Here is a 57,671-nt window from a genome sequence, read left to right as displayed (position 1 = left end):
CACTGCTGCCGATAGCGATCAGGATAGGGGGATTTCCCAGGCATATGGGCACCCACCCCTGCGGGCTCGTCATATCACCGGAACCGATCACAGACGTGATGCCGCTCCAGCGCGGCGACAAGGGATACGAGATAACACAGTGGTCGATGTACGAGGTCGAGGACGCGGGGCTGGTGAAGATAGACATACTCGGTCAGAAGGGACTTGCCGTGATACAGGAAGCAGCCGCAATGGCTTCGAGTAAAGGTGAGAAGGTCCTGCATCCGGAGAGGATTGATTATTTCAACGATCCGGCGACGAAGGCGCTTCTTCGCGAAGGAAAGACTGAAGGGTGTTTCTATATCGAGTCACCGATAATGATGCAGCTGATGCGCCAGGCGAAGTGCGAAGATTTCGAGGTGCTCACAGCGCTTTCGTCGATCATAAGGCCCGGCGTGTCGAGCCACGGGGGGAAGCAGTCGTACCTGCGAAGGTCGCTCGGCCTCGAAGAGGTCGAAAAACATCATCCCGCCGTTGAGGCGGTACTCTGCGATACATTCGGTTGCCTGATCTACCAGGAGCAGGTGATCAGGCTCGCAGTCGCCGTGGCGGGGATGAGCTACGCCGAGGCGGATGGGCTGCGGCGATGCATGTCATTCAAGAACACTGATGGAGAGACTTTCGAAGGGTACCGGGAGGCGTTCATGAGTGGGGCTGCCCGGAAGGGTATCCCGGACAGCGTCGCCACTGATGTCTTCGACCGGATAGCGGCCTTCGCCGGCTACGCCTTCTGCAAGGCTCATTCGGCCTCCTTCGCCGTCGAGTCGTTCGAGAGTGCGTGGTGGAAGGCACATTACCCTGCCGAGTTCATGGCAGCCGTCCTTTCCAACGGCGGGGGATATTACTCCTTCGAGGAATACCTGGAAGAGGCAAAACGGATCGGGCTGACCGTGCTTCCCCCATGCGTGAACGAGAGCGGGATCAGGCATTCGGGCAGCGGGCGCAAGCTGCGCGTGGGGTTCTGTCAGGTGAAGGGGCTGACGACTGCCGCGGCCGACGCGATCATCGAGCATCGACCGTTCGCTTCCCTCGATGATTTTCTGTCCAGGATGGAGATCTCGAGCCGTGAGGTCGAGTCGCTGATACGGTGCGGGGCCATGACCTGTTTCGGGCGTACACGCCCCGAACTGATGTGGGAACTTCAGATACTCAGCGCAGCGATCAGCGCTGGGCGGGAGCCAGCACTCACCAGCCGCGCGCCGGCCCCCGGGAATCTCATGGCGGCGATCCCCCCCCTGGAGGACTATGGCCTGCAGGAGTCGCTTTCGGCGGAGAGAGAGATCCTCGACATGTGTATCAGCGCCCATCCACTGGATATGTATACCGAGCCTCTCCGTGCCCTCGCCACCCGCCGCGATCTGGTGACATCGCTGCAGATACCCTCGATGACCGGACGCGAGATCGACACGGTCGGCTGGAAGGTGACCGGTAAGGCCACCCGCACCTCGGGCAAAGGCGAAGAGATGTTATTTATCACGTTCTCCGACCGGGAAGGAAGGTTCGAAGGTATCTTCTTTCCCGAGACTTACAGGAAGACAGCAAAAGAACTGGTGAAGGGCAGGGGGCCGTTCCATATCAGGGGGAAGGTGGAAAGCGAACTCGGAGTGGCGAGTGTCATAGTATCCGACGCGGCATTGATCCGCTGAATCGGGCCGTGAAACGCCCGGATCGTCCGGTTTTCTGCTTTGTCAATAATCGACGAGGACAGATTTATCTTGATTTGGCAGGGTCATTCCTGATAAATATCTACTTTGGTTGTGCCATTGTCTTAATTTGTGGGGATCGGACCTGTCAGCGCCGCGGGCGAGCGTGAATACAGACGGAGTCCGTTTCTCCGTTTAGTTAACCACTTATATAAAAGGTTTGAGTCCATTATGAACAGGATTCTTGAGAAAGAATTTATTTCGGACCAGGTATTTCGAATGCGGGTCGAAGCTCCGGCAATTGCCGCAAAACGAAAAGCGGGACAGTTTATAATCCTTCGCACATCGGAGGACGGAGAGCGTATCCCCCTCACTATAGCGGATGCTTCGGCTGAAGAGGGCTGGCTGGAGCTGGTCGTCCAGGTCGTCGGCAAGACTACGAAGGAAATGTCGATGCTCGAAGAGGGAGGCTCGATCCTCGATCTCGCCGGGCCGCTGGGACGTCCCACACATATCGAAAAGGTCGGTACTGTCGTTATCGTCGGTGGAGGTGTCGGGATAGCCCCGGCCCATCCGATAGCGCAGGCGATGAAGGAAGCCGGGAACAGTGTCATCTCGATCCTTGGGGGTCGGTCAAAGGGTCTTGTCATAATGGAAGAACAGATGAAAGCGGCAAGCGACAGGGTGATGATCACGACCGATGACGGCTCGTATGGACAGAAGGGCCTTGTCACAGACGCGATGCAGAAACTTATAGACGAAGGACTGAAGATCGATCTGGTAGTGACTGTGGGCCCTCCGATCATGATGAAGTTCGTCTGTCTGCTCACTAAAAAATATGAGATCCCCACTCTCGTCAGTCTCAACACGATAATGGTCGACGGCACAGGGATGTGCGGTGCGTGCAGGGTCACTGTCGATAACAAGACGAAGTTCGTCTGTGTCGACGGTCCGGAATTCGATGGCCACTGTGTCGACTTCGACGAGATGATGAAGAGGCAGAGGATGTACCAGGTGCAGGAAAAAGAATCGATGGATCGTTTCCAGTCATAATAAAGGAGGTACCGGCCGTCGCCGGCTGTTTCTACTATGGAAGAGAAGAAACTGACACCCAAGGAAAGATTGCAGATCCCGACCCAGGAAATGGGCGAGCAGGATCCGAAGGAAAGGATTCACAACTTAAAAGAGGTGCCTTTCGGATACACTCCCGAGCAGGCGAAGCTCGAAGCGACCAGGTGCCTGCAATGCAAGAAGGCGCCCTGCGTTGATGGTTGTCCCGTTGAGATCGATATTCCGACTTTTCTCAACCAGATCTGCGAAGGTGATTTCAAAGGCGCGGCCAGGACCATCAAGATCACGAACATCCTTCCTGCCATCTGCGGCAGAGTGTGTCCGCAGGAGGAGCAGTGTCAGCTGGGCTGCATCGTAGGCAAGTCGCTCAAGACGGTGGACAAGGCCGTGCAGATCGGAAAACTCGAGCGGTTTATCGCCGACTGGGAGATGGAGCAGGGGGCTGCCGATACTCCGGAGATCAAGTCCGCTACCAGCAAGAGGGTTGCGATAGTCGGTTCGGGCCCGGCAGGCCTGACAGTGGCTGCCGACGTTCGAAGGGAAGGTCACGAGGTGACCGTCTTCGAAGCGCTTCACAAGCCTGGGGGAGTACTCATCTATGGTATTCCCGAGTTCAGGCTTCCCAAGGCGATAGTGATGACCGAAGTGGAGAATCTCGAGAAGATGGGTGTCGAGATGAAATACAATATGGTCATCGGGAACATCCATTCGCTGGACGAACTGTTCGAGCAGGGTTACGACGCCATATTCGTAGCGACCGGCGCGGGGCTGCCGATGTTCATGAGGATAGAGGGTGAGAATCTCAACGGCGTATACTCGGCGAACGAATATCTGACACGCGCGAACCTCATGAAAGCCTATTCATTTCCAGAGACAGATACCCCGATCGCGAAATCGAAGAATGTCGCTGTGTTCGGAGGTGGGAATGTCGCCATGGATTCGGCGAGGACCGCCCTGAGGCTGGGAGCGGATAATGTCTATCTCGTATACAGACGTTCACGTACCGAGATGCCGGCCAGAGTAGAGGAAGTCCATCATGCGGACGAAGAGGGCGTACAGTTCCTTCTACTGCAGAACCCTGTCAGGCTGATAGGTGACGACGATGGATGGGTGAAGCAGATGGAATGTATAAAGATGGAGCTCGGCGAACCTGACGATTCAGGCAGGCGCCGCCCTGTACCGATAAAAGACAGTGAATTCCGGGTGGATATCGACACATGTATAGTCGCTATCGGGAACTCTTCGAATCCGCTTATCCCCGATTCGACTCCCGATCTGGAGACGAACAGGTGGGGCAATATTATAGCGGACGCCCAGACGATGAAGACCAGCAAAAAAGGTGTGTTCGCCGGAGGCGACATCGTCCTCGGGGCTGCGACAGTCATCCTGGCCATGGGGCAGGGAAGGATAGCAGCTGTGGCGATCAACGAATATCTGAAGAACGGTGAGTGGTAAGAGCTATAGTTCTTCACTTACCGAAAGGATCGATTCTATCCCCGAGAGTTCTTTCATGGCCTTACCGTGATTTTTCAGTGAGCTGTTGTATTCGATTGTGATCGTCCATTTTTCCCCCTTCAGATCCGCTTCGTGAAGCACGGTCCGGATGCCGGCCTTTGAAAAGATCTCTACTATCCTGCCGACCAGGCCCTGACCTGGTTCCATCATGATCTGGATAATATGAGTCTTGTTGAACCTGTTTATGAACGCTTCGAGATACCTCATCAATACGAGTGTTACAGTGATGAGTAGTGCCCCTATCAGGCCCAGAGCGATGAATCCGGCTCCGATCGTCAGCCCGAGAGCGGAAAGTACCCAGATAGTGGCTGCTGTTGTCAGTCCTGAAACGGTGAAACTGGATCTTATGATAGTCCCGGCACAGAGAAACCCGACACCGGTCACGACCTGGGCGGCGATCCGCGCGGGATCACCGACCGCGCCGGACATTTTTGCTACTTCGATCGAAATGATCATTATCAGGCACGAACCTACACACATGAGGATGTTGGTCCTTATCCCCGCGGGTTTGCCGTGAAATTCGCGTTCAAGGCCGATGATCCCTCCGACAGCCATTGCCAGGAGGAGCCTCGGAAGATAGATAGACAGTGTCTCACTCATTTGATTCTCCTTGTTACAGTCATCGGATAATATTTTGTCTGAGGCACTTTGTTCAAGATAAAACATTTTGTTGCACGACCGGCCGGCCGGCCTTTTTTCTGGCAAAGGGAATTGCCGGACGTTATAGTCTATTCGCTTTTCGGCCCTTTTTCAGGTTGGTTATGGAGAGGCATATGGACTGGCAGGAGATATTCAATAATACAGGGTCCGCCGACACTGAAGCAAGACTCAGGCTCGTTGTCAGGGGGAGAGTGCAGGGTGTGGGTTTCCGCCCTGCTGTCTATCGATTTGCCAACGAGGCAGGGGTCTCCGGGTCCGTCCTGAATACAGGGTCTGGTGTAGTCATAGAGATCGAAGGGGATGGGCGGTCCATCGAGGAATTCGGCAGGCTTCTTATCGAGGAGGCTCCGCCCCTGGCCAGAATAGATTCAATAGAGCCGGAGAGGATAGCAGTAACGGGCTGTTCCGGTTTCGTGATAGCTGAAAGCAAGGGGGGGACTTCCCGCGACGCTCTTTTTCCTGTCGATACGGCGGTCTGTGAAGACTGCCTCCGCGAGCTTGCCGATCCATCGGACCCCAGATTCCGATACCCTTTTATAAACTGTACGAACTGCGGCCCCCGCTTCACGATAATCAACGGGTTGCCATATGACAGGGATCTTACGACGATGAGACCATTCACGATGGACCACCTCTGCGGGAGCCAGTACGCCGATCCGTGTGACAGGAGATTCCATGCCGAGCCGATATCCTGTCCCGGCTGTGGGCCGACCCTGTCGCTCATCGATTCAGACGAAAAGGTGATACAGGGAGACCCGATCGATGGGGGGAGGAAGGTCCTCGCCGGCGGAGGCATCCTGGCTGTCAAGGGCCTCGGAGGATATCATCTGGCATGTCTGGCCAGAGATGAAAAGGCCGTTCAGCTTCTCAGGGACCGAAAGAATCGTCCCGTGAAGCCGTTCGCCATCATGTTCTCTTCGATGGAGACGGTCATGCGGTACTGCCACGCGGATGAAGAGGAAGTACGGCTTCTGACTTCTCCCGAGGCGCCGATAGTATTGCTTAAAAGCAGACAGGGCGGACTGCCGGCGGCGATAGCTCCGGGAAACGCCTACACGGGAGCGTTTCTTCCTTACACTCCGATCCACCATCTATTGATAGAAGGATTCGACCTTCTCGTCATGACATCAGCGAATTTTACGGATGAGCCTCTGATATCCAGGGAGGATGAGCTTTCCGGGATCCTTGGGCGCATCGCTGACGCTGCCCTGATAAATGACCGCGAGATAGCTCACAAGTGTGATGACTCGATCTTCTTTGTTCCTGGACGGACCGTGATCCCCCTGAGGCGGGCGAGAGGGTTCGTTCCTGAACCGGTCATATTGCCGCAGCATCATGACAGATGCGTGCTGGCCACGGGGGGGCAGGAGAAGGGGACTTTTACACTTACCAGGGGGGACCGGGCCTTTGTCTCTTCCCACCTTGGCGACCTCGGCGATTTCAGGGGGCAGGAGAATTTTAAAAGGGAGCTCGAATCGTTCTGCTCGATACTGGATGTCAGTCCCGAGGTGGTTGTCAGCGATCTTCACCCCGACTATTTTACGACACGTTTTGCCGACGCGTACGATTGTTCTGAGAGAATCCGGGTCCAGCACCATCACGCTCATGCGGTCAGTGTCATGGTCGAGTACGGGATCGAGGGGCCAGCGATAGGTGTCTCATTCGACGGGACCGGTTATGGAAGTGACGGAAATCTATGGGGAGGAGAATTTCTCCTCGCCTACCATCACGATTTCAGGAGGCTTGCCCACCTGAAGTATGTACCGCTTCCCGGAGGCGCTGCCGCTGTGCGGGAACCGTGGAGAATGGCTCTAGTCTACCTCAGGGAGTTTTTGGGAGAGAAAGCCGCTGATATCGAACTTCCAGGGTTTTCATTCGAAGGCCTTCCCGCGCGGCAGATACTCGGGATGGTATCACAAATGATCAATACACATATGACGTCGAGCGCCGGCAGGCTGTTCGATGCCGCAGCCGCGATACTCGGATTGGGCACGAAGGTGAGCTACGAAGCACAGGCGGCGATCGCGCTGGAGAGCCTCGCTCGGGAAGTCACTGATCCCGAAAGGAGATATTCCTTCGATATATCGGAGGGGGAACCGGTCCTGATCGATGGCGCGCCGATTATAAAAGGGATTGTCGACGACCTGATGGACGGCATCGCAGGAAAAGATATTGCGGCAGCCTTTCATCTCTGTGTTGCCGATATGATAGTAGAAATGGCGACCAGGCTGGCCGTTGAGAACGGATGCCGTGAAGTCGTCCTGTCAGGCGGAGTCTTCCAGAACCGCCTTCTATGTGAGAATATTATGAGGTCCTCGGCCTCTTCACAGGTAAAATTTTACTTTCACCGTGTAGTTCCTCCCAATGACGGTGGGATATCACTCGGGCAGGCCCAGGTGGGGATAGCGAAGATGATAAAGGGAATCACGGGGTCAGGAACATAACCCCGATCAGGAATGAAGGAGATCAGCGATGAATAGAAGGGAAGAAGACAGGATCCTCCTTGCGCATGGTGGCGGAGGGATCATGATGAAGGAGCTCGTCGAGAGAATAGTAAAAAAACTCGGAGGTGAAGCCGGCAGGCCACTTCAGGATAGCGCGGTCATCGAACCTGGAAAGGGAAAGATTGCTTTTACGACGGATTCATTCGTTGTTCAGCCGATCTTTTTCCCCGGCGGAGATATAGGGCATCTGGCGGTTTGCGGGACAGTGAACGACCTGGCCGTATCTGGCGCCGTACCGACAGCCATCTCTCTTTCGTTCATCATTGAGGAAGGTTTTCTGTTCGAGGATCTGGACAGGATACTCGACTCTATTGCCAGGACCAGCGTGGAGGCGGGAGTGCAGGTCGTGACGGGCGACACAAAGGTCGTCGATAGAGGGAAGGCGGACGGACTGTTCATCAATACTTCGGGAATAGGTCTTGTTCAGGAAGATCTATCGCTGTCTTCCTCTTCCGCCATGCCGGGAGACCTGGTCCTGATCAATGGGACGATAGGCGATCACGGCCTGGCCATATTGAGTCTCAGGGAAGGCCTGGATTTCGGCAGCGAGCTGGTGAGCGACACGGCCCCGCTGTCGAAGATCATAACCCCGATGCTGCGCGTGACCGATGGAATCAGAGCTATGAGGGATGCCACGAGGGGCGGTCTGGCAGCGGTACTCAACGAGATCGCCGTGGATTCGGGTGTCTGTATCCGGGTGGACGAGGATTCGATCCCGATCAGGGAAGAAGTGAGGAAGGGTTGCGACCTGATGGGGTATGAACCGATGCATATAGCTAACGAGGGGAAATTCGTCATGGTCATAGCAAAGGAGCATGGTGAAGGGGCCCTCGAATTCATGAGATCTCACGAGCTCGGACTCGATGCTTCTGTGATAGGTGAGGTTATAGATGCTCCGGCCGGTAATGTCATACTCAAGACATCTTTCGGCGGCGAACGTGTTGTGGATCTGCCCTATGGAGACATTCTGCCAAGGATATGCTGAGGCCTGTCTTCTACCGGGCTGGTGGAGATCTTCATGCAGGGACATGACAGGATCAGGTGATTGAAGAGCTGTGTCCTGTTGTCCACATCGAATTTTCTGTATATCTTCCACAGATGATTTTTGACGGTCTTCTCGCTGATCTCAAGTTCTTTCGATATCTCCCGATTGCTCATTCCCCTGAGCATGGTGTAGAGGATCTCGTTCTCTCTCCTCGAAAGAGCTTTGTCGGACGGCGGCCCCTCCGATTTTCTGACGAACTCCCTTGCCTGCATCTGTTCGCTGCGCTTGATCAACTCACGTTTCTCGTTCATCAGAAAAGAGACTATGCCTTCGATCCGTTCCACTTCCGCGGTGCCGTCAATGAAATATGAACAGCCGGCATTCAGCGTTTGAAGCAGTGCCCTTCGGTCCGCGTTGATCTCGACGACTATGGATGAGGGCCGGTGTTCGAGCTGATTGGCAAAGTTCAGAAGGTCCAGAACGTTGTCCAGGTCCCTGTGTCCGGCAAGGATTATGATGTGAAACTGTTCGTCCTCCATCAATGTCCTCGCCTCGGTCGTCGACATAGCCGTGGCGATTATATTCACGGGAGAGGCGAGTCTCGACTGGATGAGCTCTATCATCGCCTGGTTATGGCTATATATCATTATTTTTTCACGACGCATATTCAGCTCCCTGCAATTACCGTTGATTCGGCTGAATCGGTCCTTCTCTTTAGGAAAAGATTAAAATAGTGGGCTTTTGCGATCTATTTCCCGGTAACACTTGCCCGGATGGGAGTTATTATTGTATTCTCAACGACATGATTGACTATCACATGCATGGTGAATTCTGCGGTCATTCGACCGGGGCACTCGAAGAGTACGTGCTCAGGGCCATCGAACTGGGCCTGGCTGAGATCGGTTTCAGTGACCACCTCCCGAAAGTGGTCGATCCTGACCCGTATCACGCCATGCTCATCGACAGGCTTCCGGAATATGTCGCAAAAGTGAACAGGCTCCAGCAAAAGTACAGTGACAGGATCACCATACTTCTGGGGATAGAGGCCGACTATTTTGTTGGATATGAAGACGATACAGCCAGTCTTATCTCCAGCCAGCCATTCGATTATGTGATCGGCGCATTGCATTTCCTCGGTGACTGGCATTTTTCGAGCAAGTCCCACAGGAGCAGGTACAGTGTGGAGGATCCCGAGGATGTGTTCCCCGAATATTTCAGCCTTCTTTCAAAGATGATCGGTACGGGGTTGTTCGATATAATCGCTCACCCTGACGCGATAAAAAAAGTCGACTTCACACCTTCGTCATCGATGGAGTGGTATTACAGGGATATAGCATCGATGCTGGAGAAACATGATATGGCGATCGAGGTGAATACGGCAGGACTGAGAAGGGGCGCAGGCTCGATATATCCCGAGGAGACTTTTTTGCGTGCATGTGCCGAAAGGGATATCCCCGTGACTCTGGGTTCAGACGCGCACTGTCCGGGCGATGTGGCGAGGGATTTCGACCTTGCCCTGGAAATGGTCAGAAGAGCCGGTGTGAGGACCACGGCAAAGTTCCGTGGCAGGAAAATGTTGAGATTCCCCGTGGTCGAACTTTTCGACTTCGATGGGCGGACCGCGGTGGTTTGAACGACCTTGACTATGTTTCTGCAAGAGGGTATGTTGCAATACCAAAGAGGCGAATGAAACTGACGATCTGCCGATCGCGAGAGGAGGGAGAAGGAGCATCAGGCTCTTTCGATGTGATTGAAAGCAGGAAAAATACTTAAAGAAGGCCTTACCTTCGACGACGTTCTCCTTTCCCCGGCGAAGTCCAGGATCCATCCGAACGATGCGGATCTGAGGACGAGACTGACACGTAAGATCAAGTTGAATATTCCGGTAGTATCAGCGGCTATGGATACCGTCACTGAGGCCGACCTTGCTATAGCTCTCGCCCGCGAGGGCGGGATAGGGATCATTCACAAAAATTTTTCCATAGAGGAACAGGCCGACCAGGTAGAGAGGGTGAAGAGGAGCGAGAGCGGTATGATCACCAATCCGGTGACCATATCCGGGGACCGTCTGGTCAGTGAGGCGATCGCTCTGATGAACGAACGGAAGATCTCCGGACTGCCGGTCGTAAAGAAGAACAATGTGGTCGTTGGAATCCTGACGAACAGGGACCTGAGGTTTATCGGCCGGGTCGACATCAAGGTCAGCGAGGTCATGACCAGGGATCCGATTACCGCGTCGCAGGGGATCAGGATGGATGAGGCGATGCGGATCCTCCATGAAAACAGGATCGAAAAACTTCCCGTGGTCGATAAGAAGAAATGTCTCAAGGGACTGATCACGGTCAAGGATATTCAGAAGAAACTCGATTTTCCCAACGCCTGCAAGGATTTGGAAGGTAGATTGAGGGTAGGCGCTGCTGTGGGAGTAGGGGCCGGTACGATGGAGAGAGTGAAGGCTCTGATCGACGCGGCAGTAGACGTGATCGTGGTCGATACGGCTCACGGTCATTCTCAGGCGGTACTGGACATTGTCGGGAAGATCAAGAAAAAATATAAGAACATTCAACTGATAGCCGGGAATATTGCCACAGCTGCCGCGGCAAGGGATCTTATCAAGCTGGGCATCGATGCCATCAAGGTGGGTATCGGTCCAGGTGCCATCTGTACGACCAGAGTCGTGGCCGGTATCGGCGTTCCGCAGATCACCGCGATCATGGATTGCGCGGCAGTAGCCGCGAAGGCAGGTATTCCCCTGATCGCAGACGGGGGAATCAAGTATTCAGGAGACGTCACAAAGGCCATAGCCGCAGGCGCCGACAGTGTAATGATCGGATCGATGTTCGCCGGCACCGAAGAGAGTCCGGGAGAGATAATCTATCATCAGGGAAAGAGCTTCAAGATCTACAGGGGTATGGGTTCGATCGGTGCGATGAAGAGGGGTAGCAGCGACAGGTATTTTCAGGAAGGTGTCGAAGAGGAAAGCAAATTCGTCGCCGAGGGTATAGAAGGCAGAGTATCCTACAAGGGAAGCCTTTCGAGTAACATATATCAGCTCATGGGCGGACTGAGGTCCGGCATGGGGTATTGCGGAGTGAAGAACATCGAAGGCCTGAAAGTGAGATCCAGATTTATCAGGATCACACAGGCGGGCTTGAGGGAGAGCCATCCCCACGATATCGTGATCACAAAGGAAGCGCCCAATTACAGGACAAGCTGACAGGACCATGAGTAAATCGCAACAGGACAACGGGTTCCCAGGCAATCCTTCTCAAAATATGCAAAAGATATCCAGCGAGACCTCTCATCTCGGGCTGGCCCTTCTGTCGAGCGCCGTACTGGATGATGTCGAAGGCCTCGACCTTCACGAGTCGGTGAGAGATGAGATCGACACACTGAAGTACGCTGTTGTCGTGGGCATGCGACTTTCCGGCCCTGTACTGAGAACAGTGAAAACGGCTCCGACATTGACATATTACTATCATTACAAGACTATCAATTTTGCGCTGGATCAGGCTGCTCTGTATATCGCCGGTATTTGTCAGCGGATGGGGGGCAGAGTGTTTCCTGTGCCAGCGAGCCAGATCCTGGACTGGGATCGGTTCAAAGCACATCTCTCTCATAGAGAGATCGCGTGCAGGGCCGGGATGGGATGGAAGGGACGTAACAACCTGATCGTCAATCCTGAATACGGATCACAGGTCAGGTATGTCACTGTGCTGACAGACCTTCCCCTTCCTGACGGTAGCGAGGGAGTCGAGCCGATGGATTGCGGATCGTGCAAGAGATGCATCTCAGCCTGTCCGGTAGGGGCGATCCATGTGGACCCGGACGATTTTGAACTGGACAGGTGCACGGCACAATTAAGAAGATTTGCTAAAGATGAACAACTCAATACTCTTATTTGCGGGTTATGCGTTAAAGTATGCGAAGGCAGTGGGGCTTTGCAAAACAGGGAGACCAAAGGTGAGCAACCAGCTTGAAAATATCAACCAGGCCATCTGGGAACTGAAACAGATGATCGAGGCGGAACCTGAGCGTCGGAGTCTTCGCAGGGATCTTCTGAGGTTCTTTTTCGAAAGTAGACAGCATATAGAGAAGAGGGGCGGGATCCCTGAAGAGGACAGAAGCTTTTTGATGCTTCAGGAGCGCGAATCGATCAGTTGTGTGCTTCTTCATGGCGCGGGAGGAACACCAGCCGAGATGCAGCCTTTCGCCGAACACCTTTTCAGCCAGGGATACTCTGTATATGGTGTCAGGCTTCCCCTCGACCCTAAAACAGCTGATACTGGATTCGGCGAATACATCAGATCGAGATTCCCTGGTGAAAAGGGGAAGCAGACGGTTCAGAAAATCCGGTCATCCAACAGTTGGAGCGAGTGTCTTTCTCATTCCCAGATAGTTCTGGAGACCGTCCTCGGTTATTCCCCGACGGCGTACCTGATCGGTTTTAGTTTTGGGGCGACGCTCGCGCTGGAGCTGGCATTGAGGTATCCCCTTAAGGGGACAGTACTGATTTCGCCGGCACTTGTACCGGCTTCGAACAGGCGGTATATGCTCTTCAAGTTCTGGAAAAAGATATTTCCCTCTCTCGTGAAGAACATGGCTCCCGTTCGCAGCACCATGCTCGAGTTTATCGACAATGTCCGGACTGGCCTGAAAGAAGTTCCCGAGCCGATGCTGGTCATCCAGTCGGCAGACGATCCTGTCATCAGCGCGAGAGGATTCCAGATACTCCGCCGTGTCAGTACTCATCCGGGTTCGAGGTTCGTCCTGCTCGAGAACGGCGGGCATGTCATCATAAAGGGAGACCGCTCTCCGAAGGTATTCGATATCTGCAGTTCATTTATCAGGGATATCTAGTCGTCGTTTATGGAAAAGCTGAAGCCAGGGTCCACTTCCTTGATCCTCGACGCGCATTTTTCGAGGATTTCCCGCGTGGATCCGGTCTTTTCCTGCCCGTGTCTGGTATAGGCATCAAGAAAATCGTCGTACAAGCAGGCAAGTGAAGCCTTTAGTTCCTCATGGTTTACAGAGCGTTCCAGGTGATACATTTCTCCCTGTGAGATAGGATCGATGATGTGTAGATATTCACTTCTCATCGTCGACAATACCTCTACATACTTCTCAAATCCCCTGGAGAGTTTTCCCATGATCTCCCCGATCGCCGTATTTTTGTGGAATGTCTGGGAACAGTAGGACTGAGCGATGCTGTAATATGCTTTTCCCCTTCCCAGGTACGTGTTGTCGCTCAATTCGAACTGTGAAGCCGAATCGGGGCGTCTGTTCCTGGGATTGCTGAACACTCCGGAGTATATCAGGAGGAAATCGGCATTCATTCTGTATGTCATGTATTTTATCCGCGGATCTTTCTGTTTGCGGACAGACTCGAATAAAGAAATATCGTAGGGCACCACCAGGCGGCGCATCGCGTCATGTTGCGATGGGTTGATGAGCGAATCGAGAAGGTTGGCCAGATAGACATTGACGTCTTCGTCGAAGTATTCGTCATTTGTGGGATGCTTGCAGTCGATCCTGCTGTATAGCAGGTTGTTCATCATGAAAAAGCCTGTAGAATCGTCTGTTACAGGTGTGGCCGGGTGTGGGTTCCCGGTGCTCGTATCGATCACCCTGTAGGTCGTTTCTGTGGACATTTCGTACTTCCGATGCTTTCTCTAAGGTGCCTTCAATGTTGTTTGAATCACGGATTGCAAAGTTTGTGCCATGGACCGGTCGGAGGCGGAATGTGTAAAAATTGTAAATTTAGTTTTGACACATGTGCTATAATATTCTAGACTTATCGAGATCTTTCAATATCCAACCTGATAACCAGGGGGAGAGGATGAAATTAGGCTTCCTCCAGATGCGATGCAAATTCGGAGAAGTAAAGGCTAACGTCAAGAAGGCATCCAACCTGCTCGGCAAGGTCGCCGATGCGACGATAGTACTTCCGGAACTCTTTAATACCGGGTATCTCTTCAAGAACAAGGGCGAGCTCCGTTCGTTGGCTGAGAGCGTCAAGACGGGCTATACAGTATCGGAGATGAAGAAAGTCGCCAAAAACAGGCGTCTGAACCTCATTTTCGGGATGGCCCAGAAATTGAGTTCGAAGATCTATAACTCGGCTATTTTTATCTCAGAAAAAGGTAAGGTAGAAGTATATCAGAAGGTACATCTTTTTGACCGGGAAAAGCTGTTCTTCAAGCCGGGGACTGCTATCAAGACGGTCAAAGCGGGAGAGGCTACCGTCGGGATGATGATCTGTTTCGATTGGATCGTTCCTGAAGTCAGCAGGGTACTGACCCTGAAGGGCGCGGAAATCCTGGCCCACCCGGCCAACCTTGTATTGCCCTGGGGACAGAGCGGTATGAAGATCCGAAGCATCGAAAACGGTGTATTCTCTGTTACGGCCAATCGGATAGGGGTGGAGAAGCGTGGTACGATGGACCTTGCCTTCACGGGTGGGAGCCAGATAGTAAATCCCCGCGGCGAAGTCCTGGTCTCGGCCGGCGATCGGAGCGAATCGTTGAAGGTCATCGAGATAGATCTGGAAGAGGCACGAAACAAGAACATCACTTCGGCTAATCATCTTATCAATGACAGGTTTCCCCCTCTCTACGCTCCGGTGGCCAGAAAAGGCCGGAAATAGAGGCATAGTCCGAGATGATCATGTCAGCAGATGGGGTTTGTCCGACTCAGGTCGGCGGACTGCAGGAATGGCGTGAATCATAAAAAAAAGATATTTTTTGTTCCCTTCCGCCTGGTTTGCAAAACGCATTTAATGCTGGCATATTAGTCCTCCTGTTTACGTCCTGTGCTTTGAAATTCCCTATAACACCTTATCAATACTGCCAGTTGTATTAGATTCTTCCTTGGCATAATCTTTGCGCTCTCCCCCCACGGCACATAGCAGTCGAGTAATAAAATATATATTTAACCTGGCCGGCAGGCCTATTTCTGCCGTAAAGGAGACCAAATTGCGAAAATCAGAGAAGAGACCAGTTCTGACATCACCCTGGAAAATTGGGATGTTTGTAGCTCTGATGTTGGTTGTGACCAGCTTCGGGGTCGGATACTACCTCGTAAATGTATACGACATCAATCTGACCTGGTTGAATACGACCGATTCAAAGTGGGTGATCGATTCTTTCGGATTCTTCAAAGAGATGTATCCGATGGTGGCTGGAGTTATTCTCATAGCTCTGGTCGCATATTTTACAATAGCTTCGGCAGTCAGGCGCTACAAGTTCTACCTGTCCTCGGGGCAGGATTACAGAAAGATGATATCCTTGGCCGACAGCATAGACGACCTCACGAATCCGGCCCAGATAGCCAAGTTGTCGGACTATCCTGAACTTCAGGGCATACTTCGCAACTATGGGGATCAGATCAAAGAGATCTCCGAAGAGCTCAGCAGCAGGGTGGAGGAATCGCGATCGGTGGACCTCGAGATAGAGCTTGATTCGGTACTCAGCGGAAACGGGATAAATGAACCCCTTATAGAAGGAAAGTGGTGGGGATCAATTATCAGGAAAGTTGCGGACCACGTTGCGGGTTCCAAAAGCAATAAGGATGGCAAGTCTGATGCTGGACGTCAGGTCATCGCGAGAGCAGCGCTGTCATTCGGAAAGTGGATGGAGTCACTCGGTGGATCCAATGAAGATATTATCGAGATCGCCAGAGCTGTCGGAAGCCTGAACAGTACGGTAAAAGAGCTTGAAAGCGCCGAACCGGCTACGCAGGCAGTACAGGCGCCGGATGGAGGGAAGACCCAGGCAGTCGCGGACATCAGAGATGCGCTCGCTAACCTTGATAGCGGCAGCAGGGCGATGAACGAGTTTTCCGAAGAGAACAACGGGCTGGCACTGAATATCGCGTTGATGGCGGCCAGGGGTGATATCTCCGAACAGGATCTTGCCCGGTTCGCCGAAAAAGTCAGGTCGACAGCGGAGCGCTTCAACAAGTTGGGCGTACAGATCTCTGATACTTCCCGCAAGATCGATTCGGGACTCCAGACTCTGTCGTCTGGTGCAGTTTCTTCTGCCGCCTCTTCCCCTGATACATCAGGGATCACGGAATCTCTTTCAGAGATATCGAAATTAATAGAAGAGAAAAGTCATTCTCTGCAGGCGAAGGTCACCTCTCTCGGAAACGAGATAGATACTTTTAATGAAGAGATCCATAAGACCCTGGCGGATGACCGTATCGATGATGACCTCGAAGACGATTTTGTGGTGGAAACGAATGAAAGCTCCAAATCGTCAGGTGAGTTCGTGTCATTCGATAACGGAGTCGAAGAAAGTGCAGAAAATCAGGATGAAAGTGACGAACTGGTCCTCGACAGGAGCAACATCTGGGAAGCTGAAAGCTTTACATCAGCCGGATCTGATGATGTTCATCAGGCCATATTCGATGAACCTGTCAATGAAGGAACAGAGAGTCACGAAGAAGATACAGACAGCAAGAAGATCACTATTGAGGACGCTGAAAATGTAGAGCCTGAAAAGGTGCCGGAAGTGAAAGAACACGAGGTATCCGCTGAACAGGCCGATGGTCCTCAGCCTGGCGATGACATGATGGAAATGCCCGGACATCGCTGGGTCAAGATAGGTATGGATGAAGAAAGTGATTCACATGAGGTGCCTCCTGCAGTTGAACTCGCACGGGAAGACTCGCAGGAAACCGTTGCCGAAGAGCAGCCGGATACTGAAGTTGCCGGGCAATCTGCGAATGATGATTCACCGGAAGACATGATGGAGCGTATGGCGGAGACGATCCGTGGCGCGGCAGACATGAATCGCGACCAGGCGACTCAGAAAGACGAAGAGACGCCAGCATCAGAAAACGATAATAACGAACCGGTCTACGATCTGTTCGAGCTGGGAGCCATAGAATACGTTGAACAGACACCGTCTCAGTAACAGGGGTGAAGGTTTTGATTAGACTTGGTGAAGAAAATACAGCGCTTTTCGGTGAACAGATCAACGATCATGTATCGAAGCTTAATGAGCTCATGAGCCATTCAGCGGGCGAGACGTTCCAGGAAGCAGCTTATAGAAAAACATGTTTCGCGAACAGGCTCCTTGAGGGAAGTACGAGGATGCTCGGGCTGGAGGACTGGAGTGAAACGCTGGGCATGTTTGGTGAATTGCTCGTAAGGGTCGAGGGTTCGACGGGATGCTGGGATGAGAATATATCACAGATCGTCTCGGAGATACTTGAGAGTGAAGAACAGATCGCCATGGATGTCATTTCCGGAGAGCTCGATGATGAAGCTATAAGACAGAATCTTTCCGGTCTCCGGCAGGAGATGAAGGTGTTGCTGGAAGAGTCATATCCCGAATCCTCTCAGCAGGAGGCTGAGTTCGAAGAGATAGGCTCCGTATCACTGGAGCCTGTCGTCCCGGATGATAAACCCTCCATGATTGAAAGGGTACCCACAGCAAGCAACGAAGAAGACAGCGATTCGACAGGCAGTTTTGGTACTATTGACAGGCTTCAGAATTCTCTTTTCAGGGTAAGGGAGAGGTATCTCGATTATCTCGCGGATCCCGAAGAGAATTCAGCTCTTCTGAGAGACCTGGAGCTTTCTTTCGGTGAGTGCGAGTTCTACCTCGGGCTTGTTGGTAATATCCTTGCCCGGATAGGGGATCTGGGAAGAATGTTTAAAGCAAAGGTCTCGAGCAGGACCGTTCTGGATGGCGTCGAGGATTTCATAGCCATGAACAGCCGTATGCATGGATGGGATGTGCGTACGTCGATGAGGACGGACAGTTTTCCATTGGAAAGGGAGGCAGCCTCCGACCTGGCCGGCATTCTCGAACACCTGTTGTTCGATATCTGCAGAATGCAGGAAAATGGTGGAGAAAGTCTGAATATAGATCTTGAGATCGAGAATAAAGGATCATTTCTTGTAGCGACTCTGAAGGATAACGCGAAGGCGTTTCTGTCAGATTCGGAGATAGACAGGGACGATGCCGTGGCGTTTTACAAGGGACTTCTCAAGGCCCGAGGATTGCTCAAGAAGTGGAGTTGCCTGCTATGGGTCGAGCCTGGTGGTGGCTCCGAGGGAAGGTTTAAGTTCACATTCCCTCGCAGTTCGGTGATGACCGATTATCATCTCTTTACTGCGTCGGGAGTCAGTGTCGCAATCCCTTCAAGGGCAGTGGAAACGATACTGGAAGCAAGTAGTATAGAGATAAAGGAATCGGGCAGTATGCGGCATATCCGGTTCGAAGGCGAGAATATCCCGGTCTGCGCGCTGGGAGAAATCGCTCCCGAAGAAGTCGATATCTCAAACAATGACATGCATATAGCAATTATGGGGCTCGCAGAGAAGCGGCTTGGCATATTTTTCGATTCATCCGGGAAAAAGGTCGAAGGAATCATCGATCAACTTACCGGAGGAGAATGGGCCTCGATAACGAGGGCGATTCTGAATATCGGAGAAACCGAGTATCCCGTGCTCGAGACGGGACTCGTTCTTGATAAATACTCTTCAGTAATGGGATATGGCGGATCCTTGGAAGAGTCGGGTTTTTCGATAGAGGAGGAAGAGGTAAAGGGTACTGTCGGAGACAGGATTTCGCGTGTGTAATTAAGCGAAAGGTCCCGGGTCGAGTTTCCCTGGGGCAGTGATCAAAGGACAGAGAGGTTGTCATGGAGAAACAGCAACAGCGCGATTACGGTAACATCATCATCGGTGGGCATGACGACGCCAACGAAGTAATGACTTCTGTAGAAGCCGCGGATTATCTGAAAATGCATGTAAAGACGGTCTGCCGTCTAGCCAAAGAAAAGAAGATCCCGGCCAAAAAAGTCGGTAGTGAATGGAGGTTCCTGAGGAGTGTCCTCGACAGATGGCTATCTCAGGAAGAAGTATTCACTGGCGCGGAATAAGAACGGGCTCGTCAGGAGCAGGTAGATGTCAAAGACCAGATTCGAGAGAATTGAAACCGGCAGCGCTGACATCGCGGCATTCCGCATCAGCGGCAAACTGGGGTTTCATGAAAATGAAAAGATCGAGCATCTTGTCAAGGAATGTGTCCGGAGAGAATTCGGGCAGGTAATCTTTGATTTTACGGAATTGTCTTCCCTGGGTGGGGGAGTGGCGAAGATCCTGCGGGCCTTCGTCGTTTCCCAGAATGAGCAGGGAAGACCGGTAAGATTCGTTATAACCAACGATATCGTACTTGATTTCCTCAGGGATGATGATACCGATGTTGAAGTCTATCAATCATATGAGGAGGCAGTAGGGACGCCGTTGAATGTCGTTCCATCGGAAGATGCTGATGATGACGATATTCCAGTCGCACCGATTGTCGACGAAAATGATGAGGATGATCTTCTGGAGAAGACTGAGGAAGTTCTCGAGACCCTTTCTGTCGAGGAAAAGGACCGGGCCGAAGACAATCCAGAGATTGCTCCCGGTGTGATTCTGATGTCGTATGACGGTCAGTTTGAGGATGATGACAAAAAGGTGGACCATAGTGAGGATGTCGAGGAAAAAGTGGAAGAGAAGGCTGCGGTCCACGAAGAGAAAAGTATTTCCGCTGAAGAGGTCGTATCGGTTGAGGAAACAGCAGAACAGAAGGTCCGAGCCGGGAACAACGGTATAATTTCGGAGATATTCAGTGGTAAACAGAAGGATAAGGTCGATGAGACACCCGGGGAGACCGGGGCGAAAAAAGACGAATCATCGGAAGTTGATAAGAAAAACGATAACGTTGATATCAATATCAAGTTGAAGCGGCGCCTGTTGGAGCTCAAGACACTCCTCTCGATCAGCGCCGATTTCAACGCGATCCGTGACAAGAAGAATCTTCTCGACATTTTTCTGCTTACTTCGATCGCCCAGGGGGGAGTGGAGTCGGCTGTATTCTTTGAGAAGGTCGAAAGTTCCTATGTCCCCATGTTGATGAAGGGTGTCAACGAAAACCAGCTACAACCATTTTCAATGCCTCCAGACATGGAGAGAAAGATCGCAGGCATCCATGATGTGATTGGTCTGGATACCGGGTCATTCGACGAAGTAACGATCGATATGTTAAAAGATGCGAGTATAGAATACTTCTGTCCCTTCAGGATCAACGAGGGAATAGCCGGACTGATCTTCCTGGGAAGAAGGATCTCGGGCAGAGGGATGAAAAAAGAGGACTTCGAGTTCATGAAGATCCTTATAAACGTCGCGACAGGCGCATACCAGAACGCATTGATGCTCGAACGCGAACACGAACGGACCCTTGGAATCGTGAAGACTCTTATCTCGCTGATCGAGGAAAACACGATGCTTACAGGGACATCGGAGTTTGTTTCGAGGTATGTAGGCATGGTAGCGAAGAATATGGATTATCCAGAAGAACACTTTAAGGATCTTGTGTATGGTACCGTGCTAAGAGATATGGGGATGATCAAGGTCAGTGATCTGATCGTGAGAAGCCCGAGAGAACTCACGAGAGAAGAATGGAATATCATCAACAAACATCCTGAAGACGGTGCGGAGATGCTGAGGCGCATGAAATTCGAGGATCACGTAGTAAATATCGTTCTGAGCCACCACGAAAGGTTTAACGGAGAAGGATATCCACGCGGACTCAGAGGCAAGGAGATACCTTTAGGTTCGAGAATCATTTCTGTCGTGGAAAGCTATTCAGCAATGATCAACGAAAGGCCGAACCGGCCCGCGTTGTCTTCGAAGGAAGCCCTGGACACGCTCAGGGAAAACTATGGACTCAGGTATGATCGGGAAGTCGTGAGACAGTTTGCCAGGATTATAGAAAAAGAGATGGCCAGATCCGTAAGGCCCGGAGTAACGGTTTCCTGAAGGCTGGTGTGATGTGATTAAAAACGTACTCGTAGTCGATGACGATCCTAACGTTGTAGAGATCATTACAGAGTCTCTCCGTAACAACGGATACAACACTGAATCAGCCTATGATGGGGTCACGGCGCTGGAAGTGTACGAGAAATACCAGCCTGATCTTGTAGTCCTGGATGTGGGACTGCCTCGCAAAGACGGGTTCGAGGTCTGTAACGAGATACGCTCAAAAGACGTGAACAACGATGTGCCAGTCATTCTGATCTCAGGTAATTCCATACCCGACACAATGCTTCATGGATTCAACTCCGGAGCGCAGGATTATATAAAGAAGCCATTTTCAGTCAAGGAAGTCCTGGCTAAGATAGACAACTTTCTCATGCAGGCCAATGGGCGAAAAAACCTCAGAGAGCAAAACGAGATCCTTGAGGACGAGCTGGAAAAAGGACAGAAGGATTATAAGCGGATCAACAGGGAATTGAAGAAGAAGGTCCTGGATTTTGAGACCCTGTTCAGCTTGAGCAAAGACCTCAACAGGCTTCGTGATCCGGAGGAGTTGACTCATGTCTTTTTCCTGACAGTGATCGGCCAGCTTGCCATAGATTCTGTGGCTCTTTTTTACGCCGAGAAAAACACGGATCCCTACCTCTCCTATGTGGGTGGGAAGGGCCTCAGGAACAACGTCCTGCAGACCATCCGGCTGACGAGAAAAGACGGACTCTCCAAGCATCTGCTCAGCAAGCAGGATGTCGTGAACCTTAAGGATGGCGAATTGCCGGAGGATGCGGCCAGGGAGTCGATTTTTCTACGGGATCTTGGATTTGCCTGCTGTTATCCTCTGATAGTGAATTCCTGTCTTACAGGAATCATCTTTCTCGGGGAGAAGATCAACAAGCTCCCCTACAACCTGGAAGACCTCGCCATGCTCAGGTCGATCTGTTCGTCTGCTGCGACAGGACTCGAGAACTCGAGGTTGTATTCCGAACTACAGGACACCTATCTCTCCACGATCAAGGTCCTGGTATCGACTATCGAAGCAAAAGACAGCTACACGAAAGGTCACACAGAAAGAGTGGCAAGGTATGCTCGCCTGATCGCCGAGGAGATGGGGATGGACAGGGAACAGCGCGATACCGTCAGTTTCGGAGCTGCCTTGCACGACATAGGAAAGCTGGGAGTATACGAGACGATTTTGAACAAGCCCGGAGAATTGACTGACAATGAGTGGGAGGTCGTCAGGAGCCATCCCGAGGTGGGGGCAAATATCATCAAGAACATGAAGTTTCTCGAAACGGCATGCGACCTGGTCAGGCACCACCATGAACGTCTGGACGGGAATGGGTATCCTGATGGGTTGAAGGGTGACGAGATATCGACCGGCGCCAGGATAGTCGCTGTTGCCGACAGTTTTGACGCCATGACCAGCAACAGGCCGTACCGGAAAGCTCTTGAGTACAGGGAAGCCCTAAGTGCCCTTCTGGGGCAGGGAGAGAAATTCGATCTCAAAATCGTCAAGAACCTGGTCAAGCTGGTCGAAAAAGGCGTGATAAAGCAGTAAATTCTGTTTACATTGTCATCTCTTTATACATGCGGCGAAAGGTATTCTCCTTTCGTCTTTTTGTTTGGATTTCATGTAAGGACTGTCTACTGTGTTAACGTTCGGTCGGTAGTTCATTTCTTCTGCCGCAGAATACCAGCCTATCTATCATATTGACAATCAATCGGTTACATGGTTCGGTCGATTGTCCGCTGATCCGGCACCTTAATTGCGATGTACGATGCCGGCAGCAGGAAGGTCGGAGGGTATCGGTCCCGATGTGTGGGTGTGGAAGTGTAGTGTGTGGACCGTGGTTCCTGGCCTGGAGGCCGTACAGGAGTGGGTGGAACGCCTGAGGGCAGGATTCAAATCAGGTAGTCGCCGCCTGCTCCTTCGATTTTACACCGATAAGTTCGACAAGTTCGTTTCGCAGACTGTTGATGTCGAGTTTGCGTTTGAGCTTGCCCGCCCTTGCCAGCGATATCATGCTTGTCTCTTCGCTCACAATGATCGTTATTGCGTCAGTCTCCTCAGAGAGACCGAGTCCTGCTCTGTGTCTCGTTCCCAGGGCTCTTCCAAGCCTGGGGTTCTGAGATAGTGGCAGGATGCATCCGGCAGCAAGAACGCGATTCTTCTCTATGATGACAGCCCCGTCGTGCAGAGGGCTCGGAGGAGTGAATACTGTCACCAGCAGGTCGCTGGTTATTTTCGCATCGAGAGAAGTGCCTGTTTCAATATAGTTTCGCAGTCCCACGTCCTGTTCTATTACAATGATTGCCCCGAGGCCTTTCTGGGTGAGCTGATGACAGGCCCTGACTATCTCGCTGATGGTTCCCGATTCCTCGACCTTGAGAAACATGCCGATGACCCTGTTCTGTCCCAGCTGGGTCAGGGCCTTGCGGAGTTCCGGCTGGAAAAGGATCACGAAGGCGATCACCCAGACGGTCTTGAGACTGCTGAGAATCCAGTTCAGAGCGTTCAGGTTGAGCCACTGTGCCAGGAAGGATAGAATGATAAGGAGAAAGAGGCCTATGAACATCTGTGTCGCGCGAGAGCCCCTGAACAGGAGGAAAAGCCTGTAGAAAAGAAAGGCTACGATGATAATATCAAGAATGTCGATCGTAAGATTGAACTGAAAGGGATTCAAGAATCGTTATCCTTTCGATTGATTGCTTTCCACGTCTTTACGAAATCCACAGTCGCTCCTATATCATGCACTCTCAGGATCTGGATGCCGGCTTCGAGACAGGCCCCTACTGCTGCAAGGCCTCCAGCCAGTCTGTCGGCCGGTTCCTTTCCCGTGATGGTCCCGATAAAACTTTTCCTGGAATGCCCTGTCAATACGGGAAACCCAAGCGAATGAAAATCACCAGCCTGTTCCAGGATCTCAAGGTTGTCCTGCAATCTTTTCCCGAAACCCAACCCCGGGTCAATGATTATTTTTTCGCGCTCGATTCCCGCGTCGATCAGATCTGTAGTTCTTCCTTCGAGCCATGAGATGATTTCGCTCACGGGGTCCGAATATGAGGGGGTATCCTGCATCGTCTCCGGTGTACCAAGCATATGCATGACCACAACAGCTGTGCCGTGACGAACGACTGTGCCTGTCATCGCCTCGTCATGAGTCAGGCCGCTTATATCATTTATGATCGAAGCTCCGGCTTCGACAGCCGCGTCTGCCACCGCCGCTTTTCTGGTATCTATAGAGACAGGCACCGGGAGAGTGCCCTGGAGCCTTTTCAGCAAGGGCATTACCCTCGCAAGTTCTTCTTCCACTTTCAATTCAGATGCGCCTGGCCTGCTTGATTCGCCTCCGATGTCGATGATCCCAGCTCCCTCTTCGACCATTTCGAGAGCCCGATCGAGTCCCTGGGATGGGTCGATAAATCTGCCTCCATCACTGAAACTATCAGGCGTGACGTTCAGTATACCCATGATGACAGGTCCGTTCGACAGGTCTATCGAAGCGCCAGCAAGCCCGACCGAAAGCGGGGGAGACAAGTGGAGGTCGATCTGGCTGATGACTTCCTGCCCCAGTTCTTCGAGTCCGAACGGTTGGCCTCTGAGGCGTTCAGCGAGGGATCGGAGTCTTCTTTCGTCTCCTATCAGGAATACAGTCGAGTTTTCAGGACCACCCCGGATGACGTCCCTGTGTACCGCGGCATCGCCCCCCAGGGAGAGAAGCTGTTGTTTGATTATATTAGCCGCGGCAGCTGGAAGGGCGTCAGCGCGAATGACGACACTTTTTGCCTTCGACGCCATTATCCTGATGCCAGCAGGAGTCACTCCTGCGTGTTCGAAGTGTCTTTTCAGAATCTCCGGTCTGCGGGAAAAGATCATTCTGAGTGGGTATCGAGTCATAATGGATCGACAGTGAGAATGATCCGACCGGTCCATCCGTCGCGGATCACTCTCACGATGTCAGTTTAATCAGGGACCGCCCCTGTCTTCGGGCGTGTCTTCCATTTCCCCGTCGGTCGGTTCCGAATCCAGAGGTTCCGTGTTTTCCGTCGGAACATTGTCTGGTCCGGGTTCTTCTTCGACGGGTTTTGTTTTTTCTTCAGTGCCTGTTTCAGGTTCGCTCTTGTCTGCTTCGGTGTCAATCCCGGGCGGAGCCTCTTTATTGGTGTCATGCTTCTTCATAGGCGGGAGTGTCCCATTACTGATGAGGATCTTTATCTCCTCGGCGTCGAGGGACTCCCGATCCAGCAGCGCTTCGGCGACACGATGCAGACTGTCCATATGCTCGGCAAGGATTTCGTGGGCTTTTCTGTAGCTGATATCGATTATGTTTTTGACTTCCTCGTCGATCTCTCGTGCCGTCTCTTCTGAATAATCCTTGCGGGTGGCAAGATCACGACCGAGGAATACATGTTCCTCACTGCCGCCGAAAGCGATCGGGCCGAGTTTTTCGCTCATACCCCAGCGCGTCACCATCTTGCGAGCTATCGCCGTAGCCTGTTTGATGTCTGCCTGTGCGCCTGTCCCGATGCGTTTGAGCACGAGCTCTTCGGCGACCCTGCCTCCGAGCGACATCGCTATCGAATCCATCAGGTAATCACGTGACATGTAGAGGAGCCGATCGTCGTCCGGAAGGAAAAAAGTGACGCCTCCAGCCATCGTTCTCTGGATGATAGTGACCTTATGCAGCTGATCGGCATTTTCAAGGAAAGATCCGACGATAGTATGGCCTGCCTCGTGATAGGCGGTCATTCTTCGCGTGTCCTCCTTGACGACTCTGCTTCTGCGTTCCGGTCCGAGGAATACCTTGTCTTTGGCCTCCTCAAAATCGTCCATGTAGACATTATCCTTGCTTAGCCTCGCCGCCCTCAGGGCTGCCTCGTTCACCAGGTTGGCAATATCGGCGCCGGACATCCCGGGAGTACCTCGCGCGAGTATTTCGAGATCGACATCATCGGCAAGGGGGACATTCCGGACGTGTACTTTGAGGATTCCGAGCCTGCCCCGCATATCGGGCATGTCGACAACTACTCTTCTGTCGAATCTGCCGGGCCTGAGAAGGGCCGGGTCGAGTACGTCGGGCCTGTTGGTCGCCGCGAGGAGGATGACTCCTTCGTTTGTCTCGAATCCATCCATCTCCACCAGCAGTTGATTGAGAGTCTGCTCGCGTTCGTCATGTCCGCCACCGAGCCCAGCTCCTCTCTGTCTTCCAACAGCGTCGAGTTCGTCGATAAAGAGTATGCAGGGAGCGTGTTTCTTGCCCTTATCAAAAAGATCGCGCACTCGGCTCGCGCCGACTCCGACGAACATCTCGACGAAATCCGAGCCGCTCATACTGAAGAACGGCGCGTCGGCCTCGCCCGCTACCGCCTTGGCCAGTAGAGTCTTGCCTGTTCCCGGAGGTCCCAGAAGGATAACTCCCTTGGGTATCCTTCCTCCCAGTTTTTGAAATTTCTTCGGATCCTTAAGGAACTCAATTATCTCCTGAAGCTCTTCCTTTGCCTCGTCAGCGCCGGCCACATCGCTGAAAGTCACCTTTGGGACGTTCGAGCCCACCATCTTGGCCTTGCTTTTCCCGAACGAGAATGCCTTGTTCCCTCCGGACTGCATATTTCTCATGAGTATGACCCACAAGACCAGCAGAGCGATGAGGGGCAGGGCTGTAGCGAGTGCCTTGACCCAGATGGAGCTGCCCGGGAACTCTCCCTCGATCGTAACATCGGGATTGCTGTCCCAGATCTTCTGGGGGAGGTCCTTGTCCTCTGCAGGCAGTACAACCTTGAAGCTTGTTATCGATGTGCCTTCCCCACCGGTGGGAATGATTATAGGGCTGAGTAATCTACCCCTTACCTCCAGCCCCTTTATCTTGACACTTTCGATGTTGCCGTTGCCGACTTCGGTGATGAACTGAGTGTAATTTATAGGCCATTCTTTTTCCCTGGCTGAGTTGAACATCAGATAGGCCAGGAAGAAAAGGATCACTACCATGATCCATAGCGCCATGGATCTGGATGGCTTCTGTCCACCCGGTCCCCCTACTGGAGGAATCCATTTTTTCTGCGGATCTTTGTCTTTTCTTTTCTTGTCCATGTTATACATCAACATCCTCTAGTTTTAATTAAAGTTACTATCAAGCAAGATAAACAAAAATCCCGCAGTTGTCCAAGAATATTGAACGGGCATAACTCTAAATCCCGTTCATGTCCCATGCTGGATCATGGCTCGTTCATGGAGGTTTACCGGGGCCGGTATTGCCCGGTAATCATGGATGCTCATCCTTTCAGTATCTGACCGTTCTTATCGGCAGATATTGATTTTTCCTTATCAGTAATCGTCACTTCCGCTATGAAGGGAAGATTTCTGTACCTCTCCCTGTAGTCCAGGCCATAGCCGACGACGAATATGTCAGGAATCTTGAATCCACTGTAATGAACAGGGACTTCAGCTTTTCGGGCCGATGGTTTGTCGAGCAGTGTGCAGATCCTGACGCTGTTTACTGGTTGTTTTTCAATCGTTTCGATAAGTCTGGTGAGGGTGTGTCCTGTGTCGACTATTTCGTCTATCAGGATGATATCTCTTCCGGCGAGGTCGGTCCTGAGGTGGTTCACCATTCTGACATCGTCGCTCCTGCGCCTGCCGTTATCGTAGCTGTAAAGCGTTATAAAATCGATCTCGTGAGGAATCGAGAGGTTGCGAACGAGGTCTGCTGTGAAAATAAAGGCCCCCTTGAGGAGGGTTATGAAGAGGGGGACGGAGTCACTGTAGTCTTTCGATATCTCACTCGCGAGTTCCCTGACCCTGCCGCTTATCTTTTCTGACGAGATTATTTCCCTGTATTCAATCATACCCGGTCTTTAAAAAGAGGTCATCGATTGCTTTCGGGGAATTCTAGCACAAACTTCAGACGGGCACATTCATTTTTTGAATTTTTTACGATCGAGGCCGGCTCTATTGTCACTGGAGTCTTTGATCAAGCTCACGCGAAGAGCGTATTTGCCCTTTTTCCCGATCCTGGCCCTCTCGGCTGTCACGACACCCGGCACCCACACGATTCCATCGGGATCTTCCATCACAGGTATAAGGTCTCTTCTGTGAAGAGGTATTTTGCTGTCGATGAAGATGTCGCTGAGTTTTTTGCGTCCCTTCATTCCCAGAGGGATCAGCCTGTCTCCTGGCCTCCTTTTTCTGAATCTGAGTGGAAACCCCGATGGTCTCAGGGTGATTGTGATCTCATGGTCGCTGGAACTGCCTCCTGACTTCCCTGCATCAGGATTTGAGATCCTTTCGAAAACGGCCTCTTCAAACCATGGAAGTAGCGGGTATGTCCCTTCTCCCGGAATCAGGATCTCTTTGTCGATCGGTGGTGTCTTTTCAATGGATGTAAGAGCAAATCTGATATTTTCCTGTTCACGGTATAGAGAAATGCCGTGAGGAAACCTCGTTCTGCTTCCTGACCGCCCATTCCTGACAAGTTTCTTTGCCGCGTCGAAATGAGATTTCTCCATATCCTGGACCACTCCAAAATGTTCGCGAAGCACACTGTCGACAAGCAGGTAGAGCTGATAATCGGTCAATCCCGAAAGTCCGGTCAGGGGAATGGATAAGACAGTTGGCAGATCTCTCTCATCACCGATGTTGATCGAGTGCTTGATATCGTGACTTTTTTCCCCTCGTGGATCGACCGGTTCGGACAGCCCGTTCAGCAGGCCGGCTATCGGAGCCGAAAGTGTCTTCCAGCCTTCGGAGATATTTTCCCTCATCCTCAACAGGGAATCATCTATGGATGGGTTGAACTCTCGTTTCAGCAGGGGCAGGAGTCTGTTTCTGATTCGATTTCTCAGGATGGTGTTATCCCGGTTGCTGGGGTCGATCGCGTACAGGATACCTCTGGAACGAAGCATCGACCTCAGTTCGTCGCGCGAACAGCAGAGGACAGGCCTGATGAATATTCCCCTTTTTGTGGGCATTCCGGTGAGGCCTTTCATCCCCGTTCCCCGGATGACATGATGCAGGATCGTCTCTACCTGGTCGTCTCTGTTATGGCCGAGCGCGACCGAATCGGCATGCCAGCGGGTGGCGGTCTCTTCCAGAAAGCGGTACCGCATGGTGCGGGCCGTCTCCTCGATCCCTCTTCCTGTTCGTTTTGAAGCAGCAGGGACGTCACCGGATCCAGTGATCAAGGGGATACTGAGAGATGCGCAGCGGCTTTCGACCAGTTTCTTTTCCCGCTCGGTCCCTTTCCTGATAAGGTGGTCGTAATGGGCCACGGCAAGTGTAAGATCCAGTTCTGCAGCGAGAGTGTGAAGGATAGTGAGCAGGGCAATGGAGTCCGGACCTCCTGAGACAGCGATAATGATCCTGTCGCCCCTGGACAGAAGGCTGTTTTGTGACACCCAATCCAGTACTTTATCAACGCATTCCATCGGATTTCTTCGGAAGGGGTGAATCTGGTCAAGTCATCTGGTGGCGGTGCAGGGATTTGAACCCCGGACACGCGGATTATGATTCCGCTGCTCTAACCAACTGAGCTACACCGCCACACTCAGGGAATACTATAAAAAAACGGCCCTTTGTCAAGTGGTTTCTACTATGCACTTGCTACTATAAGTGTAGTCTGTTATAGATACTTGGAGCCGAAATGAAGGTAAAAGGATGAAGATACTCAAGAGCAGAGACGCGGACACCGGGGTGCTCGATGGTACCCGGGTAGTTGTCATGGGATATGGTAACCAGGGACGGCCCCAGGCATTGAACCTGCGTGACAGCGGGATAGATGTCAGTGTGGCAGCCAGGTCCGGGGGGAAAGGGTGGGACAAGGCGATAGAGGATGGTTTTGTTCCCCTGTCCATAGAAGATGGTGCCAGGACCGCTGACGTTCTTATGTTTCTTCTTCCCGACGAGGTTCAGGGTCGGATCTTCGATGAGGTCGTATCGGAAAGGCTCCGGTCCGGCACGGCCATCTGTTTTGCTCATGGATTCGCTGTGGCCTTTGGAGAGATCAAAACGACGGATCAGGATGTCATCCTGGTGGCACCCAAGGGGCAGGGTGAAAGTGTGAGGAGTTCATACCTTGAAGGTTCGGGCCTTCCTGGATTGATAGGTGTGGAGAACGATGTGTCCGGCCATGCCTGGGATATCGCGCTGGCCATAGCTGAGGGGCTTGGATGTCTCAGAATCGGTGGGTTCAGGACCAGCTTCAGGGAAGAGGCTGTCAGCGATATATTTGGAGAGCAGGCCGTGCTCTGTGGAGGAGTCCCGGCACTTGTAAAGAAGGCCTGGGAACTTCTTGTCAGGAAGGGGTTCAGCCCCGAGGTGGCCTATTTCGAATGCGTTCAGGAATTAAAGATAATAGTAGACCTGATCACCAGGAATGGATTTTCCGGGATGCGTGAAATGATAAGTGGTACGGCAGCATATGGAGGACTGAAATACGGCGAGAGCATCATCACGCCGGAGACCGAAGAGGCGATGGAAAGACTTTTCGAAGGAATAAACAAGGGGGATTTTGCCAGGGACTGGCTCAAGACATCCTCCTCCGACAGGGAAGAACTGGAAACTTTCCTGAGATCGGAAAGTGGGTCGAAGATAGAGGAAACAGGCCGCATGGTCAGAAGCCTGTATGAAAAAGGAGAGGATAATGAGCCTGCTGAAGGATAAGTTGACAATCATGATGATATTTCTTCTTGCCGCTGGTCTTGTCAACGGATGCGGTGGTGATTCGAAGAAGGAAGGTTCGGAAGTAGATTTTCGCGTGCCCGATTCTCTTCTTGCGCCGATCGAGGGGTACGGGATCACAGTAGATGATTACCACCCTGTGCGGGGTGGAGTCATAGCTAACAAGGATATAGCGCTTCACTATCCCCCTTCCGGCATCGCGAAATATATTTCTACCAACAATTTCGGATACGCTTATGAAGCTAACCAGGATGTAGTCAAACATATTGGAAGGCCGGCTGATGGGCAGGTAGTCATTATCGGCGCGAAGGACCTTGATGAGTATAAATACCTGACAAGAAAAGAATGGTGGTACTACGGAATCAATCATGGAGACACCCTGTATTTCATGCCCTTCAATGTCATGATGAAAAGGTATGATATTTTTACGCGTCGTTCATTGTCACAGATAGGGTTGACCCAGAAGCTGGCGCAGATGGCCCTCAACAGGAAATCTGGCGGAAAGATACCGACCTGGTTAAGGGAAGGAATCTCTTCTTTTGTCGCAAATGAGAAATCGATCCTTCAGATGCAGGCGATAGAGTTTGAGACTGAGATGCTCGGCTTCAATCCTTCGGTGGAGGAACTGGACAATTATCTCGATCTGGCTGAGGACAGGGCGTTTGTAAGGGTCTCTTTTTATATATCATATTTGATGGTGGAGAGGCTGATGGAGTCATTCACTCTAAGAGAGATCGTGTCTTTTGTCGGAAAACTGGGAGAAGGAAAGAGTTTCGATCAGGCTTCGGGAGAGGTCTTTGGGATGGATTACGGATCATTAATAGAAAAGATAAGGCTTAAGGATGATTTTTCGGTCTATCTCAAGGAAGTTCCGAGGGGAAGACCCGGAGAGGACAGATAGAGAAAATGTCAGCGGAGAACAGTGAGATAAGGGTCAGATTCGCACCGAGTCCCACAGGCCACCTTCACGTGGGAGGAGCGAGGACGGCGCTGTTTAACTGGCTGTATGCAAGGAAGACAGGCGGCACTTTCATCCTCAGGATCGAAGATACGGATGCCAGCAGGTCTACCAGCGAATCGTACGAGGGTATTCTCAGGGGAATGAGATGGCTCGGCCTTGACTGGGACGAGGGCCCGGATGTGGGGGGAGAATACGGCCCCTACATACAATCGGCCAGAGGAGTCCTTTATCATACGGACGCCAGCAGAATAATCGGCGAGGGTAAGGCATATTATTGCTTCTGCGACCCGGACGAGCTGGCAGTGAAAAGAGAAAAAGCCCGGAAGGACAAGCTCGACCCTAAATACGACGGTACCTGCCGTGGCCTCAGCTCCATGGAGGTGGAGGAGAGGCTCGCTGCCGGGCAGCCACATGTCGTCCGGTTCCGGATGCCCGATGAGGGTGAGATCCGATTTCGTGATATCGTGAGGGGCGATTTCAGCTTTGCGAATTCAGATCTCGACGATTTCGTGATCATAAAATCCGATGGACACCCCACGTATAATTTCGCCGTGGTCGTCGACGACGCGCGGATGAAGATAAGCCATGTTATCAGGGGGGACGATCATATATCGAATACTCCCCGGCAGGCACACCTTTATCTGGCGCTCGGTTTCAGGCTGCCGAAGTTTGTTCATCTCCCGATGATCCTGGGCGAGGACAGGACCAGATTGAGCAAGAGGCACGGTGCGACGTCGATAGATTTCTATAAGGAAAGCCATTATCTTCCTGTCGCCATGATCAACTATCTCGCTCTTCTGGGATGGTCGCTGGACGGGAAGCGTGAATATTTCGAAAGAAAGTCCCTCATCGAGAAATTCTCCCTGAAAAAAGTATCAAAGAATCCCGCTGTGTTCGACCTGGCCAGGATGGAGCATATGAATGCCGAACACTTCAAGAAGATGCCTCTTCCGGCGAAGACCGTTGTGATATACAGGGCAATGGAGGAGAATGGCCTTATTCCGCCTGAGTTCAGAGTGGATACTGAAATGCCGGTCGATCTGAAATTGGTTTCCGGTACGGAAACGGTTGAGAGTGGTGGTAACGGATGGCGAAAGGGCAGATTCGATCAGAAGGAGTTCACAAGGCTGGCCTGGATAATAAATATCTTCGGGAACAGACTGAAGCTGCTGAAGGACATTCCGGGAATGCTCAGATATTTCTATACAGATGAGTTTGAGATTGACGAAAATGCGTTCCACGCTTTTTTGAGCGAGCCTGATAGCAGGAAAAACATGTCCTTGCTGGCCGATGAGTTCGAAAAACTGCAGTATTTCGATTCGAGTACGATCGAGGAGACTCTCCGGGCTTTAGCGGACAGATTGGAGCTGGATGCTGGTGAGTTGATACACCCCTGCCGTGTGGCGTTATGCGGGCAGAAAGTATCTCCCGACATTTTCCACGTGATCTTTCTTCTGGGAAAAACAAAATCGATTGAAAGACTCAGAGCCGTGGTCGAAATGCCCTGACCATTTAAAAAAGGCTATTGCATTTCAAGATTAAATTTTGTAGGTTGTTGCATAACTTTGGAGAGTCGTCCAACGGTAGGACAGCTGACTCTGGATCAGCCGATGGGGGTTCGAGTCCTCCCTCTCCAGCCAGATAACTCTGGCCCCTTAGTCTAGCGGTAAGGACGCATGGTTCTCAGCCATGAATCAGGGGTTCAACTCCCCTAGGGGCTACCAGATAAAGAAAGCCCGGAAGGTGTTCCCTTCCGGGCGTATTTTCAGGCATTATTTTCAAAAACGGCAGACCGCCGTTTTGTCAGAAGGGGCTTCACCCGCCGCCCGAAGGGGCACACCCTCCTCCATGAACTCCCGAAGAGGAACTGCTGGAAAAGGAAGAGAACTGTTTCTCCGTTCTGGCACTGCCGCAGAAAGGGCATTTGACCTTGCTGTCAGAAGAGGACACCAGTTCCTCGAATTGTTCTTCGCATTTAGAACATATGAACTCGAATATCGGCATCGATCCCTCCGCTGATGCTGTTGACTATTGAGTTTTGATGCAACAAGAAGTCAGCCACTCTCAATCGACAGTCTCGTCGTCACTCTTTTCCTTGTTTTCGTCTTCACGTCGGTCCCCGACGTCGCATGTCCCGCCCATTCAGGTGGGGACTCCAGCCTTCGGCAGGATGAATTTCATTACGACTATCCAGACGACGAGAAATATGATGATTCCCAGCGCGTCATTCATCGTCCACTCCATTTCGCCAAGCGACCTTCTAGCGGCCGCTCTTCGTATATCTATCAGATCTCCCCCGGCATCCTGCTCCCGATATGCTAATCATATATACGTATATGGATATATAATGTCAAGAATGCTGAACGCCCTGGATGTGATATCAGACGCGGACCTTTATCCAGCTGCCTTCTTTGAATTTCCAGGCCATCAGAATGGCAAAACAGGTCATGTATGCGTAAAGGCCTGTCCATGCCAGGAAGAGGCTGCCACCGAGCAATTCCACGGATACCCAGGTGAGGGGGACCATTACAAGCCAGATACAGATCATTTCCGAGATCATCACGTACATCGTAGTCCCTGTTCCCTGCAGGGTCCTTGAAAGGACGATGCCGACTCCGTCAATGAACTGGAATATCCCCAGAATGCGGAATGGCAGGACGCCCTTTTCTACCGTCAGGGGTGAATCGGTGAAAATGCTCATGATCTCTCTCGGAAAGAACATGAAAGCAGTGCCGATCAGCCCCATGATGATCGCGCCGATTCCGGCCGAGTGCCATCCGTATCGTACAGCCATCGTCTCTTTTCCTTCTCCAAGGCTCCTGCCTGCCAGGGTAGCGGAGGCAGTTCCAATCGACATTCCCATCATGAAGGCGAAGTTGAAGGCCTTGAAGATGATATTGCTGATGGCCAGTTCCGCGACGCCGATCCTGCCCGTGAGGCTGAGAAAGATGATAAAGCCCGTCATCGAAAGGGACTGCATCGCCCTGGGAAGGGATATCTTTATGATCCGGCCCATAAGGTTGCCTGATACGAGTGGTCTCCCTCGCCTGAGTCCGATCGGCCGGATGATCCGGATGTAGATGACTATAATAAATACTATCAGGCCAGCGATCATCGACAGTACGGATGCTATGGCCGCGCCCCGTACTTCCATCCGTGGGAAGATCCAGTGCCCGAAGATCAGAAACCAGTTCAGGATGATATTCAGGATGTTGACCAGAATTGATACGACCATGTGGATCCGGACTCTTCCCATCCCGAACACGAAACCGCTTAGAGTGATCATGGGTACCATGGCGAACTGACCGGTGAACCGTATCATAAGATATGGAGTGCCCACCCGGACGATCTCGGCATTGCCCGATAGAAGCGAGAATATCCATGGTGAGAGGAAGTAGCCGACCACCGATATGATCGATCCGATGGCGAGAGCCAGTATGGCGGAGTTCACGGCGATTCGAGGAAACTCCTCCTGCCTGCCTTCACCCAGGCGCCGGGAAGTGATGGCCTGTGTGCCGATGTTGAGCGAGCCGAAGACAAGTATCATGACCAGGGTGAAAAAGGATCCCAGGCCGACCGCGCCCAGAGCGACATCGCCAAGGCGACCGACCATCGCGGTATCGACTATGTTGAGCATCGTGCTGGATAACGCTCCTATAGCTATCGGGCCGGACATCTTGAGGATCTCCAGACTCATTCCGCGGTCGATTCTCTTATCGATCGGGCTCATGCAGGTCCTTCAGATCTTTTGCCGAACAGGTATACGATCAGGATAAGGGTGACTATCGAGACAAGAAGGGAAAGTGGAGCGGGCAGGCCAAAAGCGGTCAAAAGATATCCGCATATGAGTGAGACGATGCCGACTGTCAGAGCATAGGGCAGCTGAGTCCTGACATGGTCTATATGATCCGCGCCGGATGCCATCGACGACATTATAGTCGTGTCCGAGATCGGAGAGCAATGGTCGCCGAATACCGCGCCGGACAGGATGGCCGCTATCGAAGCCAGGAGTACCGGTTCCATTTCCATCGCAGTGAGTCCTGCTGCAGAGGCCGTGCCGTAGACGAGGGGGATCACTATCGGAGTCAGGATCGACATGGTGCCCCAGGAAGTGCCGGTAGAAAACGAGATCCCGATCGCAAGCAGGAAAACGAACAGGGGAAGGAACCGGGGAGAGAGTATGCCCGCCAGGTGATGAACGAGAAAACCTGCCGTATGCAGTTCGACGCACACCATGCCGATGCACCACGCCAATACAAGGATGACGAAGGCAGTGACCATCGATTTGATGCCGTTCACCCATGCATTCACAGTCTCCCGGACATCAAGCAGTCTCTGGGAAAGCGCGAGGAGGGCGGCAACCAGACAACCGGCGAATGAACTCCAGAGAAGAGCGGTGAATGAGTTCGACTCCTTCAGCATATCGAAGATGCCGAACGACTCGACTCCCGAGTCGATGAGAGATGAGTGTCCAGTCACCAGCAACCCGACCAGTGTGACGACAATGACCGTGCCGATCGGCAGGATGCCGTTGACAAGCCTTGGCGTGACTCCTTCCGCGAGTGAGATCGCGTCGGAGTCAAGAGTGGAAAGGGGGACAGCATCGTCGCTGTTTACCTTTCCCGTTGACCTTGCTCTTCTTTCAGCCTTGAGCATAAGGGAGTAGTCTCTTCCGGATACTACGATCAGCAGGACGAAAAATACGGCGAGGATCGGATACAGACTGAAGGGAAGAGATGAAACAAAAGTGGTGAGCGGGTTTCGTTCAACGCCCATCGAGACGAACGACTGGTTGATAAGGGAGATCTGAAAACCTATCCAGCTCGTAATGACGGCCAGCGCGGTTATCGGAGCCGCAGTGGAATCTACGATGTATGATAATTTTTCCCGCGAGATCCTGAGCCTGTCGGTGAGTGGTCTTGTCGAGTTGCCGACGATGAGTGTGTTTGTATAGTCATCGAAAAATATGATCATGCCCATAAGCCAGACGGTAAACTGTCCCCGTCGCGCGCTTGTTGCGAGCTTCGAGACACGCGCTACGATGCCTTGCATGCCTCCCATCCTCGAAGTGATACCTACCATTCCTCCAAGCAGAAGAGTGAAGATGAGTATCGACATGTGATCGGCCCCTTCTTCCGGTCCTGACAGAGTATTGATCACGTAGTGATCCACAATGCGCGTAATGGAGATGACAGGGTGAAATCCTGTCACGACAAGTGACCCCAGCCATACGCCCGCGAGCAGAGCGATCACTACCTGTTTGAAAGCGAGAGCGAAGACGATGGCCACAATCGGAGGAAGAAGAGCCAGCCAGCCGTGTATCACCCTGAACCGGAAGATGGGCGGAGTCTTCATTCCTGATATCTCGACGTTTTGGATGCCGGTGTCGTTGAATACCAGTTCGATCCCATCGGAAACAAGAGTGGAAAAGGGCCCTTCGAATACCACATCACCTTTAATTGATACTATAACGGTGTCTCCTGCATTCTCTGGATTTCCGGCAGCTTCTGAGTCGAGATGAAAATGGAAGGGGACACCTTTCAGCTGGAGTCGCGGTAGCTGGCCGGCCGAAGTGATAACGGAAGACGATACTAATACGAGCAGGGCCAGTGTTATCAGGATACCGATTTTAATCGTCGAGGATCTCATTGTCCGGGTTTGCCTCTCAGGGAATTTCTTTTATCTCAACTTTCATGTCTCTGTTCAAAAGTGATGCTGTCTCGCGAACGTGACCCCATGACGAGACCTTGTTGTGTTCCTGAAAAATATCTTCTTTGCCTGTTTTCTGTTTGAGCAGTTCCAGCGAAGCGATATCGGCCGTCAGCATGTCTGGCGCGCAGACGAACCCCGCGTCTTCAACCAGTACGGGTCCTGAATCGGCCACGCAGTCGCAAAGTTTTGTCATGCCTTTCATGACATTGATCGCGTAGACATTATTGAATCTATTGTGAGCGAGAACGGCTGCCTCAGAAAGAAGTCTGTCGAAGATGCCAGTCTTTGGTCTGATGGCATCAACAGGACATGAGAGAATACAATTACTGCATCCGGGACACCAGTTCACATCGAACCACGGACGCCCTTCATCAAGCCGAATATTATCGGTGGGGCAATTATCAACGCATGCGCCGCATTCAGTGCATCCGTCAGTGTATACAGGTTCTCCCCCGGCGTGGATAGCACCCTTCGTTTCTTTTGACATACATCCCATGCCTACGTTCTTGATCGAACCTCCTATTCCCGAACACATATGACCCTTGAAGTGTGTCAGGAGGAGAACGCCATCGACTTCCAGCGGGGAACTCGCGAGACCATATTCCATTTGGTTGCCGCTAACCTTTGTGCTTTTGTCGTTGATGACGACGGGAACGCCGAGGCTCTCCCTGCTGTATCCGTGGTCGGCCGCTACCTTGAGGTAATCTTCCGGATTGTTGCGTGGGCTGTTGTACACCACAGGTGTATCGAAGAAGAAAGGTTCGCATTCATTATCTTTGAGCAGGTCGATTATCTTCCCCGCGAGTTTTGCTTTGATGTAATGCTTGTTGCCTGGTTCACCCATGTGTAGTTTGATCAGCACTCTCGAACCTTGCGGATATATTTTACTGAATTCGGTCTTCAGAAACTGGCAGAGATCATTTTCATTTTTCAAAAAGACAGCTGTTGGATTATTCATGTGCTACCCATCTGTTGAGTTTGTAAACTTCAGTCACTATATCAGCAGAGAAATTTCATGTCAATGTGAGTGAATCGAACGCAAACTTTAAAAAATATTTTTAATTTTTCTTTGTATTTTTTCAATAAAGTCTTGACACTTTTTTTCTCTCATGAATAACATGTGTCATCTATAAATAAACGCTTTCACATTTTCACCATTGCGTCGACATACAGAGAGTGAAAGCAGGATGTTCGATGGCAGGCTTTCAACTTTTTCAAAGGGGTGGGCAAGATGGCTACTAAGGCTAAGGCCAAAACCAAAAAGAAAGCCAAGACTAAGGCGAAGGCCAAGAAGAAGGTAAAGGCTAAGACAAAAGTCAAAGCCAAGAAGGTCAAAGCCAAAGTCAAGAAGAAGGTAAAAGCCAAGGCCAAGAAAAAGGTCAAGGCTAAAGCCAAGAAGAAGGTAAAAGCCAAGGCCAAGAAAAAGGTCAAGGCTAAAGCCAAGAAGAAGGTAAAAGCCAAGGCCAAGAAAAAGGTCAAGGCTAAAGCCAAGAAGAAGGTAAAAGCCAAGGCCAAGAAAAAGGTCAAGGCTAAAGCCAAGAAGAAGGTCAAGGCCAAACCAAAGAAGAAGGCCAGGGCCAAAAAGAAGTAGTAATATCAGGTAATAGTAATATTCAGTAATTGAAGTAAAAGCGGGGAGCAGTTCTCCCCGCTTTCTTTATTGACATTCTTTCTTTCCGTGATGATAATACTCCCCGGTCGATATCACGGCAGGATCCGGTTTTAAGGTATTGTCGTCTGATGTTTGATCAGGATGGGGAAAGAGACGATCAGCGGTGAGGAGCCTTGATTGAAAAAAAATGTTCCATCAAAAATCTTTCTTACCAGGGGAACTGGTAAGCACAGGGAGAAACTTACGAGTTTTGAGTTTGCCCTTAGAGATGCCGGCATAGCGCATCTCAATCTCGTGCAGGTATCGAGCATATTTCCCCCCAGGTGCAAGTTGGTCAAGCGAGCAATCGGGATACAACTCCTGGAACCGGGTGAAGTCGTTTTCTGTGTGCTCAGCAAGAATAGTTCGAACGAACCGAACCGACTCATCGGAAGCGCGGTAGGAGTGTCACTGCCCAGAGACGACAGCAAGTATGGATACATCTCCGAACATCATACTTTTGGGAAAACCAGGAAACCACTCGGTGATTACACTGAGGATCTGGCCGCGTCGATGCTGGCCACAACGCTGGGTATCGAGATAGACCTCGACAAGGCATGGGACGAGCGAAAGCAGGAGTTCATGATAGGTGGGGATATAGTAAAGACAACCAATATCGCTCAGACATCGAGAGGTGAGGACGGGAAATGGACGACGGTGATAGCAGCGGCTGTATTCTGCGATTACAGATGAAGTCCGGGACGTTGAAGGTGTCACCCTTATGATCAGGACAAGTCATGAATTTCTGGGGGATGAAGTAGCCTGTAGTGGGCCGCCCCGGGCCTGTGTAGTTCCCGTTCCGATCGAACTATCAACTTCCTATATAAAGGGGACCGGAAAAGCTCCTGCTGCGCTATTGAATGCATCCAGGCAGATCGAATCGTATAATCCGTCTGTCGATATCGACCTCAAGGGGGCTGGTATCGTTACTCTTGATGGTGGTCTCGAAACGAAAAATGAACTGATTGATTTTATTTCTTCGAACAGGGAGACTCTTGCATCGGTTTTTACCTGTTTTCTGGGCGGTGAACATTCGATAACGCCCTGGATCCTGGAAGCGATGGATTATGGAGAGATCGGCATAGTGTGGCTGGATGCTCATGCCGACTTGCGACGCGAGTATCTCGGAGACACAGAGAGCCACGCATGTGCTGCAAGGAATTCACTTTCGTTCGGAAACATCGTTGAGATCGGTGTTAGAAGTTATTCGATCGATGAAAAAAGATTTATAGATGAAAGCGACGATGTCGAGGTGTTCAACCGCTGGGGCATCGACGCGAAGCATGCTGTGGAAAAGCTTCCAGCCAGGGTGTATCTTTCGCTCGACTTTGACGGAATCGACCCTTCTGTTATCAGGGCGGTCGGGACTCCTGAGCCTGGTGGTTTGAACTGGGACGACCTGATTGATATCCTTTCCTGGCTTTTTTCCATGAAGACTGTCGTTGGAATGGACGCTGTTGAACTATGCCCCGTCCCAAACGATGATGCGTCGGACTTTATCGCCGCCAGAGCTGTCTACGAAGCGATATCACGTGCTCTTGCTGTGGAGGTAAAATAGTATATGAAGAAAAAATTCCTGTCCAATCCTACCAGGCCGATCGAGATTGCTCCCGGCATCACGTGCAGTGAACTGCTCGAGCGGCTCGAAGGGTGCAGCTTCCAGGGGAGGCAGTTGGCTAATGCCGCCAGGATTTGGGCTGAGGCCCTGGATGAGGATATCAGTGTATGGCTGGGACTGGCCGGTGCGATGGTGCCTGCCGGAATGAGAAAGCTTGTAGTGCAGCTGATGGAGTCGGGGCTGATCGATATCGTCGTGTCGACAGGAGCTAATCTCTACCATGATTATTTTGAGACCGCCGGACATTTTCATCACATAGGGTCTGCTCACGCCGATGACATCGAGCTTCGTGAAGCAAAAGTAGACAGGATATACGACACGTACGCCGATGAGGACAAGTTCTTCGATCTGGATATCAAGATGGGAGAATGGGCGAAGAATGTGCTGGAGGACAGGCCGTATACTACGAGAGAATTCCTCAGGCTCCTCGGTGAAGAGGCCGCGAGGGATTCGAAAGGTGAGGACGGAATCCTGTCGGCCGCGGCCAGGCTGAAGGTGCCGGTATATTGTCCTGCTATCGGCGATTCATCTATCGGTATAGGACTTGTCAGGAACGAACCGGGCGTGATCTTCGATATGATCGGTGATGTACGGGAGACCGCCGACCTGGCAGCGGTGAAACCGTCGATGGTCATATATGTCGGAGGAGGCACGCCGAAGAATTTCATCCAGCAGACGGAGGTCACCAATCTCGTGTATGGCCGGGAGATGGACGGACATAAATATGCCGTTCAATTTGTGGTCGATGCTCCGAACTGGGGAGGTCTCAGCGGTTGTACATTCGAGGAGGCGGTTTCGTGGGGAAAGATCGCGGTGGACGCGAAGATGGTGACGGTACTTTCCGACGCGACTATAGCTCTTCCGATAGTCTCGGCAGCTGTCCTTACAAGAAGAGAAGGGAAGAAGAGGCCCGGGAAGAAACTTCACGAACTTGTGGATTTTCTCGGGGATTGATACGTAACTGAGCTTGAAGCGATCGTGTGGGGGAAGATGGGAGGTAGTGATGATCGCGACGATAAAGTCCGGTGCTGTTGCCGGTATCAATGGATATGGTGTGGATGTGGAGATAGACCTTGCACGGGGTCTACCCTCGTTCACGATAGTAGGACTTCCGAACGCGGCAGTCCGCGAGAGCCGGGAGAGGGTGTCGGCCGCTCTCAGGAACTGCGGATTCAAGGTTCCCCAGAAAAAGATCACAGTAAATCTGGCGCCAGCGGATATGCGCAAGGAAGGTGCGGCATTCGACTTGCCCGTGGCCGTGGGAATCCTGATCGCAAGCGGGCAGATAGAGTCTGTCACACCGAAAAAGATTCTTTTCCTCGGAGAACTCACCCTGGACGGGCAACTCAATCCGGTTAGAGGTGTGTTGCCGATAGCCTGCCATGCAAGGGATGTCGGGCATGATTGCCTCGTTGTCCCAGAGGGGAACGGTCCGGAAGCTTCATTTTTAAGAAGGATCGAGATCGCGCCATGCCGGGGGCTGGGGGACGTGATCAAACTGCTTGAAGGAGACAGGGCGAGGGATGTGTCGGAGATCGAAAGAGAGGAAAGGCCGTCTCCTGATGACGGGCTTGATTTTGCCCAGGTCCTGGGTCATTTTCAGGCAAAGAGGGGGCTCCAGATAGCTGCGGCAGGAGGGCATCATGTGCTTATGACAGGGCCTCCAGGTTCTGGAAAGACGATGATCGCAAGAAGGTTCCCGACGATCCTCCCTCCGCTGGATGAAGAAGAGGCGCTCGAGTGCGCAAAGATTTCGAGTGTCACCGGCAGACTGGAGGAGGACGGAGTCGTTTTCAGTCGGCCGTTCCGTTCGCCCCATCATTCAGCAAGTGACGCCGGTCTGATAGGTGGAGGTAGAGGGGCAGCTCCAGGTGAGATCACTTTCGCGCATAATGGTGTTTTGTTTCTCGACGAGCTGACAGAGTTTCGGAGAAATGTCCTTGAGACTCTGAGACAACCCCTCGAAGAGGGAAGGATAGTTATATCCCGAGCGAATATCAGCCTGAAGTATCCTGCGAGATTCCAGCTTCTCGCGGCCATGAACCCATGTCCCTGCGGGTACGACGGCAGCCGGGACAGGGACTGCATCTGTACTCCGCTTCAGGTGAAGAGATATCTCTCCCGCCTGTCGGGGCCTCTGATGGACAGGATCGCGATCTTTCTGCCGGTGATGGGTGTGAGGGCGGCAGTATTCGCGACCGGAGATGGGGGCGACGGGCAGGATTCAGGAACGATCCGCAGAAGTGTGATCGGGGCCCTGTCTATCCAAAAGCAGAGGTACGCGGGGGAGCCTTATGTCAGAAGAAACGCGGATCTGACCCTCCCCCAGGCTTTGAAGCTGTGTCCTGTCGAAGGAGACGCGGCAGACCTTCTGGACCAGGCTCAGCAATCTCTTTCTCTCAGCGCAAGGACAAGGAAAAATATCATCCTTGTGGCGAGGACCATCGCTGATCTCGCGGAGACTGAAGAGATCTCGCGAGAGCATGTGAAGGAAGCGGTCCAATACAGAGTGCCGAGGCTCATTGCGGGTGAGTGAACCTCAGTCTCCGCTCCGGCAGGAGCAAGAAAAATCCCGCTGGCCATCGGTGGTCAGCGGGATTGAAACACGAAGCTGACAATACGAAAACGTCAGTCTATCCGATTTACAGGTCCCTTGCGTGAAGGACGTCGCGGGCGATGATCATTTTTTGTATCTCGCTCGTACCCTCAAAGATCCGATTGATCCTTGAATCCCTGTACATCCTTTCGATGGGGAACTCGCAGGTGAATCCGTAGCCGCCGAATATCTGCAGGGCATCGTCGACGATCCGGTCGAGGGCTTCGGAGCAATAGAGCTTTACTATGGACGATTCTCTTGTCACATTCTGGCCCTGATCGTACATCCAGGCAGTCCTGTACAGGATCGACTCCATGTTGAATATCTCCATGGACATGTTGGCGAGCATCCACTGAATACCCTGATGCTGTGAGAGCTTTTTGCCGAACTGGACCCTTTCCTTCGCATAGGCCGTGCTGAGTTTGAGGCTCTCTTGCGCGGCTCCAAGAGCAGCGGCACCCAGGCCCAGTCTTCCCGTATTGAGGACCTTCATCCCTACGAGCAGTCCGCGTCCCTCGCGTCCAAGGAGGTTCTCCTTGGGGACTTTCATGTCCTCGAATATAAGTTCGGAGGTCTCCGAGCCGCGTATGCCCATCTTTTCTTCTATCTTTCCGACCTTGAACCCTTCGAAGTCCTTCTCGACGATAAGGACAGACATCTTGCCATCGTTCGGGCCACCTACATTCTTTACGAAGGTTGTGAAAATGTCCGCAAAACTACCGTTAGTGATAAAGATCTTTCCCCCATTGACGAGGTAGTGGTCTCCCTTGTCCTCGGCTGTAGTCTTGGGGTTGTAAGCGTCAGAACCAGCGCTGGTCTCGGTAAGCGCATAGGCACCGATCTTTTTTCCCTCGGCGAGAGGGACGAGGTATTTCTGCTTCTGTTCTTCGGTGCCAAACATGTAGATGCCGGATGAGCCGATACTCTGGTGCGCTCCTATGAATGTCGCGGTAGAAGCGCAGGCACGGCCTATCTCAACCTGCATGATGCAGTAGCCTGTCTCTCCCATGCCGGCTCCGCCGTATTCGGGGGGGAAGGCAATCCCTAGAAATCCCAGTTCAGCCATTTTGGCTATGAACTCTTTCGGGATCTTCTTTTCCTCGTCTATTTTTGCGGCTATCGGCCTGAGTTCGTTGTCGACGAATTTCTTAACCATATCCTTGAGCATCTGCTGTTCTTCGGTGAAGGTCCATTCCATTTCTTTCCTCCTACTCAGGCCCCTGCCCGATCTGCTGATAATCGATGTCCGCTTGACGTCACTATATTAACATGTGCCGGATATTCATACCTGAAATGTCACCCGGACCGTCATATGCCGGTCTGGATCATGCAGCACGTGACGAGAAAGAATAAAAAAGGCTGGTGATAATTGTCAAGGAAAATGAGTTGAAAATGAAGCGTCAGACGTGATAGCTTGTGTCTCTGCAACACATGGAGAAGAAAGAGAATCTCATGAGCGACTTGAAGATCAAAGAAGAATGGTTCCCTTTTGGAGAGAAAGAGGCTACATCTGTCCTTAAGAAGATCGTTCCCCCCGTTAAAAAAGCTATGGAGGGGGAGGATGATCCTTCAGTCACAATAATCGCCCGAAATACACGCTCACCATTCCGGGTGCTGGTCTCCACGGTGATCAGCGCAAGGACGAAGGACGAGGTGACTGGTCTGGCCAGCGCCAGACTGTTCGATCTGGCTGGTACTCCCGGTGAGATGGCGAGTCTGGGGCCTGCCCGAATAGAAAAGGCGATCTATCCCGCGGGATTCTACAAGGTAAAGGCCAGATCGATCACGGGTCTCTGCAAAATGCTGGAGGATGAATTCGGTGGGGAAGTGCCCGATACGATCGATGAGCTGGTGTGTCTTCCCGGTGTGGGAAGAAAGACAGCGAACCTGGTACTTACCCTTGGATTCGGGATACCGGGTATCTGTGTCGATACACATGTACACAAAGTGACCAACCGGCTGGGCGTCATCAGAACGAAAAATCCGACCGAGACAGAGTTTGCGTTAAGGAAAGTGTTGCCCCGGAAGCACTGGATCGAGATCAACGACCTGCTGGTGATGTACGGCAAGGCGATCTGTACTCCGACGTCTCCACATTGTTCCAAATGTCCCATTGAGGGTCTCTGCCGTAAGACAGGCGTGACCCGTTCAAGATGATAGTCAATTTAGAGAAGGGATCTTCTATGTTATTACGTCGTTTCTTTTTGTCGGCAGCAATATTCCTAACCGTATTTACGGTCTTTGCGGGAACTATTGCTTTTCTGCCGATGATGGTTGAGGCACAGGATCAACCCGATTTTGATTTCTGGTTTACGAAGGGTGCGATGCGAGTCGATCTCTATCATACCGGGGTGGCTGATGCCGAGGTATACGCTGTTGACGAGATCATCAGAGAACCATACTGGGCCGGAAATCCCAGAAAACTGATCGATGATATGAACCTTGGCGGGCATTATTTAAGGGTCTATGACCTGGAGACGAACCGGCTTATCTATTCGATGGGCTATTGTTCCCTGTTCGGCGAGTGGATCACGACCGACGAAGCGCTGGCTGGAGATGCCGCGACATATCACGAATCACTGATCTTTCCTTTTCCGAAAAGGACAGTCCAGGTAAGGGTCGAGCGCAGGGACAGGATTAATATTTTCAGGACAGTGTATGATTTTATCGTGGATCCCGATGATTATCATATCACAACCGAGAACCGGCACGCCGGGTTCAAAGTAAAGAAGATCATGGAGAACGGGCCTCCGTCCAGCAAGGTCGACCTGGTGATCATCGGAGACGGTTATAAAAAGAGTGAACTGCACAAACTCGAAGACGATGTCGACAGGTTCGTCAAGATTCTTTTCAGCGTGGAACCTTTCGCCAGCAGGAAGAATGATTTTAACGTAAGGCTGGTAAAATCGATATCGGGCGAGTCGGGGGTGGATAATCCCAGGGAGGGAGTCTACAGGAACAATATTGCCGGGCTGTCGTTCAACAGTCTCGAACTCGACCGCTACATGCTGTCGCTTTCGAACAAGGCGGTCAGGGATATAGCGGCCAAGGTTCCTTATGACTGTATGATGATCCTGGCAAATGAGGAAAAATATGGAGGCGGAGGTATCTTTCGCCTGTATGCCACCTGTATCTCGGACAACGAGTTCGACGGATACATCTTTGTGCATGAATTGGGACACCACTTTGCCGGTCTTGCTGATGAATATTTTTTATCGCAGGTGGCGTACAACGACATGTATCCCCGGGGAGTAGAACCCTGGGAACCGAATATCACGGCGTTACTCGATCCGGAATCCCTGAAATGGGGACACCTTATCGCGCCGGGTACTCCGGTTCCCACGCCTGACGACTCGACCTACTTCGATCATGTCGGTTGTTTCGAGGGCGCTGGTTATTCGGCCGAGGGACTGTACAGGTCGGCGCATGACTGCATCATGAAGTCAAAGAATCTAGATGGATTCTGTCCAGCCTGCACCGCTTCAATCGAGCGGATGATCGATTTTTATTCGAGATAACAGAAGGCAAAATAAAAAGGCCCCGATAAGGGGCCTTTGAAATCGATTATTCAGATATGTATTCCTGGCAGGCTCAGGGGCCCATGAACATGAGACCCTCGCTGTCGAGGAACCTGGAGGCATCCTCCGTGTCGAGCATCTCCATCTGTCCAAATTCCGCCTGAAGAATGGCATAATGGCTCTGCTCCATGCTGGCCATATACATGAGGATCGATTTTGCGTTCGAGTTGGATGTCTTGTCGGCCAGATCTGTATAGAATTTCATGGCGAGCTGTTCTGCTTTCATCGCTACCTGGAAGAGTTCCTTCAGCGAGGATTCCCTGCCCAGCACTTCATCGATCATCGGCACGATCGAATTCGGGGGAAGGGCCAGCTCCACTTCGGGAAATTTCTTGTTGTATACTTCTTTCAGGATACTCTCGTGTTTCTCCTCCTGCGAGATGAGGAAATCCATCTTTTCCCTGAGATCGTCGGTGCCGACCATCTTTTTCATCTTTGAGTAGAGCTTTACAGCGTCGATCTCGGATTTTATTCCGATGCTCAGTACTTCGAGAGTGGTGAGGTCTCTTTTTTCTTCCATTTCAATTCCTTTCAGCCAAAATCTATTGGACCAGTTTCAATTATCTACAGAGTCAACCCTCCGTCGGCAATTATTGTCTGCCCCTGAATCCAGGAGGCATCCTCCGAAAGCAGGAATCCGACTACCGTGGCTATCTCTTCAGGCCTGGCAATCCTCTTCTGCGGAGTCTTTTTCTGCCATTCCTCAATAATCTGGTCCTTGTCCGGGAAATAGTCAAGCGCCGATGTTTCGACCGGCCCGCCAGAGACCGCGTTGACGTTGATGCTCCTGGGTGCCAGCTCCTTCGCGAAATATCTCACAAGGGTCTCCAGTGCCGCTTTACTGGCGCCCACGGCCGCGTACCCCGGGAGACAGTGGCTGCTGCCGATCGATGATATAGCCACGATCTTTCCCCCAGTTTCGGGGAATATCTTTACGGCCTGCTGGACCAGAAGCATGAACGAACGGCTGTTGGTGTTGATCGCCCTGTCCCAGCCGAACCTTCCGATTCTATCGGCCGGTCCGATGACACCCGACACGGCGTTTGAGACGAGCATGTCCAGGCTGCCAAAGCCTTCCTTCACAGACGCGAAAAGGGTCTTTATCTCCTTCGGTTCCGAAACGTCGGCTTTGATGACCAGGCATTTGCGCCCGAGTTTCTCTATCTCGGCCGCGGTCTCAGCCGCAGCCTCCTCGTTTTTCACAAAATTGATAGCTATATCGGCTCCTCTGGCCGCTGCCATGAGTGAGATAGCTCTTCCGATTCCTCTCGATCCGCCAGTGATCAATGCCTTTTTGCCTTCGAAACCATTCATGTCCATTGTCAGTCTCCCTTATTCTTCATCTATGAAGCGCAGCGCGTCGATCGCTGCCATGCAGCCCAGGCCTGCGGCAGAGATCGCCTGCTTGTACCGTGGATCACCGACATCGCCGGCCATGAATATGCCGGGTACTGAAGTCCTCGTATTGTTTGTAACCACGATATAACCTTTTTTGTCGAGATCGATCTTTCCATCGAATACCTTTGTCGCTGGTGTATGGCCTATCGCTATGAAGAGTCCCTCAACCGGAAGTTCGGAGAGTTCACCTGTCTTTACATTCTTCAGGCGCAACCCGGTGACCCTGTCTTCCTCGACACCCAGTATCTCATCGATCACAGAATCCCATACTATTGTTACCTTTTTGTTCTCTTTCGCCTTTTTCTGCATCGCGGCAGTTCCTCTCAACGCGTCGCGTCTATGGATCAGGCTGACCTTGCTGGCGAACTTTGTAAGGAAGGTCGCTTCCTCCAGGGCTGAATCCCCTCCTCCGACAACGGCGATCTCCCTGCCGGTAAAGAAGAAGCCGTCACAGGTGGCACATGCCGATACACCTTTGCCGCGGAGCTTCGTCTCCGATTCCATTCCAAGCCATCTGGCGGAAGAACCAGTGGCAATGATTACACTCTTCGCCTCGACTGTATTCTTGCCGGCGGTGAGTTTGAAGGGAGGACCCGATGCATCGATATCTGAAAGGTCTCCCGGGAGATACTCTGCGCCGAACTTTGTTGCCTGCTCGCGCATCCTGCCCATCAGCTCCGGCCCTTCGATACCTTCGGGAAATCCAGGGAAATTCTCCACTTCCGATGTGATCATGAGCTGCCCTCCGGGAGTAAGTCCCTCGATGACAACCGTTTTCATGTCGGATCTGGTCGCGTATATGGCGGCGGTAAGCCCCGCGGGGCCCGAACCGATTATGGCTACGTCGTACATTCTTCCTCCTGATTGTTATGCGTATTGTTTGCTTTCGGGCCGGTACCGCAGGACGGAACCTTCCGAAAGGGAACTATTATTTCAGAAAAGACATTATAATGTGAGTCAAGTGCAATATCAAGATACTTCCGGGTCGTCACCTTTTTGGATAGCCCTCGGCTGGTCACGATCTTTTCTATTTCCTGAGTGATCGAAGCAGCGCCAGCGTCTCTATATCTTCAATAAGCTCGGGCCCCTTCGGCGTCTCGAGGACCATCGGGATATCAATGAACCGTGAGTCGTTGACGAGGAATCCGAACGGCTTTGAGCCGATTTCTCCCTCGCCGATATTGGCATGCCTGTCTTTTTTGCTACCGAGGGGAGTCCTGGAGTCATTCAGGTGGAATGCCTTCAGATGGCCCAGTCCGATTATGGAATCGAATGACTTGAATACAGTTTCATAATTCCGTTTTGTAGACATGTCGTATCCCGCCGCGAATATGTGGCAGGTGTCCAGGCAGACCCCTATCCTGTCCGGAAAACGTGAATGTTCGATCATGGCTGCCAGCTCTTCGAATCTGCTGCCGAGGATGTTTCCCGAGCCGGAGGTCGTTTCGAGAAGTATAGATGTTTTGTGTTCGGCAGTCATCTCGAAGACGCGGTCGAGGCTCTCCGCGACCGTTCTGATTCCCACCTCTGTCCCTGCTCCTCTATGGCTGCCCGGATGAAGGACCAACCAGGGGATCGAGAGGGTCTCACAACGTTCTATTTCTATGGCCAGGGCTTTTCGGGATTTTTCAAGCAATTCAACATCGGGCGAGGCGATATTGATCAGGTAGGATGAATGTCCCATTATAAATCCGGGTCTGTACTCGCGGGACTTTTCATGGAAAAGGTGTATCTCTTCTGACGGCAAGTCCCTTGCTTTCCACTGATTGGAACTCTTCACGAAGAGTTGCACCGCATTGCATCCGATGTTCCTGCCTCTTTCAAGGGCCAGGTGGATGCCGCCGGCTATCGACATGTGGGCTCCGAGGTTCATCGCGGAACAGTCCTTTCTATGCTTGTAATTCCGCCTGGATAAGGATTAATATCACGCGTAGTTCAAATCTGCGAGGGTAATAATGACTGAGGAAAGAAAGAACAGGGACGAACTGGTCGAATTGATGGCCGTGCAGGGCGAGATGGAGGCGAAGATACTCTACGGTATCCTCGAGTCAGAGGGGATAAGGGTCCTGGTAAAATCGGCGATGGCATCAGGAGTGCTTCCCTTTACTGCAGACGGAATGGGCAGAGTGAGGCTGATGGTGAGAGAGGAAGATCTGACTCTGGCCAGAGTCATCATCAATGAGCATCTCGAAAAAGAATGAACGTAGGTGACCGTTCGAAACTCTTGCGTGCAACTATAATAATCTATATAGTAGATGAGCCTGGCGATTCGGGTTGCCTCCGAAGGTACCGCCATGAAGCCGGGTATCAGGTGGGAGCTTAACTCAGTGGTTAGAGTGCTATCTTCACACGGTAGAAGTCACAGGTTCAAATCCTGTAGCTCCCACCAGATTTATTTTCTGCAATCACTTTATCGTAATCTCTGGCGACACCGACCTTTCCCTGCAATGTAAACAAATTGTGGACGACTAGTTTCGTGAGTGTTTGTGGAATTTCCAGAAGACAGTTCCGGAATAGTTGAGCAAGTCAACAATATACCATATGATATATAGATAATAATAATTATTCAGGAATATAGATGAATATTATCCAATATTCCCGTTGACGACAGGCCGGAACTGTGGTAGCATCTACTTCGTAAAACCCTAAGGGATCTGGACACCTACAAAAGAATCTCACCAGGATCGCATCTCTGGCTTTTGCATCAGCTGCATCTTTGCTGCATCTTTGCGCCAGCAGAATTTTATGTTGCTAAATTCATTGGGGGAGCGGTCTGTATAAGAACGTGTCAAAGGAGGCCTTTTAATGAGAAACAGATCCATTGTGTTTACCGCGTGCGCCCTGCTGCTTTTTGTTGCTCTGGTACCGGTAGCGGCCCACGCAGGAACCGGCTCTGTTACCTGTGCTTACGAGTTCCACCAGTCATACGGTCTTCCGGATCTGGTGAATGATCTTCACCTGAGTATAAGGATCGACAGTGACTCGGAACTCCTCTCGGTCAACTGGGTCGGAGCCGACCCACCCGCGAGTGCCATTGGGTATACCATGCACGGTGACGGCCAGGGATTTGATGTAGACATGGACTGGGCAACGACTCTGCCATATTGTACCATGGTCAAAGTCAGGATCAATATAACGCTGAAGGGGACAGTATGCACCAATCAGCAGGAGCTTGAAGAGGCATATTGGACTTATAATGGTGGCTATGTTGGACCAGCTAAATTCCCGCCACACAAATGGAGATTCTTGCGACGTTACTTCACGCCGGGCGGCGAGTTGGACGTCTATCCGTTCGAACTCATCAACAATGATCTTGTCAACGATCTTTACGTCAGGGGCCTCGAGTTCGGCCTTCTTCATTTTGACCTGGAAGATAATATGTTCACATGGGATGGCTGGGACGCAGGCCTTTACACAGGTGGCGATTTCGCCATATTACCAAGCGGTAATTTTGGATTACTCCTTACGACCGAGAGATGGGTATATCCTCCTCACGTGTACGGTCATTGGGAGTTCTGGAGCGGGATTGAGCCTGCGGATTCACTTCTTGGCGAAGCCTGGATAATGCACTACGATCATGAGCCGAGTACGGCCACTCAGATGGGAACTTTCGAGGTATTGTACAACGGCAATGGTTCCCGGACCATAAACTGGACCACAGAATCCGAAGGCAGTATGGCCGGCTTCAACGTCTATCGCACGATCAGTGTCGACAGCGAAAGACTGATGGTAAACAGCGCCCTTATCCCTGCCAGGGGATCTGATGTCAATGGCGCGGATTACTCAGTCGTCGATGCTGGCCTCGAGCAGAGACTCGATTGCTTCTACTGGATCGAAGGCATAAGTGTGGACGGAGAAAATTCGATGCACGGACCGTTCCTTGCGTCCGGCAAAGAGGAGTCCCCTGTGGCTTTCACTCTGTCCCAGAACTATCCGAACCCGTTCAATCCGAACACGACGATCGAGTACAATCTTGTAAGGGATTGTCATGTGAAACTCGATATCTACAACATCGCCGGACAGAGGATCGTCACTCTGAAGGACCAGGGCGAGAAAGCGGGCCCAGGAGTCGCTTCCTGGAATGGTAAGGACTTCAACGGCTCGGATGTTGTCAGCGGCGTCTACTTCTACAAGTTGACTGTCGGTGGCGAGACCCAGTATAAAAAGATGATCCTTATGCGGTAGTAGTTGTCTTTTTTGAGTAATCCCGGGGTTTATAGGACCCGGTTGCCAGGCGATCTGAAAACCTGGCAACCGGGTTTTTATTTGATTCTCTCACCGTACGATCACGATCTTCCCCTTTGCCTCATCGCGCCCACGTTCCCCCTCGGCAGTCAATCGATAAAAATAGACGCCGCTCGAGAGTGGATTCCCTTGTCGACCATTCCCGTCCCAGTCGAATTCGTTTTCGTTCATGCCGCCCGGCGAGCACCAGATTGTTTGCACCAGCGCTCCGGTCACCGCATAGATCCTGAGGGTTACTTCCCGCGCTGGCTGTGAGAGGGAATATCTGAATCGAGCGCCTTCACGGCATGGGTTGGGATAATTCATGACATCCCGAAGGCTCAGCTTCGATTCTACGATGAAAGTGACAGAGTTCTCTCCGGTATTCAACGTGCAGCCACAGTCGGCTACACGGACATGGAAGGTATAGGTGTCATCAGCCAGGGGGGAAGCCGGATAGTACCGCAGGGTGACGAGGGGAGATCCCAAACCGCTGTGCTCGATCTCGTAATCGACCTCCACGTCGTTCACTGTGACCTGAAGCTCTCCGATGTCTACACCGCTCTCTAAATCCCTGATTTCGGCCTCGATCACTGGGTTCTGCGAAGTAAAGTCGTAATTACTGAATCCGGTTCCGACCTGTTTCCCATCGACATACAGCAACACGGTCGGGGGGATGGTATCTCCCGGTGTGCAGGGCGGACGTACCGTGAGCGTATTGAAATCGGTATTGTTCCACTCGCATGATTCAGTAATCAGGTTCGCGGGATCGATGCGAACGTAGACAGGGTAAGAGCCGATATCCGGCACAGAATCCCACACTGCGCTAGCCATTGCGTGCTCACCCGCAGGCAGCGCTGTGAGTGATGTCTCTCCAAGGATCGTCGAGCCCAGGCTGTCCGGATGGCCCCGGGTAAAGCGGACCAGGGCGCCTTCGGCGTCAACGCGGCCAGCATTGAATATGGTGACGCTCAGTGTATCCGGATTACCTGCTCCGGGGAAACGGGGGGAAAAGTCGATCTCTCCGACCAGTAGATCCGGCCTGGGGTCGAATCCCATCTCCAACGCTGGATCGCCAAGCAGTATGAGCATAGCCGCTTGATCCCAGTACACGCCCGGTATCGCAAGGTATTGCATCTTCGCCTGGCAGGCAGCCGAGCCGAGAATATAGTTTTCATCAACCAGAAGGCTGTTATAGAGATACTCAGCAAGCATCAGGGCATGCGGCGCGAACGACAGGCCGCTATACGACCAGCACGCGATGGCCCCGCGCAGAGGGGCACGACTGAATTCCTCTGCCATAGAATATGGAATAGTCGCCATTGGATAATCGAACCAGCCGTTCTTGCAGGTATTTGTCACGACCAGGGGGTATCGTGTCGCGTTGTTCATCGAAGCGATATTCTGCGTTACGAACATCCTTTCGTACGACCAGCGATTGTTCGATCCATGTCCGACATAGGTCAGGAAACTGCATCCCTCGTCGACGGCATCTATGATCATCTGGCGGCACGCGCTGGCGTACCGGGTGTAATATATTTTGACGGTATCAAATCCAGCGGGAGCAAAACAGCTTTTGGCTATGTAGTCGCATATATACGGGAAGTCGCCTGCGTCGTCGGGGTCGTCGGCCACCAGAACGGCGGTCTTTCTCCATGGCTCGTTGTCCGTCTCAGTCTCGTATGCAATAACTTTATCGATGTAACCTGCGACATCACTTTCGCTGCGCGCGGTGATTCGCCCGACCAGCATATCCGGAAATAGATCATCTCCAGCAACGCAGCCGAACCAGTCATCGCTCGACGTCACATGCTCATCGGTCTGAGCGATAAACAGGTGGGTCGGGACATAGTTATTATTTCCACTTGAAACAAATCCCCGGTAGTCGCAACTCGCGTCCCCTACGAGAAGGAGATAGACGGGGGCGGGTTGTTGCCAGGAATGATAGGCGTGAGACACAAAATCTTTTATTGCACCGGGATCGAAGTTTCCGAAGTTGAATTCATCATACACATCATCGATCGTTGCCAGGCACACATTCAGTCCTTCGCTACGGCGGTATGTCACGAGTTCCTGGACGGAGTCGATGAAAAGCGGGTGGGTGATTACGATATAGTCAGCCTGGTTCGCGTTGGATCGGAGGTTCGATGGTTTGTCTTTGACGATGCTGACAGGCTTCTTCAGGCCGATTGAGGCCACCGCAAGATACTCGCCGTCGTCGAGCGTATCCTCGAATGCCAGGGTCCAGACGCCGCTCTCATCGCGGGCAACATGATCCACCATCCTCGCCACATGCCTTGGATTCGTGATGCGATAGAGTGCTATATCGTTGTCTGGAAAACCGGTCACCTCGAACTGGTTGGCGCCGGCACCGGAATCGTTAAAGCGCAATTCGCCATCGCGGGCCATATGGGAGCGGCGATATACAACATCCACCCAGTTGAACAGGGTCTGGTCGAACGGATTCTGAGAGGGACAGTCGACAACGAGCTGGTTGTCCTCGTGGCTGATATACCGCGAGGGAACTGGAAAACTCGTCACATATTCCACGATGCCGTTCCAGGTGCAAACAGCTCCGAGGTAGCGGTTGAACGAGATATTAACCAGGTGGGACACGTCCGTAAACCCATGCATACACACTGTTATCTCGGCATCGTGCGTACCCGGGGCTATATCCGGGATGTTGAGTGGATACTCGCTTGTGCCCGGCGCGACCAGTCTTTCCCAGAACCAGTGATCCTTTTCCTCTCCGTCTGGCAGCGCCGCCCGGTAGTCTTTGTTCTCTTCGAAGTGCAAGGTGTCGGTAAATGCTCCGGGTACCGGAAACGAGTCACCCGGGCTGCAGGAGACGCTCTCCATCCGCAGGCCAGGACGAGAGTCCCACGAGAGCCAGTAGGTGTTGATCCGCGAGAAGATGCTCGTGTTGCCCTGCCCGAAAAAACGGATCGCATCCTCCGGGTCGAATCGTCCATCTTGCTCGCCGGCAACGAATATGGCCAGCTCGATTCCACCAGTGAACATCTTGATCGTCGTTGGATCGATGCTGTTCGGGTCCGCCCCGGCATCGATGAGATCCTGGCAGGTGATCTCGTAGATGCCATCCTGGTCGATCGATATTTTGCAGGGATCATTCTCGAGGTACTCGAGATCGCCCTCGCCGCCCATCCCGAATTTCCCCGGACTACTCGATATTGTGACACCAGGGCAATAATTGAGGATCACATTCCGATAGATGGCTTCGAAGGGTGTATCTTCTGCTGTGTGATCTCTGTTGTATTCTCCCCAACCGGGAAAAGAGCCGCCGATCAGTTCGACCTTCACCCGCATCTTGCGGTAGATGTGTATCTCGCCCCTGCGCGGATTGAACTGGACAGGCCTGATCCTCAGCTGCACCACCCTGACATCACGAAGGTACCCGTACGAACCGATCTCTATGGGGCTCTCAGGATAGAATCGATCTGAAGAGTAAAACGACTCGTTGAGGCGGAACTCCTGTGCGATGTAAGGTTCATCCCCCTTTAAGACAGGGTGAGGCGCTGGGGCAACAGAGACCCCCGACAGGGTTTCGATCTCACTTTCAAGTACTGAGATCCGTACCGAAGCACCCTCTGGAACAGCGAGGTAGTATCCTTTGACAGGCAATAGTGGTTCTCCCGGGCGACCAGCATTGACGTATCCGGGAATGTGCAAAGCGTGAAACAAACGCCTGTTCCTGTATGATTCGCGAATCGAATAATCCGGCACAGCGATACGGAACACGATCTCCGCCCGGTCGTCATCCGAGGGTATCTCCATAAGTACGTCACTTGTGGGAGCGAGCAGTCGCTCGGACGCGGTCAACATCGGCAGTTGGGCCCGCGCACCATTCCTCTCAAGCGGTACCATGAGCAGGCATATAAATAACGTGGCCAAAAGATAAGAGGTTATGACAGGTAGGTCTCGCATTTTCATCGTGGATCCATTCAAGTAACGACTCTGGACGATGGATCATTCAGGACCCCCCCCACCACACTACAGAAACGGAAAGAATTATTCCATTCAGCTTATTCAGGAATTTACATTTACCATGATCCCATGTTATAATAGACCAACATCTTGATAATTTCAAGAATGTTTTGGGGACATTAACTCTTATCAAGACAATCATTGGGACTTAAAAAAGTTTTTCAATCAACTGTGGGTGTGTTCCCAATGTGACACGCAGCCAGGTGATGTGAGATGCGCGGATTATTTTCCGATGTGAGCCAGATATCAACGCTCCGATCGGTCGGTGTGTTTGCAGGTGTTTTCCTGTCACTGGTTGCCGGTATAACACCGGGGCATTGTGGTGCGTTGAATAATTCCTCCGATATCGTCTATGATTTTCATCAGGGTCTTCTTGAGTGGAGCGGGGAGTGGGACACCGATGCGGGCCAGGATAGTTACTCGGATTATTACCGGGTGGACAGGCTACGCGGTGGGTATGTAATACGCGACCACAGTTCTTTCTGTACGGGAACCGCGCACGACTACTTTCTCGAGCAGGTAGATCAGATCATCAGACCCTACAGTGAATGCGGATTCTGGGACGATGAGCATGGAAACTGGGTCCGCAAGCTTCTCTGGTCGGAGACATCGGGTTGGTGTGGAATGGTCCCGCACGACTGGAAGTATTCTCTTGAGCTCGAAGAGGGCGCACTCATGGCTGCGATGATTTCCGGCGTCCAATCTATGAATATTCACTGCGCGGGCGAGCTGGAATACGTTCATGCTTACTTGAATCCAGATGGTTCCATCGACGATCTCATCCTCGAGGACAATCCATGCGAATATGGCCTCGCTCTTTCCTCGCTGGCACTGGGAGCCAGGTTATTTGCGGGGCAAATGATCGTCGGTTATGACGCGATAGGCGAGCAGGCGTACGAAGACATGATACTGGTGCACCGCCACATCGGAAAGAATCTGGTCGTGTATGACAAGCCGAGTTTCAACACCGGCTATATCCTTAAAGGTCTCGTGAACGCATATCTCACTTATCGTGAACACTCCG

Annotated in this window: 44 protein-coding genes, 4 tRNA genes and 1 pseudogene (1 of these 49 running past the window's edge); 30 read left to right on the top strand and 19 right to left on the bottom strand. The window is 52.0% G+C overall.

Going from position 1 to position 57,671, the window contains the following annotated elements; genetic code table 11:
* A protein-coding gene (locus KOO63_06565) for a DNA polymerase III subunit alpha (protein ID MBU8921463.1) crosses the window boundary here: on the top strand, positions 1–1,685 show its 3' portion. It extends 1,390 nt beyond the left edge of the window; only the last 1,685 of its 3,075 coding nucleotides appear in the window; its start codon lies beyond the left edge, outside the window; it ends in the stop codon at positions 1,683–1,685.
* Positions 1,686–1,913: 228 nt separating this feature from the next.
* Positions 1,914–4,208: pseudogene (locus KOO63_06560) on the top strand (bifunctional dihydroorotate dehydrogenase B NAD binding subunit/NADPH-dependent glutamate synthase).
* Between the two features lie 3 nt (positions 4,209–4,211).
* On the opposite strand, the gene KOO63_06555 reads toward KOO63_06560, so the two are convergent.
* Complete coding sequence (locus tag KOO63_06555) at positions 4,212–4,868, bottom strand: MgtC/SapB family protein (protein MBU8921462.1); 657 nt, start codon at positions 4,866–4,868, stop codon at positions 4,212–4,214.
* A 173-nt stretch (positions 4,869–5,041) separates the two neighbouring features.
* Here KOO63_06555 and hypF point away from each other — a divergent pair, with 173 nt between their 5' ends.
* Together hypF and hypE are read left to right on the top strand one after the other, a co-directional pair.
* Positions 5,042–7,372 carry a carbamoyltransferase HypF gene (hypF, locus tag KOO63_06550; protein ID MBU8921461.1) on the top strand — a complete coding sequence of 777 codons (2,331 nt, stop codon included), beginning with the start codon at positions 5,042–5,044 and terminating at the stop codon, positions 7,370–7,372.
* Positions 7,373–7,400: 28 nt separating this feature from the next.
* Positions 7,401–8,417, top strand: coding sequence for a hydrogenase expression/formation protein HypE (gene hypE / locus KOO63_06545; protein ID MBU8921460.1), 1,017 nt, complete (start codon positions 7,401–7,403; stop codon positions 8,415–8,417).
* Here the strand turns inward: hypE and KOO63_06540 are convergent.
* Positions 8,387–9,082 (bottom strand): response regulator transcription factor, encoded by a 696-nt coding sequence (locus KOO63_06540; GenBank protein MBU8921459.1) that lies wholly within the window; start codon positions 9,080–9,082, stop codon positions 8,387–8,389. The two genes, hypE and KOO63_06540, sit on opposite strands and share 31 nt — an antisense overlap.
* A 152-nt stretch (positions 9,083–9,234) precedes the next feature.
* On the opposite strand from KOO63_06540, the gene KOO63_06535 reads away from it, so the two are divergent.
* The 4 genes from KOO63_06535 (at position 9,235) to KOO63_06520 (ending at position 13,277) form a co-directional block, all read left to right on the top strand.
* A complete protein-coding gene (locus tag KOO63_06535) occupies positions 9,235–10,050 on the top strand; it encodes a histidinol-phosphatase (protein ID MBU8921458.1) in 816 nt (271 codons plus the stop codon).
* 117 nt (positions 10,051–10,167) lie between these two features.
* Positions 10,168–11,634: an IMP dehydrogenase gene (gene guaB, locus KOO63_06530; GenBank protein ID MBU8921457.1), complete on the top strand. Its 1,467-nt coding sequence runs from the start codon at positions 10,168–10,170 to the stop codon at positions 11,632–11,634.
* A 7-nt stretch (positions 11,635–11,641) separates the two neighbouring features.
* Positions 11,642–12,397 (top strand): 4Fe-4S binding protein, encoded by a 756-nt coding sequence (locus tag KOO63_06525; protein ID MBU8921456.1) that lies wholly within the window; start codon positions 11,642–11,644, stop codon positions 12,395–12,397.
* Positions 12,381–13,277 carry an alpha/beta fold hydrolase gene (locus tag KOO63_06520; GenBank protein MBU8921455.1) on the top strand — a complete coding sequence of 299 codons (897 nt, stop codon included), beginning with the start codon at positions 12,381–12,383 and terminating at the stop codon, positions 13,275–13,277. The genes KOO63_06525 and KOO63_06520 overlap by 17 nt, the downstream gene beginning before the upstream one ends.
* Here KOO63_06520 and KOO63_06515 read toward each other — a convergent pair.
* Positions 13,274–14,068, bottom strand: a complete 795-nt coding sequence (locus tag KOO63_06515; protein ID MBU8921454.1) for a hypothetical protein — start codon at positions 14,066–14,068, stop codon at positions 13,274–13,276. The two genes, KOO63_06520 and KOO63_06515, sit on opposite strands and share 4 nt — an antisense overlap.
* Before the next feature lie 188 nt (positions 14,069–14,256).
* On the opposite strand from KOO63_06515, the gene KOO63_06510 reads away from it, so the two are divergent.
* From KOO63_06510 to KOO63_06485, 6 genes are all read left to right on the top strand, one after another.
* Positions 14,257–15,063: a hypothetical protein gene (locus KOO63_06510; GenBank protein MBU8921453.1), complete on the top strand. Its 807-nt coding sequence runs from the start codon at positions 14,257–14,259 to the stop codon at positions 15,061–15,063.
* A 328-nt stretch (positions 15,064–15,391) separates the two neighbouring features.
* Positions 15,392–17,335: a hypothetical protein gene (locus KOO63_06505; GenBank protein ID MBU8921452.1), complete on the top strand. Its 1,944-nt coding sequence runs from the start codon at positions 15,392–15,394 to the stop codon at positions 17,333–17,335.
* 14 nt (positions 17,336–17,349) lie between these two features.
* Positions 17,350–19,011, top strand: a complete 1,662-nt coding sequence (locus KOO63_06500) for a hypothetical protein (protein ID MBU8921451.1) — start codon at positions 17,350–17,352, stop codon at positions 19,009–19,011.
* Positions 19,012–19,073: 62 nt separating this feature from the next.
* Positions 19,074–19,313, top strand: coding sequence for a helix-turn-helix domain-containing protein (locus tag KOO63_06495; GenBank protein ID MBU8921450.1), 240 nt, complete (start codon positions 19,074–19,076; stop codon positions 19,311–19,313).
* Between the two features lie 25 nt (positions 19,314–19,338).
* Positions 19,339–21,237, top strand: coding sequence for an HD domain-containing protein (locus KOO63_06490; GenBank protein ID MBU8921449.1), 1,899 nt, complete (start codon positions 19,339–19,341; stop codon positions 21,235–21,237).
* Positions 21,238–21,250: 13 nt separating this feature from the next.
* Positions 21,251–22,789 carry a response regulator gene (locus KOO63_06485; GenBank protein MBU8921448.1) on the top strand — a complete coding sequence of 513 codons (1,539 nt, stop codon included), beginning with the start codon at positions 21,251–21,253 and terminating at the stop codon, positions 22,787–22,789.
* A gap of 349 nt (positions 22,790–23,138) precedes the next feature.
* Here the strand turns inward: KOO63_06485 and cdaA are convergent, their stop codons facing one another.
* The 6 genes from cdaA to KOO63_06455 form a co-directional block, all read right to left on the bottom strand.
* Complete coding sequence (gene cdaA, locus KOO63_06480; protein ID MBU8921447.1) at positions 23,139–23,915, bottom strand: diadenylate cyclase CdaA; 777 nt, start codon at positions 23,913–23,915, stop codon at positions 23,139–23,141.
* Positions 23,912–25,129 (bottom strand): dihydropteroate synthase, encoded by a 1,218-nt coding sequence (gene folP / locus KOO63_06475; GenBank protein ID MBU8921446.1) that lies wholly within the window; start codon positions 25,127–25,129, stop codon positions 23,912–23,914. Before folP ends, cdaA begins: the two co-directional genes overlap by 4 nt.
* Before the next feature lie 69 nt (positions 25,130–25,198).
* Positions 25,199–27,217, bottom strand: a complete 2,019-nt coding sequence (ftsH, locus tag KOO63_06470) for an ATP-dependent zinc metalloprotease FtsH (protein ID MBU8921445.1) — start codon at positions 27,215–27,217, stop codon at positions 25,199–25,201.
* A gap of 284 nt (positions 27,218–27,501) precedes the next feature.
* Positions 27,502–28,074, bottom strand: a complete 573-nt coding sequence (gene hpt / locus KOO63_06465) for a hypoxanthine phosphoribosyltransferase (GenBank protein ID MBU8921444.1) — start codon at positions 28,072–28,074, stop codon at positions 27,502–27,504.
* Between the two features lie 69 nt (positions 28,075–28,143).
* Positions 28,144–29,652: a tRNA lysidine(34) synthetase TilS gene (gene tilS / locus KOO63_06460; protein ID MBU8921443.1), complete on the bottom strand. Its 1,509-nt coding sequence runs from the start codon at positions 29,650–29,652 to the stop codon at positions 28,144–28,146.
* Between the two features lie 38 nt (positions 29,653–29,690).
* Positions 29,691–29,767: transfer RNA gene (locus KOO63_06455), tRNA-Met, on the bottom strand.
* Between the two features lie 114 nt (positions 29,768–29,881).
* Here KOO63_06455 and ilvC point away from each other — a divergent pair.
* The 5 genes from ilvC to KOO63_06430 all read left to right on the top strand — a co-directional run bounded on the left by ilvC (position 29,882) and on the right by KOO63_06430 (position 33,589).
* The gene (ilvC, locus tag KOO63_06450; GenBank protein MBU8921442.1) at positions 29,882–30,886 is read left to right on the top strand and encodes a ketol-acid reductoisomerase; all 1,005 of its coding nucleotides are present in this window, start codon (positions 29,882–29,884) and stop codon (positions 30,884–30,886) included.
* Positions 30,867–31,805 (top strand): hypothetical protein, encoded by a 939-nt coding sequence (locus KOO63_06445; GenBank protein MBU8921441.1) that lies wholly within the window; start codon positions 30,867–30,869, stop codon positions 31,803–31,805. Before ilvC ends, KOO63_06445 begins: the two co-directional genes overlap by 20 nt.
* Positions 31,806–31,810: 5 nt before the next feature.
* Positions 31,811–33,373: a glutamate--tRNA ligase gene (gltX, locus tag KOO63_06440; protein MBU8921440.1), complete on the top strand. Its 1,563-nt coding sequence runs from the start codon at positions 31,811–31,813 to the stop codon at positions 33,371–33,373.
* Positions 33,374–33,431: 58 nt separating this feature from the next.
* Positions 33,432–33,505, top strand: a tRNA-Gln gene (locus tag KOO63_06435).
* A gap of 9 nt (positions 33,506–33,514) precedes the next feature.
* Positions 33,515–33,589, top strand: a tRNA-Glu gene (locus tag KOO63_06430).
* 91 nt (positions 33,590–33,680) lie between these two features.
* Here KOO63_06430 and KOO63_06425 read toward each other — a convergent pair.
* The 4 genes from KOO63_06425 to KOO63_06410 form a co-directional block, all read right to left on the bottom strand.
* A complete protein-coding gene (locus tag KOO63_06425) occupies positions 33,681–33,869 on the bottom strand; it encodes a zinc ribbon domain-containing protein (protein ID MBU8921439.1) in 189 nt (62 codons plus the stop codon).
* A 376-nt stretch (positions 33,870–34,245) separates the two neighbouring features.
* A complete protein-coding gene (locus tag KOO63_06420; protein ID MBU8921438.1) occupies positions 34,246–35,595 on the bottom strand; it encodes an MATE family efflux transporter in 1,350 nt (449 codons plus the stop codon).
* On the bottom strand, positions 35,592–37,514 hold the full coding sequence (locus tag KOO63_06415) for a Na+/H+ antiporter NhaC family protein (GenBank protein MBU8921437.1): 1,923 nt from the start codon (positions 37,512–37,514) through the stop codon (positions 35,592–35,594). Before KOO63_06415 ends, KOO63_06420 begins: the two co-directional genes overlap by 4 nt.
* Positions 37,515–37,530: 16 nt before the next feature.
* Positions 37,531–38,535, bottom strand: a complete 1,005-nt coding sequence (locus KOO63_06410) for a DUF362 domain-containing protein (protein MBU8921436.1) — start codon at positions 38,533–38,535, stop codon at positions 37,531–37,533.
* 273 nt (positions 38,536–38,808) lie between these two features.
* On the opposite strand from KOO63_06410, the gene KOO63_06405 reads away from it, so the two are divergent.
* From KOO63_06405 to KOO63_06385, 5 genes are all read left to right on the top strand, one after another.
* Positions 38,809–39,168: a hypothetical protein gene (locus tag KOO63_06405; protein ID MBU8921435.1), complete on the top strand. Its 360-nt coding sequence runs from the start codon at positions 38,809–38,811 to the stop codon at positions 39,166–39,168.
* Between the two features lie 198 nt (positions 39,169–39,366).
* The gene (locus KOO63_06400; GenBank protein MBU8921434.1) at positions 39,367–39,921 is read left to right on the top strand and encodes an arginine decarboxylase, pyruvoyl-dependent; all 555 of its coding nucleotides are present in this window, start codon (positions 39,367–39,369) and stop codon (positions 39,919–39,921) included.
* A gap of 28 nt (positions 39,922–39,949) precedes the next feature.
* The gene (locus KOO63_06395; protein ID MBU8921433.1) at positions 39,950–40,786 is read left to right on the top strand and encodes an arginase family protein; all 837 of its coding nucleotides are present in this window, start codon (positions 39,950–39,952) and stop codon (positions 40,784–40,786) included.
* 3 nt (positions 40,787–40,789) lie between these two features.
* Positions 40,790–41,800: a deoxyhypusine synthase family protein gene (locus tag KOO63_06390; GenBank protein MBU8921432.1), complete on the top strand. Its 1,011-nt coding sequence runs from the start codon at positions 40,790–40,792 to the stop codon at positions 41,798–41,800.
* A gap of 49 nt (positions 41,801–41,849) precedes the next feature.
* Entirely contained in the window at positions 41,850–43,382 is a 1,533-nt protein-coding gene (locus KOO63_06385) for a YifB family Mg chelatase-like AAA ATPase (GenBank protein ID MBU8921431.1), read from the top strand.
* A 106-nt stretch (positions 43,383–43,488) separates the two neighbouring features.
* On the opposite strand, the gene KOO63_06380 is transcribed toward KOO63_06385, so the two are convergent.
* Complete coding sequence (locus KOO63_06380) at positions 43,489–44,640, bottom strand: acyl-CoA dehydrogenase family protein (GenBank protein MBU8921430.1); 1,152 nt, start codon at positions 44,638–44,640, stop codon at positions 43,489–43,491.
* A 254-nt stretch (positions 44,641–44,894) separates the two neighbouring features.
* On the opposite strand from KOO63_06380, the gene KOO63_06375 reads away from it, so the two are divergent.
* Positions 44,895–45,599, top strand: coding sequence for an endonuclease III (locus tag KOO63_06375; GenBank protein ID MBU8921429.1), 705 nt, complete (start codon positions 44,895–44,897; stop codon positions 45,597–45,599).
* Positions 45,600–45,625: 26 nt separating this feature from the next.
* On the top strand, positions 45,626–46,960 hold the full coding sequence (locus KOO63_06370; GenBank protein ID MBU8921428.1) for an IgA Peptidase M64: 1,335 nt from the start codon (positions 45,626–45,628) through the stop codon (positions 46,958–46,960).
* 73 nt (positions 46,961–47,033) lie between these two features.
* Here the strand turns inward: KOO63_06370 and KOO63_06365 are convergent, their stop codons facing one another.
* From KOO63_06365 to KOO63_06350, 4 genes are all read right to left on the bottom strand, one after another.
* Entirely contained in the window at positions 47,034–47,540 is a 507-nt protein-coding gene (locus KOO63_06365) for a ferritin family protein (protein ID MBU8921427.1), read from the bottom strand.
* A 44-nt stretch (positions 47,541–47,584) separates the two neighbouring features.
* Positions 47,585–48,340 carry an SDR family oxidoreductase gene (locus KOO63_06360; GenBank protein ID MBU8921426.1) on the bottom strand — a complete coding sequence of 252 codons (756 nt, stop codon included), beginning with the start codon at positions 48,338–48,340 and terminating at the stop codon, positions 47,585–47,587.
* A 12-nt stretch (positions 48,341–48,352) separates the two neighbouring features.
* Positions 48,353–49,270: a thioredoxin-disulfide reductase gene (trxB, locus tag KOO63_06355; GenBank protein MBU8921425.1), complete on the bottom strand. Its 918-nt coding sequence runs from the start codon at positions 49,268–49,270 to the stop codon at positions 48,353–48,355.
* 175 nt (positions 49,271–49,445) lie between these two features.
* Positions 49,446–50,291 (bottom strand): deoxyribonuclease IV, encoded by an 846-nt coding sequence (locus KOO63_06350; protein ID MBU8921424.1) that lies wholly within the window; start codon positions 50,289–50,291, stop codon positions 49,446–49,448.
* Positions 50,292–50,373: 82 nt separating this feature from the next.
* Between KOO63_06350 and KOO63_06345 the strand changes: the two genes are divergently transcribed.
* From KOO63_06345 to KOO63_06335, 3 genes are all read left to right on the top strand, one after another.
* A complete protein-coding gene (locus KOO63_06345; GenBank protein ID MBU8921423.1) occupies positions 50,374–50,619 on the top strand; it encodes a DUF2007 domain-containing protein in 246 nt (81 codons plus the stop codon).
* 112 nt (positions 50,620–50,731) lie between these two features.
* Positions 50,732–50,807, top strand: a tRNA-Val gene (locus KOO63_06340).
* A 416-nt stretch (positions 50,808–51,223) separates the two neighbouring features.
* A complete protein-coding gene (locus tag KOO63_06335) occupies positions 51,224–52,603 on the top strand; it encodes a T9SS type A sorting domain-containing protein (protein MBU8921422.1) in 1,380 nt (459 codons plus the stop codon).
* Between the two features lie 90 nt (positions 52,604–52,693).
* Here KOO63_06335 and KOO63_06330 read toward each other — a convergent pair whose 3' ends face one another.
* Positions 52,694–56,593 (bottom strand): hypothetical protein, encoded by a 3,900-nt coding sequence (locus tag KOO63_06330; GenBank protein MBU8921421.1) that lies wholly within the window; start codon positions 56,591–56,593, stop codon positions 52,694–52,696.
* Between the two features lie 267 nt (positions 56,594–56,860).
* Between KOO63_06330 and KOO63_06325 the strand changes: the two genes are divergently transcribed.
* The coding region (locus tag KOO63_06325; protein MBU8921420.1) for a hypothetical protein at positions 56,861–57,671 on the top strand (811 nt) is incomplete at its 3' end.

The organism is Candidatus Latescibacterota bacterium (genome assembly GCA_019038625.1).
Classification (GTDB): Bacteria; Krumholzibacteriota; Krumholzibacteriia; order Krumholzibacteriales; family Krumholzibacteriaceae; genus JAGLYV01.
This window is presented reverse-complemented; position numbering and strand designations above follow the sequence as displayed.

Bases quoted from the DNA above. Each gene is read 5' to 3' on its own strand.
- KOO63_06380 (MBU8921430.1), bottom strand. From the start codon at position 44,640: ATGGAATGGACCTTCACCGAAGAACAGCAGATGCTCAAGGATATGGTT.
- KOO63_06425 (MBU8921439.1), bottom strand. From the start codon at position 33,869: ATGCCGATATTCGAGTTCATATGTTCTAAATGCGAAGAACAATTCGAG.
- hypE (MBU8921460.1), top strand. From the start codon at position 7,401: ATGAATAGAAGGGAAGAAGACAGGATCCTCCTTGCGCATGGTGGCGGA.
- KOO63_06395 (MBU8921433.1), top strand. From the start codon at position 39,950: ATGATCAGGACAAGTCATGAATTTCTGGGGGATGAAGTAGCCTGTAGT.
- folP (MBU8921446.1), bottom strand. From the start codon at position 25,129: ATGACTCGATACCCACTCAGAATGATCTTTTCCCGCAGACCGGAGATT.
- KOO63_06330 (MBU8921421.1), bottom strand. From the start codon at position 56,593: ATGAAAATGCGAGACCTACCTGTCATAACCTCTTATCTTTTGGCCACG.
- KOO63_06515 (MBU8921454.1), bottom strand. From the start codon at position 14,068: ATGTCCACAGAAACGACCTACAGGGTGATCGATACGAGCACCGGGAAC.
- KOO63_06535 (MBU8921458.1), top strand. From the start codon at position 9,235: ATGCATGGTGAATTCTGCGGTCATTCGACCGGGGCACTCGAAGAGTAC.
- KOO63_06510 (MBU8921453.1), top strand. From the start codon at position 14,257: ATGAAATTAGGCTTCCTCCAGATGCGATGCAAATTCGGAGAAGTAAAG.
- KOO63_06335 (MBU8921422.1), top strand. From the start codon at position 51,224: ATGAGAAACAGATCCATTGTGTTTACCGCGTGCGCCCTGCTGCTTTTT.
- KOO63_06375 (MBU8921429.1), top strand. From the start codon at position 44,895: ATGAGCGACTTGAAGATCAAAGAAGAATGGTTCCCTTTTGGAGAGAAA.
- ilvC (MBU8921442.1), top strand. From the start codon at position 29,882: ATGAAGATACTCAAGAGCAGAGACGCGGACACCGGGGTGCTCGATGGT.
- KOO63_06410 (MBU8921436.1), bottom strand. From the start codon at position 38,535: ATGAATAATCCAACAGCTGTCTTTTTGAAAAATGAAAATGATCTCTGC.
- KOO63_06370 (MBU8921428.1), top strand. From the start codon at position 45,626: ATGTTATTACGTCGTTTCTTTTTGTCGGCAGCAATATTCCTAACCGTA.
- KOO63_06365 (MBU8921427.1), bottom strand. From the start codon at position 47,540: ATGGAAGAAAAAAGAGACCTCACCACTCTCGAAGTACTGAGCATCGGA.
- tilS (MBU8921443.1), bottom strand. From the start codon at position 29,652: ATGGAATGCGTTGATAAAGTACTGGATTGGGTGTCACAAAACAGCCTT.
- KOO63_06415 (MBU8921437.1), bottom strand. From the start codon at position 37,514: ATGAGATCCTCGACGATTAAAATCGGTATCCTGATAACACTGGCCCTG.
- hpt (MBU8921444.1), bottom strand. From the start codon at position 28,074: ATGATTGAATACAGGGAAATAATCTCGTCAGAAAAGATAAGCGGCAGG.
- KOO63_06350 (MBU8921424.1), bottom strand. From the start codon at position 50,291: ATGAACCTCGGAGCCCACATGTCGATAGCCGGCGGCATCCACCTGGCC.
- KOO63_06385 (MBU8921431.1), top strand. From the start codon at position 41,850: ATGATCGCGACGATAAAGTCCGGTGCTGTTGCCGGTATCAATGGATAT.
- KOO63_06345 (MBU8921423.1), top strand. From the start codon at position 50,374: ATGACTGAGGAAAGAAAGAACAGGGACGAACTGGTCGAATTGATGGCC.
- KOO63_06555 (MBU8921462.1), bottom strand. From the start codon at position 4,868: ATGAGTGAGACACTGTCTATCTATCTTCCGAGGCTCCTCCTGGCAATG.
- KOO63_06445 (MBU8921441.1), top strand. From the start codon at position 30,867: ATGAGCCTGCTGAAGGATAAGTTGACAATCATGATGATATTTCTTCTT.
- ftsH (MBU8921445.1), bottom strand. From the start codon at position 27,217: ATGGTAGTGATCCTTTTCTTCCTGGCCTATCTGATGTTCAACTCAGCC.
- KOO63_06540 (MBU8921459.1), bottom strand. From the start codon at position 9,082: ATGCGTCGTGAAAAAATAATGATATATAGCCATAACCAGGCGATGATA.
- KOO63_06390 (MBU8921432.1), top strand. From the start codon at position 40,790: ATGAAGAAAAAATTCCTGTCCAATCCTACCAGGCCGATCGAGATTGCT.
- gltX (MBU8921440.1), top strand. From the start codon at position 31,811: ATGTCAGCGGAGAACAGTGAGATAAGGGTCAGATTCGCACCGAGTCCC.
- KOO63_06420 (MBU8921438.1), bottom strand. From the start codon at position 35,595: ATGAGCCCGATCGATAAGAGAATCGACCGCGGAATGAGTCTGGAGATC.
- KOO63_06360 (MBU8921426.1), bottom strand. From the start codon at position 48,340: ATGGACATGAATGGTTTCGAAGGCAAAAAGGCATTGATCACTGGCGGA.
- KOO63_06405 (MBU8921435.1), top strand. From the start codon at position 38,809: ATGGCTACTAAGGCTAAGGCCAAAACCAAAAAGAAAGCCAAGACTAAG.
- KOO63_06495 (MBU8921450.1), top strand. From the start codon at position 19,074: ATGGAGAAACAGCAACAGCGCGATTACGGTAACATCATCATCGGTGGG.
- KOO63_06490 (MBU8921449.1), top strand. From the start codon at position 19,339: ATGTCAAAGACCAGATTCGAGAGAATTGAAACCGGCAGCGCTGACATC.
- trxB (MBU8921425.1), bottom strand. From the start codon at position 49,270: ATGTACGACGTAGCCATAATCGGTTCGGGCCCCGCGGGGCTTACCGCC.
- hypF (MBU8921461.1), top strand. From the start codon at position 5,042: ATGGACTGGCAGGAGATATTCAATAATACAGGGTCCGCCGACACTGAA.
- KOO63_06525 (MBU8921456.1), top strand. From the start codon at position 11,642: ATGAGTAAATCGCAACAGGACAACGGGTTCCCAGGCAATCCTTCTCAA.